This window comes from Microvirga splendida, assembly GCF_016427565.1.
Lineage (GTDB): Bacteria > Pseudomonadota > Alphaproteobacteria > Rhizobiales > Beijerinckiaceae > Microvirga > Microvirga splendida.
The window spans coordinates 1-57,671 of the sequence record NZ_JAELXT010000018.1 but is presented as its reverse complement, the minus strand read 5'-3'; the positions used below and the strand labels follow the sequence as shown (position 1 = coordinate 57,671).

At 61.2% G+C, this 57,671-nt stretch carries 45 protein-coding genes and 2 pseudogenes; 26 read left to right on the top strand and 21 right to left on the bottom strand.

Translation table 11 applies throughout. From position 1 onward, the window contains the following. Positions 1-679: 679 nt before the first annotated feature. Both hmpA and JAO75_RS16225 read right to left on the bottom strand, forming a co-directional pair. Positions 680-1,894, bottom strand: a complete 1,215-nt coding sequence (hmpA, locus tag JAO75_RS16230) for an NO-inducible flavohemoprotein (RefSeq protein ID WP_199050175.1) — start codon at positions 1,892-1,894, stop codon at positions 680-682. Between the two features lie 530 nt (positions 1,895-2,424). Further along, positions 2,425-3,354 (bottom strand): amidoligase family protein, encoded by a 930-nt coding sequence (locus JAO75_RS16225; RefSeq protein ID WP_246742553.1) that lies wholly within the window; start codon positions 3,352-3,354, stop codon positions 2,425-2,427. 1,137 nt (positions 3,355-4,491) lie between these two features. On the opposite strand from JAO75_RS16225, the gene JAO75_RS16220 reads away from it, so the two are divergent. Beyond that, positions 4,492-5,763 carry a L,D-transpeptidase family protein gene (locus JAO75_RS16220; RefSeq protein WP_199050174.1) on the top strand — a complete coding sequence of 424 codons (1,272 nt, stop codon included), beginning with the start codon at positions 4,492-4,494 and terminating at the stop codon, positions 5,761-5,763. A 166-nt stretch (positions 5,764-5,929) separates the two neighbouring features. Here JAO75_RS16220 and JAO75_RS16215 read toward each other — a convergent pair whose 3' ends face one another. The 5 genes from JAO75_RS16215 to JAO75_RS24910 form a co-directional block, all read right to left on the bottom strand. Then, the gene (locus JAO75_RS16215; protein ID WP_199050173.1) at positions 5,930-7,903 is read right to left on the bottom strand and encodes a heme lyase CcmF/NrfE family subunit; all 1,974 of its coding nucleotides are present in this window, start codon (positions 7,901-7,903) and stop codon (positions 5,930-5,932) included. Between the two features lie 935 nt (positions 7,904-8,838). Beyond that, positions 8,839-10,473 (bottom strand): Na/Pi cotransporter family protein, encoded by a 1,635-nt coding sequence (locus tag JAO75_RS16210; protein WP_199050172.1) that lies wholly within the window; start codon positions 10,471-10,473, stop codon positions 8,839-8,841. A 524-nt stretch (positions 10,474-10,997) separates the two neighbouring features. After that, positions 10,998-12,005, bottom strand: coding sequence for a heparan-alpha-glucosaminide N-acetyltransferase domain-containing protein (locus tag JAO75_RS16205; protein ID WP_199050171.1), 1,008 nt, complete (start codon positions 12,003-12,005; stop codon positions 10,998-11,000). A gap of 93 nt (positions 12,006-12,098) precedes the next feature. Continuing rightward, entirely contained in the window at positions 12,099-12,365 is a 267-nt protein-coding gene (locus JAO75_RS24915) for a transposase (protein WP_246742552.1), read from the bottom strand. A gap of 304 nt (positions 12,366-12,669) precedes the next feature. After that, positions 12,670-13,335: a transposase gene (locus JAO75_RS24910; RefSeq protein ID WP_246742551.1), complete on the bottom strand. Its 666-nt coding sequence runs from the start codon at positions 13,333-13,335 to the stop codon at positions 12,670-12,672. Between the two features lie 102 nt (positions 13,336-13,437). Here JAO75_RS24910 and petA point away from each other — a divergent pair, with 102 nt between their 5' ends. Next, positions 13,438-14,112, top strand: coding sequence for a ubiquinol-cytochrome c reductase iron-sulfur subunit (gene petA / locus JAO75_RS16195; RefSeq protein ID WP_199050170.1), 675 nt, complete (start codon positions 13,438-13,440; stop codon positions 14,110-14,112). 69 nt (positions 14,113-14,181) lie between these two features. Here petA and JAO75_RS16190 read toward each other — a convergent pair whose 3' ends face one another. From JAO75_RS16190 to JAO75_RS16165, 6 genes are read right to left on the bottom strand one after another with little or no spacing between them, the layout of a single operon-like run. Continuing rightward, entirely contained in the window at positions 14,182-14,814 is a 633-nt protein-coding gene (locus JAO75_RS16190; protein ID WP_199050169.1) for a cation diffusion facilitator family transporter, read from the bottom strand. Continuing rightward, positions 14,811-16,073 (bottom strand): cytochrome P450 family protein, encoded by a 1,263-nt coding sequence (locus JAO75_RS16185; protein ID WP_246742550.1) that lies wholly within the window; start codon positions 16,071-16,073, stop codon positions 14,811-14,813. Before JAO75_RS16185 ends, JAO75_RS16190 begins: the two co-directional genes overlap by 4 nt. Positions 16,074-16,086: 13 nt before the next feature. Further along, on the bottom strand, positions 16,087-16,227 hold the full coding sequence (locus JAO75_RS16180) for a hypothetical protein (protein WP_199050168.1): 141 nt from the start codon (positions 16,225-16,227) through the stop codon (positions 16,087-16,089). Continuing rightward, positions 16,224-16,736, bottom strand: a complete 513-nt coding sequence (lspA, locus tag JAO75_RS16175) for a signal peptidase II (protein ID WP_199050167.1) — start codon at positions 16,734-16,736, stop codon at positions 16,224-16,226. Before lspA ends, JAO75_RS16180 begins: the two co-directional genes overlap by 4 nt. After that, on the bottom strand, positions 16,733-17,407 hold the full coding sequence (locus JAO75_RS16170) for a class I SAM-dependent methyltransferase (protein ID WP_199050166.1): 675 nt from the start codon (positions 17,405-17,407) through the stop codon (positions 16,733-16,735). Before JAO75_RS16170 ends, lspA begins: the two co-directional genes overlap by 4 nt. A 7-nt stretch (positions 17,408-17,414) precedes the next feature. Next, the gene (locus JAO75_RS16165) at positions 17,415-19,532 is read right to left on the bottom strand and encodes a heavy metal translocating P-type ATPase (RefSeq protein WP_199050165.1); all 2,118 of its coding nucleotides are present in this window, start codon (positions 19,530-19,532) and stop codon (positions 17,415-17,417) included. A 76-nt stretch (positions 19,533-19,608) separates the two neighbouring features. Here JAO75_RS16165 and JAO75_RS16160 point away from each other — a divergent pair, with 76 nt between their 5' ends. From JAO75_RS16160 to JAO75_RS16140, 5 genes are all read left to right on the top strand, one after another. Beyond that, complete coding sequence (locus tag JAO75_RS16160) at positions 19,609-20,025, top strand: MerR family transcriptional regulator (RefSeq protein WP_199050164.1); 417 nt, start codon at positions 19,609-19,611, stop codon at positions 20,023-20,025. A gap of 472 nt (positions 20,026-20,497) precedes the next feature. Further along, positions 20,498-21,859, top strand: coding sequence for a histidine kinase (locus JAO75_RS25380; protein ID WP_199050163.1), 1,362 nt, complete (start codon positions 20,498-20,500; stop codon positions 21,857-21,859). Then, positions 21,852-22,349, top strand: coding sequence for a response regulator (locus JAO75_RS16150; protein ID WP_199050162.1), 498 nt, complete (start codon positions 21,852-21,854; stop codon positions 22,347-22,349). The genes JAO75_RS25380 and JAO75_RS16150 overlap by 8 nt, the downstream gene beginning before the upstream one ends. A 237-nt stretch (positions 22,350-22,586) precedes the next feature. Then, entirely contained in the window at positions 22,587-23,624 is a 1,038-nt protein-coding gene (locus tag JAO75_RS16145) for an IS110 family RNA-guided transposase (RefSeq protein ID WP_199050161.1), read from the top strand. A gap of 1,305 nt (positions 23,625-24,929) precedes the next feature. Then, on the top strand, positions 24,930-26,024 hold the full coding sequence (locus JAO75_RS16140) for an IS1595 family transposase (RefSeq protein WP_199050160.1): 1,095 nt from the start codon (positions 24,930-24,932) through the stop codon (positions 26,022-26,024). Positions 26,025-26,141: 117 nt separating this feature from the next. On the opposite strand, the gene JAO75_RS16135 is transcribed toward JAO75_RS16140, so the two are convergent. Further along, positions 26,142-27,035 (bottom strand): LysR substrate-binding domain-containing protein, encoded by an 894-nt coding sequence (locus JAO75_RS16135; RefSeq protein ID WP_199050159.1) that lies wholly within the window; start codon positions 27,033-27,035, stop codon positions 26,142-26,144. 97 nt (positions 27,036-27,132) lie between these two features. On the opposite strand from JAO75_RS16135, the gene metC reads away from it, so the two are divergent. From metC to JAO75_RS16110, 5 genes are all read left to right on the top strand, one after another. Further along, positions 27,133-28,350 carry a cystathionine beta-lyase gene (gene metC, locus JAO75_RS16130; protein WP_199050158.1) on the top strand — a complete coding sequence of 406 codons (1,218 nt, stop codon included), beginning with the start codon at positions 27,133-27,135 and terminating at the stop codon, positions 28,348-28,350. An 18-nt stretch (positions 28,351-28,368) separates the two neighbouring features. Next, a complete protein-coding gene (locus tag JAO75_RS16125; RefSeq protein WP_246742549.1) occupies positions 28,369-29,394 on the top strand; it encodes an amino acid ABC transporter substrate-binding protein in 1,026 nt (341 codons plus the stop codon). Between the two features lie 27 nt (positions 29,395-29,421). Further along, a complete protein-coding gene (locus tag JAO75_RS16120) occupies positions 29,422-30,612 on the top strand; it encodes an amino acid ABC transporter permease (protein WP_343234632.1) in 1,191 nt (396 codons plus the stop codon). Continuing rightward, on the top strand, positions 30,609-31,733 hold the full coding sequence (locus JAO75_RS16115; protein ID WP_199050157.1) for an amino acid ABC transporter permease: 1,125 nt from the start codon (positions 30,609-30,611) through the stop codon (positions 31,731-31,733). The genes JAO75_RS16120 and JAO75_RS16115 overlap by 4 nt, the downstream gene beginning before the upstream one ends. A 112-nt stretch (positions 31,734-31,845) precedes the next feature. Next, the gene (locus JAO75_RS16110; protein WP_199050208.1) at positions 31,846-32,562 is read left to right on the top strand and encodes an amino acid ABC transporter ATP-binding protein; all 717 of its coding nucleotides are present in this window, start codon (positions 31,846-31,848) and stop codon (positions 32,560-32,562) included. Here the strand turns inward: JAO75_RS16110 and JAO75_RS25485 are convergent. The 3 genes and pseudogenes from JAO75_RS25485 to JAO75_RS16095 all read right to left on the bottom strand — a co-directional run bounded on the left by JAO75_RS25485 (position 32,459) and on the right by JAO75_RS16095 (position 34,009). After that, positions 32,459-33,184 (bottom strand): transposase, encoded by a 726-nt coding sequence (locus JAO75_RS25485; RefSeq protein WP_425523200.1) that lies wholly within the window; start codon positions 33,182-33,184, stop codon positions 32,459-32,461. The two genes, JAO75_RS16110 and JAO75_RS25485, sit on opposite strands and share 104 nt — an antisense overlap. 159 nt (positions 33,185-33,343) lie before the next feature. Next, positions 33,344-33,658 (bottom strand): annotated as a pseudogene (locus JAO75_RS16100) (IS110 family transposase); the annotation flags it as partial. A gap of 102 nt (positions 33,659-33,760) precedes the next feature. Further along, positions 33,761-34,009: a hypothetical protein gene (locus JAO75_RS16095; protein ID WP_199050155.1), complete on the bottom strand. Its 249-nt coding sequence runs from the start codon at positions 34,007-34,009 to the stop codon at positions 33,761-33,763. Positions 34,010-34,043: 34 nt separating this feature from the next. Between JAO75_RS16095 and JAO75_RS16090 the strand changes: the two genes are divergently transcribed. The 5 genes from JAO75_RS16090 to JAO75_RS16070 all read left to right on the top strand — a co-directional run bounded on the left by JAO75_RS16090 (position 34,044) and on the right by JAO75_RS16070 (position 42,904). Next, positions 34,044-35,990, top strand: coding sequence for an adenylate cyclase (locus JAO75_RS16090; protein ID WP_343234631.1), 1,947 nt, complete (start codon positions 34,044-34,046; stop codon positions 35,988-35,990). Positions 35,991-36,196: 206 nt separating this feature from the next. Beyond that, a complete protein-coding gene (locus tag JAO75_RS16085) occupies positions 36,197-37,636 on the top strand; it encodes a DUF1254 domain-containing protein (RefSeq protein ID WP_199050206.1) in 1,440 nt (479 codons plus the stop codon). A gap of 622 nt (positions 37,637-38,258) precedes the next feature. Continuing rightward, positions 38,259-39,233, top strand: coding sequence for an IS110 family RNA-guided transposase (locus JAO75_RS16080; protein ID WP_199050154.1), 975 nt, complete (start codon positions 38,259-38,261; stop codon positions 39,231-39,233). Positions 39,234-39,536: 303 nt separating this feature from the next. Continuing rightward, on the top strand, positions 39,537-41,273 hold the full coding sequence (locus JAO75_RS16075) for a recombinase family protein (RefSeq protein ID WP_246742548.1): 1,737 nt from the start codon (positions 39,537-39,539) through the stop codon (positions 41,271-41,273). 722 nt (positions 41,274-41,995) lie between these two features. Beyond that, the gene (locus JAO75_RS16070; protein ID WP_199050153.1) at positions 41,996-42,904 is read left to right on the top strand and encodes a recombinase family protein; all 909 of its coding nucleotides are present in this window, start codon (positions 41,996-41,998) and stop codon (positions 42,902-42,904) included. 296 nt (positions 42,905-43,200) lie between these two features. Here JAO75_RS16070 and JAO75_RS16065 read toward each other — a convergent pair whose 3' ends face one another. After that, positions 43,201-43,452, bottom strand: coding sequence for a hypothetical protein (locus tag JAO75_RS16065; RefSeq protein ID WP_199050152.1), 252 nt, complete (start codon positions 43,450-43,452; stop codon positions 43,201-43,203). Positions 43,453-43,690: 238 nt separating this feature from the next. Then, positions 43,691-44,638 carry an acetyl-CoA carboxylase, carboxyltransferase subunit beta gene (gene accD / locus JAO75_RS16060; RefSeq protein WP_199050151.1) on the bottom strand — a complete coding sequence of 316 codons (948 nt, stop codon included), beginning with the start codon at positions 44,636-44,638 and terminating at the stop codon, positions 43,691-43,693. Between the two features lie 164 nt (positions 44,639-44,802). Here accD and JAO75_RS16055 point away from each other — a divergent pair. From JAO75_RS16055 to repB, 3 genes and pseudogenes are all read left to right on the top strand, one after another. Next, a pseudogene (locus JAO75_RS16055) lies at positions 44,803-45,972 on the top strand (tyrosine-type recombinase/integrase). 414 nt (positions 45,973-46,386) lie between these two features. Then, complete coding sequence (gene repA / locus JAO75_RS16050) at positions 46,387-47,568, top strand: plasmid partitioning protein RepA (RefSeq protein WP_246742560.1); 1,182 nt, start codon at positions 46,387-46,389, stop codon at positions 47,566-47,568. Continuing rightward, on the top strand, positions 47,568-48,695 hold the full coding sequence (gene repB, locus JAO75_RS16045) for a plasmid partitioning protein RepB (RefSeq protein WP_199050149.1): 1,128 nt from the start codon (positions 47,568-47,570) through the stop codon (positions 48,693-48,695). Before repA ends, repB begins: the two co-directional genes overlap by 1 nt. A 43-nt stretch (positions 48,696-48,738) precedes the next feature. Here the strand turns inward: repB and JAO75_RS25375 are convergent, their stop codons facing one another. Further along, positions 48,739-48,891, bottom strand: coding sequence for a hypothetical protein (locus JAO75_RS25375; protein WP_199050148.1), 153 nt, complete (start codon positions 48,889-48,891; stop codon positions 48,739-48,741). Between the two features lie 605 nt (positions 48,892-49,496). On the opposite strand from JAO75_RS25375, the gene JAO75_RS16035 reads away from it, so the two are divergent. The 6 genes from JAO75_RS16035 to JAO75_RS16010 all read left to right on the top strand — a co-directional run bounded on the left by JAO75_RS16035 (position 49,497) and on the right by JAO75_RS16010 (position 56,949). Next, positions 49,497-50,639, top strand: coding sequence for an RHE_PE00001 family protein (locus JAO75_RS16035; protein WP_246742547.1), 1,143 nt, complete (start codon positions 49,497-49,499; stop codon positions 50,637-50,639). Positions 50,640-50,954: 315 nt separating this feature from the next. After that, the gene (locus JAO75_RS16030; protein ID WP_199050147.1) at positions 50,955-51,632 is read left to right on the top strand and encodes a hypothetical protein; all 678 of its coding nucleotides are present in this window, start codon (positions 50,955-50,957) and stop codon (positions 51,630-51,632) included. After that, positions 51,629-53,602: a hypothetical protein gene (locus JAO75_RS16025; protein ID WP_199050146.1), complete on the top strand. Its 1,974-nt coding sequence runs from the start codon at positions 51,629-51,631 to the stop codon at positions 53,600-53,602. Before JAO75_RS16030 ends, JAO75_RS16025 begins: the two co-directional genes overlap by 4 nt. Before the next feature lie 11 nt (positions 53,603-53,613). Beyond that, positions 53,614-55,557 carry a hypothetical protein gene (locus tag JAO75_RS16020; protein WP_199050145.1) on the top strand — a complete coding sequence of 648 codons (1,944 nt, stop codon included), beginning with the start codon at positions 53,614-53,616 and terminating at the stop codon, positions 55,555-55,557. Between the two features lie 179 nt (positions 55,558-55,736). Beyond that, positions 55,737-56,354, top strand: coding sequence for a hypothetical protein (locus JAO75_RS16015; RefSeq protein ID WP_199050144.1), 618 nt, complete (start codon positions 55,737-55,739; stop codon positions 56,352-56,354). 76 nt (positions 56,355-56,430) lie between these two features. Next, complete coding sequence (locus tag JAO75_RS16010; protein ID WP_199050143.1) at positions 56,431-56,949, top strand: hypothetical protein; 519 nt, start codon at positions 56,431-56,433, stop codon at positions 56,947-56,949. A gap of 7 nt (positions 56,950-56,956) precedes the next feature. Here the strand turns inward: JAO75_RS16010 and JAO75_RS16005 are convergent, their stop codons facing one another. Continuing rightward, positions 56,957-57,463, bottom strand: a complete 507-nt coding sequence (locus JAO75_RS16005; protein WP_246742546.1) for a hypothetical protein — start codon at positions 57,461-57,463, stop codon at positions 56,957-56,959. Positions 57,464-57,671: the final 208 nt, after the last annotated feature.

The following is a 57,671-nucleotide window of genomic DNA, read 5'->3' as shown; positions in this document are numbered from 1 at the left end:
CAGAGCCGGACGGGGAGTCAAGGCACGCCACACCTACCCCGGTACGTTATCGAGCATATTGGACAGGTTCTGCGAAATCGCACCCGAGAGGAGCTTCTTATTCCTGTTCCCAGTGAAATGCTCGCCCTGCTCGCGATTGAACAGAACACGGCTTTGACTTCGTCGAAACGGAAGTCGTGAACCTGAGAGGTGTCCGACAAGGAGCCCGGAAGCAGTACATCTGTCCATTGGCCCAGGCGGATCATCAATCCGCTAGCGGCTGATGCGGGACCTAGCGCAAGTGGTAGCTTACGATCATCACCTTGGCGAGAACGAGTTTATTAAGTTTGAATGGATCGACGCTGAGGCGCTCTGCCCACTCCTTTAGGGCTGACGCGTAGAGCTGCCCGAGGAAGCGTGAGGGATCATGCTCCGGTTCTTCAGGATCACGAGTTCACTCAAGGCCTGCCTCAACAGCTTTCGGTCTACCATCCTGAACGCCTCTCAAGACCAGCCTGAGCCTTCCGCCAGAAGGGCGAACTGGCAAGAGGTTCAAAAGGCTGGTCACTTAACCTGGCCGGAGCGTGGTCTCATCCGCGTGGCAACCCGCGCTGGTATTTCTAAACTGTCCAAGATCCGCAGGCACGGCTCAAGCCGCCCCTGTTCTATTCGCCACTGGATCCGTCGAGGGCCCAACCGCTCAAGCCGCTGCGAGGATTTCGTCGGCTGGTCCGAAGAACTCGTAGTGGATGCGAATTGACCGGACCCCAGCGAGGGCTAATCCGCCCACGAACGCCTGCAGGAACGGCCGCGGGCCGCACAGGTAGTAGCCCGCCTCGTCCAGCGGCGTGTTGGCCCGCAGCCAGTCCATCGAGATCAGACCCTCATGATCGTAGTCCTCTCCTTGGCGGTCCTCTGGGCGCGGCTCGACATAGAAGGTCGTGACCCGGATGTTGGGATGGGTCTCGACCAGGGAGCGGACGCGGTCCTTCATGGCATGGGTGGAGCCGTTGAGCGTGCCGTGCACGTAATGAACAGATTTGTTCGGGTACCGGGCCGCAATGGTCTCCAGCATGCTCATCATCGGGGTCAGGCCGACGCCGCCGCTCAGGAGCACCACAGGACGCGGCGACTCCTCATTGAGGAAGAACTCGCCTGCGGGTGGCGCCACCTTCAGGATCGTGCCGACGTTGGTGTGATCGTGCAGCCAGGATGACGCGATGCCCTGCGGCTCCCGCTTCACCGAGATGCGGTAGGTCTCGCCGTTCGGCGCGCTGGAGATGCTGTAGTTGCGCTTAAGCGGATGCTGCCCGGGGACGTCAATCCAGAAGGTCAGGTACTGGCCCGGTTGGTGGCGCAGGACCGGCTTGCCATCCTCCGGCCGCAGCACGAAGGATGTGATGATCTCGCTCTCAGGGCTCTTGCCTTCGATCCGGAAATTGCGCCAGCCGTTCCAGCCGCCGGGGGCAGTCGCCAGACTGGTGTAGATCGCCTTCTCGCGTCCGATCAGCACATGGGCCAGGAACCAGTAGGCCTCGCCCCAGGCAGCCAGGATCTCGTCGGTGGCGGCGTCACCGAGCACATCCTTGATCGCGCCGAGCAGCGCCTCGGCCACGTGCGGGTAGTGCTCGGGCAGGATGTTCAGGCCCACGTGCTTCTGGGCGATTCGCTCGACGGCTGGCGCGAGGGCGCCGAGATTGTCGATGTTCTGAGCATAGGCGAGCACGGCGCTTGCCAGCGCCTTGGGCTGGGACCCAGTCTCGCCGTGATGGGATTGGTTGAAGAGGTCGCGGATTTCCGCGTTCCGGAACATGCGCTCGTACATGCGTTTCGTGATCGTCAAGCCATGCTCCTGGAGGGCTGGAACCGTGGCCTTCACAAGATGAATGGTCGTGTCGCTGAGCGAGGTAGACATAGGATCATCCTTCACTGCGTCGTGGGCGGACGGGAGGATTGCGGAAGCACAGTGCATCGGTGGACCCAATCCACATCATGATCCCGTCCCAGAGGATGAACGATATGTACCCTCTCACAGAATAACCGGGAATCCAGGTCATATCCTTAAGGGGAGTTCCTGAGCTCCATTGGCCGCAGCAGGCCATGATATAGGCGAGCTCATTCGTAAAATCAGGAATGCAGCCCTGCCGCAATACACCGCATATACCATGTCCAATCCGCCTACGACGAGCGGAGCAAACAATCAAGTCCCTGCCCTTCGCTAAGGTCGGCTTCGGCCAGGCATCTTCCATAAGCAAATCCCGGCGACACCCGAAGCATCGGGCCACCTGGATGGATATGTCACAGAAGGGTAAAAGCTGGCGGGCCAGCGAATTCTCTGTGAGCGCACTGGAATTTGTACCCAGGACCTTCTGATTAAAAGCCAGATGTCAAAAGAGCGATCATCAGTGGACTTGAATCAGATACACGAAACCCTGCCGAACCTGTTCATGTGCTCCCACGGCTCAGAACCGCCTTACCTAACGCGGCAAGCCCTTCCGTACACGCCGCTAGACGCTCCACGCTCAGCCAGCGCTGCCAGTCCGGCATGATGCTCCAGGCAGGATCGCTCAGGTGCGCCTGCGGCAGCCGGTAGTGAAACACCGGCCTGGATGCGATCTTCTCATGCGGCAGAATAGAGCGCACCCGCTCCTCATTAAAGTGCGCCAGCAGTGGCAGAAGATCCAGCGCCCGCTTCCGGGTCGGGTTCGCCTCAAGATAGTCTTCGGTCAACTCCGGCAGGCGCGGCCAGTAGGCGGGATCAAGCACGCGGTGCTTGTAGGCCTGCGGGTAGTCCGGCGGAAGGACGAGGGCACCACGAAAGCTCCCGCGTGCAACCTCCTGCCGCAGCCGGTCGCCGACCAGGAGAAAAGCTTTCAGAAAGGCCATCACAGTTGCCGCATCAAGACGCGGTGGATCGATGTTGAAGTGGAGGCCCAGCGAGTCCCAGAGCACGGCCCCGCGGCCATGCGCTCCCGCTGCCCGCAAGCTGGCTACGACGATGCCCATCTGCGAGAGCCGGGCGATGGGCAAGGGGGCGGTGATGAGCTCGCGCGGGACGAACGGTGCGGCCACTGTGCCGAGCCATGTCGCCAAACGGCGGTTCAGCCTCAGGCCGAGCTCCGGATGGCGGTCAGGGTGGACGTGCCGCAGGTCGGTTTCGATCAGCAGGTCGCCCAGACCGGTGCCGGCGACCCTGAAAGCGTGCGGATCTTCAGCCTCACAGGTTCCGCCAAGATCATTGGCAACAGCCTCAGCGGCAGCCCGGGCTGTTGGGCCAAGGAACTCGATCTCAACTCCGACCCGCCGGAGCGAGCCGTCCGCGGCCATCAGAATGGGTGGGTTGAGCGCGTCGGCTGTGATGGCAATGTCGTTCATCATCGCCTGACATGGGGACGATGGGGCCTGACCTCAATGAACGAGCCTGCGGCTCCTGCAAACCCTGCGGACGGCTGGTGCAGATAAAGATGAGGCCATGCCGGAACACATTATTTCTCGCCTCATATACCTCATGAGTATGATACAAAATATCATTAAGGTCCTGTAAGGCTTGCGACAGCCGCTCTGGATCAACAACTTAAACGAGTGTCGGCTTCCAAAGGACCTACCGTGATGTCCGTTCCGTTGCTGGCTTCTGCTAGACCATCCGCACGCGAGTGCACCTATAACCTGTTCCGGAACAGGCAGCGGCCTGAACTTCTCTGTGCTGTGCCGGAACACTGGCCTGTGCCCAGGTTCCTCGACTTAGAAGACTGGACGTTTGAGCGGCCTCTTCATGATGCCGACACGGCCCCAGCAGGCTTTGAGGATCGGGCTGCGTCTATTGGCGTGCGGTTCAACGGCTTTTACCTGTTCCAGGTTACAGCGTGGCAGGGGAATATGGCTTCTGGAGCATTTGTTCGCTGTGTCACACGGTGGTCTGATGGATCGTGTCGAGCAACGTCATCAGATCGAATTGCGAGATGAACTCCCGGCGAAGTTGCTCGACGCTGAGCAACCGCCTTTGCTGAAAGCACAGGATGAGCGCTTCCGGACCGGGGAAGAACCCTCGATGACCAGACGAAGAGAATCAGGCTGTGACCCACAAGGCTGGTCTATCAGCCTGCTAGAGCATCGGATCCAGAAGCGGGCTCCTGCTTGTAGCATCCAACGATGCTCCATTTCTTGAAGATCGAATCGTTGGATCCGAACCGAAGGTTCGCGTCAGCGAAAAACCGGGTCCACTTTTCCGCTCGATGCGCCACGGCGGACCTCGTCCGGGGCACAAAGCTAAGCTCCTCACGCAGAAGTGTATCCCCAAGAGCGCACCTCAGAATTACATGGCTTCCAGCAGCTGTTCGGAAGCCGAAGAGAGTTCGGGCGTGCCGATTTGCCATACAACGGCCTCGATGTTCCCTGTTTTCAATACTGTTCTTTAATCCTATCCCGGCACTTATCGCTGGGAGAGGGAGTAGGCCGGGCGTCCGTCCGCCGCTCCCGCAGTCGACCACACTTAACCGGGAAGAGCCTGCACTCATGTTGTCTCGCCGTACCCTCCTGACTGGATCGCTCGCACTCGTCTTCACGCCGGCCACCGGAGCCTTGGCCCAGCAGTTTGCCCAGAGCCAGGCCGAGTGGTCGCAGAACTATGAAGCGGTGTCCCGCACCCGCGTGCAGCGGACCTCCACGCCCATGCTGTCTCAGGAGGCGCTGGCCGCCACCGAGCAGATGATCGAGTACTACCGCAACATCGCCGCCCGCGGCGGTTGGCAGCCGGTCCAGGGCGTCCAGGGGCTGCGCGTCGGCTCCAAGAGCCCGGCCGTCATGGCCCTGCGCCAGCGTCTCATCATCACCGGCGACCTCGATCAGGCCGCCGGCGAATCGTCGATCTACGATTCCTACGTCGAGGCCGCCGTCCGCCGCTTCCAGGCCCGCCACGGCATCAGCTCCACGGGCACCATCACGGGTCCGACCGTGACGGCCATGAACGTGCCGGTCGACGTCCGCATTCGCCAGCTCGAGATCAACGTCTCTCGCTTGCGCAGCCTCGTCGGCGCCGGGCTTCCCAACAAGTACGTGGTCGCCAACATCCCCGCCGCTCTCGTGGAGACGGTGGAGGGCGGCGTCGTTCATACCCGCCACGCGGCCGGCGTCGGCAAAATCGACCGTCAGTCGCCCATCATCAATGTTAAGATCACGGAAGTGAACTTCAACCCGTTCTGGACGGTTCCAGCTTCGATCATTCGGAAAGACCTGATACCGAAGATGCAGAAGGAACCTAACTATCTGACGGAGAACAAGATCCGAATTATCAACGGACAGGGTCAGGAGATTAGACCTGAGCAGATTAACTGGAACTCAAATGAAGCCACCCGGTATATGTTCAAGCAAGATCCCGGCGGTGAGATCAACTCGATGGGCTTCGTGCGCATTAACATGCCGAATAAGGATGGAGTCTATATGCATGACACACCGTCCAAAGGCATCTTCGGCGACGATTTCCGCTTCGTGTCGTCGGGCTGCATCCGCGTACAGAATGTGCGCGACTATATCGAGTGGCTGCTGAAAGACACCCCCGGCTGGACCCGCGAGCAGATCGACGCCACCTTCAAGTCCGGCGACCGCATCGATGCTAGACTCGTGCAGGCGATCAATGTCTACTGGGTCTATGTCACCGCCTGGGCGACCCCGGACGGCCTCGTGCAGTTCCGCGACGACATCTACAACAAGGACGGCCTCGGCAACGCCATCCCGGTGGCGAGCCGCACCCCGACCGAGCCGGACCAGGAGATGTTCCTGCAAAACTAGAGGGAAGCCGGTATATTGAGCAGTGTCTCGATCTGCTCTCGCTCCTGCTCAAATTGGGATGCGCGCACTTCTGGATTGCGGAGGGGCTGACCGACATAACAGAACCGGACGGCAGTAGCTGCCTCACCTTGACGCAACGTGCGGTTCGAAGGATCGGCCACGGCATCTATTCGGCCGGAGCAGGCACCATCCTCGCCTGCACTGGCGCTCCGATGCGGAAGCGCCGGTCACTCAGTGATAAGGTGCCGCCCGCAGCCATAACAATCGCGCCAAGCCAGATGAGCAGGATCAGAGGCTTGTAGTAAAGCCGGATGGCAATCGCACCATCCGCCTGCACATCCCCAAAACTGATGTAGATTTGGCTGAGCCCGATGGTGAGAATGCCGGCTTCCGTCGTCGGCATGCCTCGGGCTGGATAGACGCGCTTCATTGTCTCAACAGTGCCAATGGCCCGGTCGGCCCGAACAACTGTCAGCCGTGCCACATCCTCGCGATAGTTGGGGCCTGTCCTCGGCTGAACACTCTCCAGACGCGCCTGATATGACCCTACTCTGACCTGCTCACCCGGGCGAATCGTCGCTATATTCTCGACGCTCCAGGCTGACGCGGCGATGCCAATCACGGTTAGACCAACGCCGGCATGAGCCATCACCATACCCCAGGCCGAGCGCGGCAGGCCAGCCGCCTTGCGCAACGTAATGCTGAACGGCTGACCGCGTCGCCAGGATCGCGTCACGATCTCATTGAGGGAACCTAGGATCAGAAACACGCCGAGACCAACGCCGAGCGGCGCTGCAACGGGCCCTTCGACCGTGAGGGCAAGGAGAACGAAAGTGGCAAGCAGGGCGAGGCCGAATACCAAGAAGAGGCGCTGGGTCGTGCCAAGGAGGTCGCCCCGTTTCCAGGCTAGGGTCTGGCCGAGGGGCAGAAGCAGGAGAAGCGGAATTACAAGCGGCACAAAGGTTAAATTGAAGAAGGGCGCTCCGACCGAAATCTTTTCCCCGGTCAGTGACTCCAAGGCCAGCGGGTAGAGCGTGCCGATAAAGACGGTTGCGCAGGCAGTCGCCAGGAAGAGATTGTTCATCACGAGCGCCCCCTCCCGCGACACCGGCGCGAACAGACCACCCTGCCGCAGGAGCGGTGCACGCCACGCGAACAGGGTCAGCGAACCGCCGATAAAGACGATGAGAATGGCCAGAATAAAGACGCCACGGGCCGGATCAACGGCGAAGGAGTGCACCGACGTCAGGATGCCGGATCGGACCAAAAACGTTCCGAGCAGCGATAACGAGAATGTGAGAATGGCGAGCAGGATTGTCCACACCTTGAGTGCATCCCGGCGCTCCATGACCACGGTGGAATGCAGGAGGGCTGTGCCGGCGAGCCAAGGCATGAAGGATGCGTTCTCCACCGGATCCCAGAACCACCAGCCACCCCAGCCCAGTTCGTAGTAGGCCCAGTACGAGCCCATAGCGATGCCCAGTGTCAGGAAGATCCAGGCCCCGAGAGTCCAGGGGCGCACGATTCTCGCCCAGACCGCATCAATGCGCCCGCCGATCAGGGCTGCCACGGCGAAGGCGAAGGAGATCGAGAAGCCCACATAGCCGAGGTAGAGGAGTGGCGGATGAATCGCGAGCCCGAAATCCTGCAGCAGCGGGTTCAGATCCTGCCCCTCGAGCGGAGCGGGAGTGACCCGCGTGAAGGGGTTTGAGACGATGAGCAGGTAGAGCAGAAACGCCAGGGTGATCGATGCTTGAACTGCAAGCGTGTTGGCCCGAAGCCGCTGCGGCACTGCATCCTTTGCCATTGCAAGAATGGCCCCGAACAAGGTCAGGATCAGAACCCAGAGGAGCATCGAGCCCTCGTGGTTTCCCCACACACCCGAGATTTTGTAGATCATCGGCTTGGTCGAGTGGGAGTTTGCGACCACGTTCAGAACCGAGAAGTCGGAGGTCACATAAGCGGCTGTCAGCGCCAGAAAGGCAAAGGCAACACAGCCCGCCACCGCCAGGGCGGTGGCCGGCGCGACCCCCATCAAGGCAGGATCGTTGACCCGCGCACCCCAGAGCGGCACGATGAGCTGGATCAAAGATAAGCTCAGAGCCAACGCAAGGGCATAATGTCCGGCCTCAATGAGCATTGGTCATCTCCACTCTCTGATCAGCGTTTGGGCCCGGCCTGATTGCTCGTTGACGCCCGGCTGGGTTCTGCAATCCCGTAGTTAGGGGCACTCGATCGTCGCTCTTCAAGCCTACTCGCAGATCAGGAAATCGGGAAGGCCATCATTGATCCACTTTTGACCAGTCCTCGGTTGAATGGTGACAAACCAGCGGGGGCGCACGCCGTGTCGCTCTTACGATGCTCCGTGTCTGAGACGGGAAGCAATAGCACCAGCCCCCGGCAACCCGTTGCAGCGGGCCGAATGCTGCAATCAACCAAGGCAGGTCAATGTTGGACGGAGATGTGATCTCAGTCAGAATGGAGGGTGTTCGGGGCTTTGCCCTATCGAGCATAGGCAAGACCAGCGTGAGCCTTACACTCCAGGTCGTTCTTGGGGTGTTGTACGGACTGGGGTTTGCATCCCTCTCCTGGTAGCCAGTGGCGCTGATCGCTTTGACCTGCCATCTCATCGCCCTTCGACACCTGAGAGGTCTGATTGCGAATAGTCTTGGTGGATGGCTGTTCGGTGTCGGTTTCTTCATAATGTCGCTGCACTGGATCCAGAAAAGCTTTGCTTTCGGCCCGGCGGCCTTGCAAGGTCTGGGCTGGATCGCCATCGTCAGCCTGAGCTTGGCCTGTTTAACGGGCTCTTTGCGCTGCTGGCCCACCCGCACGTGTTTCGAGGATGGCTACAGCCTGCGGTGCTGGCGGCACTCTGCTCCGGCGGACACAGCGCCGGGTGACGACGCATAGCACCTGATTCCAAGGAATTGCGGCTGTGAGAGGATCACTGGTTTTGCCCAGGTCTATGCCTGCCGGCGAATCCTCTAACACCAATCATGGGAGGCAGTTAGCTTTGCGGGAAGATTTCCAGCGAGACAACGCCTATAAGAGATTTCCTTGCCTGAGTCCTATTCATGCCAAGCGGCTTGGATGGAGATCGCCGCTCCGTTCTAGGAGGGAACGTGCTAAGGCGCTGAGATGCGCATCAACTCGTTTCAAGTCGCGCACGACATCGAGCTGGAAGGCACTGACGTCATTAGGCACCTGGCCGGACCGCAGCTCTCCGAGATGCCGTTCAGAAAGCGTACGCTCAATCTCACGGAACTGGTCTTTTTCGGCCACGAGCCGACGGGCGGAACGAACGTCCTGTATCATCAGAACGGATCCAGCCAGATCGAGGTGCTCGAGGAGCATTTCATGCATCTGAGCGATATCCATGAGGGCTTCCTCCGGAAGGCATAGATGATGCTTGATCCGCTTGGCAGCCAGTTCCATGAGGTTATTGTCGATAATGTCGCCGATATGCTCGAGATTAATTACGAACACAAGGATATCGGACAGCCGCCGTGCTTGTTCCTCGCCGAGGGCCGCAGGCTCGATTGCACCTAAATAGCGATAGATTGCGCCGTAGAGACTATCGACCACGTTGTCCATTTTCCTAACCGACATGACACAAGTGAGATCGCCGTCACGAAAGAGGTCTTGTGACGTTCGCAACATGCTCCTGACTACATCCGCCAGGCGGATCGCCTCCTGCGTTGCATTCGACAAGGCCATTGACGGAATATTGAGGTCATCCACATCAAGGTGCTGCGGAACATCTGGCGCTGGTGCTCTGGGACGGTCCGGAAACATTTTCCGAAGAAGTACCGCAAGCCATGGCAATAACTGAATAAAGATCATGGCCAAAAGGATGTTGAAGAGCATATGGAAATTCGCCGCTATCCGAGCCGGTTGTGACCCTAGGTCAGTCAATGCCAATGCGATCGCGTCGATGAACGGGAGGGCTAGAGCGCAGCCAATAAGGTTGACTACCAAGTTCCCCGCTGAAACGCGAAGCCTGACAGAGCCCCGGCTTTTCCCCTCAATAAGAGAGTGTAGAGCCGCTCCGATATGGGCCCCCAGTACCATCGCCAAGGTAGAACCACTGGTGATAACTCCAGCAGTGGCGAGCGACATGATCAAGAGCATGGCAGTCACGCTGGAATGGACCGCCCATCCAAGCACCCCAGCTATTGCGATAAGCAGTGCCTGATCTGACGAGGCAAGCATGTCCTTCAAGACCACCGGTATCCCGGGTAGCCGCAGGGTGCCGGCCAACAGAGTCAAAGAGAGAAAAATAAGGCCGAGCCCGATAGCAGCTTGGCCGAGGTCCCGCACACGGCTCGACGTTCCCCTTCGACCAGCAATGAAGCCGCCGAGAATCAGGATCGGGAATGTCGAGGAAATATCCAGCGACACGATCTGGACGGCCAATGTTGCACCCACGTTAGCACCGAGCAACGCTGCAAGGGCCAGAACGAGGTCGATCACTCCGGTTGCGGAGAAGGAGGTCAGCATGAGGACGGTTGCGGTGCTGCTTGGGAGGAGAAAGCCCACGGCTGCGCCAGAGGCGAAGGCTTGGAGCCGGGTTTTCAGTCCGATTCCCAAGATCCAGCGCAGATCGCTGCCGAGCGCGCGCAGCATACCGGTCTTGGCCATGTCGACCCCCCAGAAGAGAAGCGCAACCTCTCCGATAAGACGGATCAAGGTGACAAAGGAGGGCATTTGTGCTCCGGTCGGACAAAGAGACCCGGCAGCCTTCAATCAAGACTCGTTCAAGATCCGTTGATTAATATTGCCGGCTAATAGATCGGTTCTTTAGCGATCGGCCGATGGTTTGTCGAGCCAGCGATAAGCTTGAGAGAGGCTTGGATGCTAGGTTGCAGAAGTCTTCTGCCAAAGATCTGAGTCCGCGTGGCTGCTTGAGGAGAGGATGCGGGAAACCTATATCGCGGGACCCATTCGCCTGATTGATCGGTTCTGATAAGGTCGTCTAATCGCGGGGCACTTTGCAAACCTTCTCTCAACAACTCACCCGCTCGGGTTCATGGTTTGAGCCGAGAGAGCCTTGCGGACAGTCCCGATCGCAGCCGGTCCTTTGGCACGCCATGTGAGCGTCTGCCGAGACAGGGGGACGTGTTTTGAAGGTGCTTGAGGGAGGTGCGGAGCGAAGGTTAAGGGATCGCATCAGGTTGAGTTTGGCTGGCAGCCATCGACGTTGCAACTTCCGAGCCTGTCTGGACGAAGATTCACCGAGTCGTTGATCCTTTACCGGGAATGGGGCGTTGCGCAGCGCCAAAGCACATTTTGGCAGCCTCATCGATCCGGTTTCGCTGATCCGGTGTGAGTTGCGGCTGCTCGACAAGGCTCCACAGCCCTGCCCTCTTCAGTTCGCGAGCCGAGCAGTCGCAGGCGGACTGACATGTTGCACTACTCTCTCCAGTGCCGACACAGCTGGTGCGACAAGCCTGAAGGAATGATGCATCCACGGTAGTGGAGTCTGGAGGCCAAATCCATACCACAGGATAAAGTATTCCGAGCAGGATTGGCTGGTGCGCCAGATAAATGACGAGGCTCTGCCGTCCGGCCGTGAGGAGAAACCGCAGAAAGGCAGCTTGGGGCTGCCAGCGCAGTTTCGTTGCCACTCTGGATGAGAGCAGACCTCGGCCGATGACGATCCCCAAAAGCACCAGCCCAAACCAGGGGAAGAGAGGCTCGAAATCATTGGAGGGCGTTGGCGCGGTGCCGAGACCGATCCAGGCAAGCCAGCGCTCGTTGAAAGTCGGCGAGCGGAAAAGGACTGGAACTGTGAAGACCAGGGCCGCACCTGCCATGACTACCCATGTCGGAGCGCGCAGGAAGGGTAGCGCCAAGACGCTGAACAGCGCTATTGCGTGGAGGATGCCGAAGTAGATGAAGGTCTGAGGAAAGGTCAGAAGCGTTGCGGCCGTGATGGCTACCGCAGCGGCAGCGAGAATGCCGATGCGCCTCCAAAAGGCTCCCCATCGGATACCCTGGTGATGGGCCAGCACGAGACTGACGCCGACCAGGCCTACGAAACTCCCGGCCAGCACCCGGGCGAAGGCGATCCAGGCCGGATCGCGGCCGACGTCTACGCCCACAATGCCCAGAAAGCTGAGATCCCACGCGAGGTGGTAAAATACCACACCAATGATCGCGAGCCCGCGGACTAGATCGACAAGTACGAGGCGTTGTCCGACCTTGCCCCTGAATTGACCATCCCCGTTTAAGCGCACATGTTTCTCCCACCTTTGCGCCCATTGCCATCCTCTATGGCTGGCAATGGGCTGCTTGGACTTGCTTAGACAAAGGTACTGCTGGCGAATCCATTATGCACCAATCGGGAGCTTCACAAGCTTGATGAATGCGGATTGACGGGTTTGCGCGGGCGATGTGCCGCCGAGACAGGCGCAGATCCGGATGAGGTTCATGGCCGCCACGATCAACACGTGTTTCAAGTGCGTCTTTGTCAATCCGGTGGAGCGGGAGCGCTGCGAGTGCAGGGCCCAGGCTCCCGCCGAGATTGTGACTTCGATGCCGGCGCGCTGCTGGTTCTCGCTTGCGAAGGTGGGCTGCGCCTCACGCCTCTCTTCCAACTGGCTACAAGTTGGTCGGTCACGACATTACCGGCGTCGACAAGATGGATGTCGGGTAGCAGCCCCCTGGCTTCGAGCGCCGCATGGATGTCATCGAGAGCCTCATGATCAACGACAGGCGCCAGCGAGGTCTCCACATGCGTGATCGGGTGCAGCCCGGGCTCGTCGCAAGTTTCGGTCAGATGCACCTTGTAGACAATCCAGGTCGTTGACCCCTTCTTGGCGTAGTGCACCTCCGGATCATAGTGTGAAGCAGCGATCAGCGATGAAGGCGCAAGCCCCTCTTGTTGGGTCCGCCGTTGCATCAGGCGAGTGGACCCACGGGGTGCGCCAGCCTTAGATCCCGCAGGTGGAGCATTGTTGATGAGAAAGAAGCTTTGGGTCCAGACTTACCGCAGGAATTCAACAGTCGGGATCTCGCACAGCCATATTGGCGCACCAGGAGCCATGGTGGCCGCAAGCACCTGATGATCATCACGACCAATCTGGTCGGCGTGGGTCCGCCGCTTCGCCTCGACTTGCGACACGTCACGATTGCCCGCTCGCTGGCCATAGCGCTCCACAGCTTTTGCTCACGGCATAATGCGAGCAGCGTATCGAGCATCTGCTCTTCTGCGCCTTTCGTCAAAAGACGACTGCAGAATTCGCGCAGAACCGAAGCATCGAAGCTAAGGTCGGTGAGTTCCAGTCCCAGCAGGTATTTCCAATCGATGCGGCTGCGGACAGCATCGGCTGATTGGCGATCAGAGAGGTTCTCGGCAAACTGGAGCAGAGTCACAAGGGCCAACCGCCACGGGCATTTGGCTGGCTGCCCACACCGGGCGAAGAGTGGCGCGAACTGGGCGTCAGTGAAAATCGTCCCGAGCCGGTCGCGCAAGAGCAGATAAGGATTGTCACGGGGAATGACCGCGTGAGCGATGGTTGCGGTCGAAGCTGGGACATCCCCAACCAAAGTGGGGCGGAGCGACATGGAACCCTCCAGGTCTGGGACTCAAGTTCCCACAGCCTGACGCCGAGCCCGCCTCAACCGCTCCAACCTATTCGCCAGCAGTATCTAAAACGAAACAACTCCATGAACGCATTTTTTGCGAGTGATGCGCCATTGGAAGCACCCCATAACATAAATGTGATTCTCTTTGCTCTAGCTTCCACGGCATACAGACGCGCCCTTCATCATTACAAAGTGCTGGAGCTTCAAGTGGCCGAGATCACTCCTCACGTCGTTGAGCCGACACGACGCGACTTCCTGTTCATCGCAACTGGCGCAGCTGCTGCCGTCGGCGGCTCTCTCCTAGTGTGGCCTTTCATCCAGTCTTTGGCGCCGGACGCGGCGACCGTGGCAGCCGGCGCTCCAGTCGAAATTGATCTGGAACCCATTGCTGAAGGGCAGCTCGTGAAGCTTTTCTGGCGCGGCCAGCTGGTCTTCATTCGCCATCGCACGGCGGAGGAGATCAAGGCCGCTGAGGATGTTAACCTCTCGACCCTGCGCGATCCACAGCCCGACTCGGCCCGTGTTAAGCCGAATCGTACCCAATGGCTGGTCGTTTACGGAAACTGCACCCACCTCGGCTGCGTACCGCTCAGCCATCAAGGTGAGTATAAAGGCTGGTTCTGCCCCTGCCACGGCTCGGTGTTTGACACGTCCGGCCGTGTCCGTGGTGGCCCGGCTCCGATTAACTTGCCAATCCCGCCCTATGCCTTCGTGTCTGACACGAAGGTCGTAATTGGCCAAGGGGAGACGGTGTAATTTGCGCGACGTTTAGGTGCTTGATCCCAGGATTTGATAGTGCATCGTTGTCGCCCCTGAGCACGGCGATCAGGCCGGCAACTGAGCGACTTTGAGGTCGCGGCGGGCATCCTTGATGATGGCCCAGGATGACTGGAGGAACAGCCCCGCGATCACACCTGCGACGACAAGGTCGGGCCACGGGGTTGCGGTCCAGGCAACGAGGCCGGCGGCGATGATCACCGCCGCGTTGCCGATGGCATCGTTCCGGCTGAACAGCCACACGGCCCGGACATTGGCATCTCCGCTCCGATGCGGCAGCAGCACCCAGGCCGAGACCACGTTGACAGCCAGCGCGATGCCCCCAAAGACGCCCATGATATCGGCCTCGGGTTGCTGGAGAACGAAGACCCGGTAGACGGAGGTAACAAGAACACCGAGGCCGAGAAGTCCAAGGAAAATGCCCTGCAGCAGCGCGGAGCGGGCGCGCCAGATCAGGCTCCACCCGATGGCGAGAAGGCCCAGGAGCGTGATGGTGCCGTCGCCCAGGAAGTCGAGGGCGTCCGCCTTCAGGGCCTGGGATCCGGAGACGAACCCGGCCACGATCTCGGCTAGTCCATAGCCGACGTTGAGCACGACGACGATCCACAAGGCGCGCTGATAGGCCGGGGTGACGTGGGAGTAATCCTGGATCTTGTTGTCGTCATCGTCATCGCCGCTCATGCTGTGGATCTCCTTTTAGTTGGACGTTGCACACGATGAAGCGGCTTCGCAGCAGCGCCGGGAGCCTGGCGCTGTCGATCCGCAGGTCCTCCTCGGGCACGTTGTACACCATGCCTCCCGCGAGGAAGCCCAACGCGACCTTCATCAGCCCGATGGTGATCCACTCGCCCGGGCAGCGGTGGGTCACGTGATGCTCGCCTCCGCCTTGGGGGATGAAGTTGAATGGGCTTTGGTCCCACTGCCGGAACCGCTCCGGCCGGAACTCTCCCGGCCTGTCCCAGGTCCGCGAAATCGTTGTCGGTGCCGTATAGGTCGAGCATGACGCTGGTGCCCCGCGGGAAGTGGTAACCGCTCCAGTCGAAGTCGTCCCGGACCCGCGCCATCACGGCCGGGAAGAACGAATAGACCCGGCGCACCTCCTGCACGAAGAGGTCTGTGTACCCGTCATCATCCTGAAGTTTCTGCCGGCATTCGGGGTGGAGGTGCAGCGCGTGCGCGGCGAAGGTGATGAAGACGGAAACGGCCACCGTCGGGCGCAGGAGGTTCAGCACCGCCACGGCGGCCACGCGGGCGGGCAGCAGCGTGCCATCCAGCCCTTTGTACGCTGCGATGACATGAAGTGGGCTCTGCTCCGGTGGGCTGAGACGACCGGCCCGCACCTGCTCGACGATGCCTTCGATCCACCGCTCCGCACGCCGACGGGCCAGACGCGACCACAGATGCCTCGGCCCCACCGAGCCCGCGGCATCGAACATCGCCACCAATTGCCTTGTCCTGCGGATGACCTCCCCTTCGGCGAGCGGAACGCCCGCCCAGGCGCAGACGGCGCGGGTGAGAATCGGATGGAGCTCGGGATACAGGACCACACGGTCCATCGAGGTCCATTCTCGGGCCTGGGCCTGCCAGTGATCCGCAACGAGGTCGCCCAACCGTCCGATGCTCTCGGGCCTCATCAGCGAGAGGAACATCCGCTTGCGGTGCCGATGGTCCTGATCGTCCAGGCCCTGGATGCCGCCCTTGCCGAGCAGCGTGGCCCGGACCGGTTCATCCGGCATGGCGCCATGCCGGATGAACCGGTCCGGGTCGTAGAACAGCCTGGTCGCATCCGGTCCGGTCATGCAGATGGTCCTGCGGAGCATGATACGGGTCTCGAACAAGTCGGTGCCGTGGCGTCGGCAGCGGTTGGACACGAAGTCGTAAGGCTCGCGGAGCAGGGCCAGGGTGCTGTCGAGACTGGCATCGCGTGGGATCCGGCGCACAGGCAATCTCCGTTCAGCCGAGCGAGGCCATGTCGCCGAAACCCTTTGCTGCGGCCGTCTTGGACGGGGATGCGCCCTGCTCGGTCCGCAGCGTCCGCCAACAGGCGGGTGTCAGGCGGGAATGATCCTGGAGACGAACGTCATCATCGCTCATCCGGAGCGCCTTTCCTGCGCGCGCACACCGGGACGCACCGGCTCTGCACGAGATCCGCGAAAGGCATCGATCACGAGCAGGGCAACACCCGCGGAAATAAAGACGTCGGCTATGTTGAACGTGAATAGCCGCCAAGCCATGGGATGAAGGTCGAGGAAGTCGGTCACAGCCCCATCCAGCACCCTGTCGATCAGATTCCCCAGGGCGCCTCCGGCGATTAGGCCGAACCCGGTGCGCTCGCCCAGGCCTCGGGCCCGCAGGGCGGACCAGGTCACGAAAGCGGTCGCCAATGCCTGCACGATCAACAGGATGGCGACCCCTGTCCCCGTATCTGCCGAGAACATGCTGAAGCTGACGCCGCGGTTGAACGCCAGCGAGAGGCTCAGGAAGGGCAAAAGGGGCTCCACCGTATTCGTCAGGTACATGGAGGCGAGGAGCTTGGTCCCGAGGTCGACAGTGGCCGTGAGCGCGATCAGGCCGAGGACGAGGACAGTCGATCGGGCACTCACGGCGCGTCCATCCCAACGTGCTTCATGCCGTGCAGGAAGGTCAGGTTTCCAAAGATCGTCCTGCGACGGTGAACCTGCCGGATATCCTCAAACCCCGTCTGCTGCATCAGCTCAGGCAGGAGACCCTGGAGGTTGTCGCGCGTGTTCGAAAAACCGTCGAAGACCTGCACGGGAAGGTAGGCGAGGCGCATCAGGAGGTTGTCCGGCTGGGCCCAGTCCGCAATCACGATGCGGCCTCCCGGGCGCAGAACCCTGAAGGCCTCCGCGAACGCGGCCCGCTTGGTGGGCTGCTCCAAGTGGTGGAAGACAAGGCTTGACACGACCGCGGTCGCGGACCCGCCGTCCAGCGGCAGGGCATCCGCGAATGCTTGCTCGAAACGGATGTCCAGGTGTGCTTCGGCGGCCTTGGCCCTGGCACGACCCAGCATTGCCTGGTCGGGGTCGATCCCGACGACAGTGGCCTGGGGAGAAGCCGCCTTCAGCATCGACGCGAGCGTCCCGGTACCGCATCCAAGGTCGACGATGACGTCGCCGGGCTTCGGCGCGATGGTGGCGACGAGCCATGCCTTCCAGACATCCTCGGCCAGGAAGCGGGCGATCAGGCCGTCGTAGAACCCTGTCAGGCTGTGGAGCCCGAGCGCGGGGACGAACGGGCGCGGAGTGGCCTTCATGCCGCCCTCACGCATTGCCGCGGAAGCCGAGCAGGCGCATGGCGTTGGCGGTGACCAGCACCGTCGCGCCCGTGTCGGCGAGAATGGCAGGCCACAGGCCCGTGATGCCAAGGATGGTGGTGACCAGGAACACTGCCTTGAGCCCGAGCGCCACGACGATGTTCTGGCGGATGTTGCCCATGGTGGCTTCGGAGAGCGCGATCATGCGGGCGATGTCGAGGACCCGGCCGTGCAGCACAGCGCCGTCCGCGGTCTCCAGAGCCACGTCCGTACCGCCGCCCATGGCGATGCCGACATCCGCCGCCGCCAGCGCCGGGGCGTCGTTGATGCCATCGCCGACCTTGGCGACCACCTGCCCCTGCGCCTTGAGTTCGTTGACGATCCGGAGCTTGTCCTGCGGCAGCAGGTCGGCGCGGGGCTCCACGCCCAAGGTACGGGCGATGGCCGCCGCCGTCCTGGCGTTGTCTCCGGTGAGCATGATTGGCGTGATCCCGCGCGCCTTGAGCGCCTGCAAGCCGGCGATGGCATCCTCACGGGGCTCGTCCCGCACGGCGATCAGACCGACGGGCGTGTCGTTCACGAGGAGAACGGACACGGTCTTGCCCTCCTCCTGCAAAGCACTGATGCGGGCGTCGGCCTCCGGCGGAAGCGGCGCGATGGCAGCCGTCGCTTTGGGCGAGCCCAGATACAGCCCACGGCGACGGAAGCGTCCCTTCACGCCCTTTCCGCCGAGCGCCATCACGCCGACTGCGGGAGCGACCTCAATCCCGTCGGCCCGCGCACGGGCTACGATGGCCTTAGCGATGGGATGGGACGAGGTGGCGTCGAGGGCGGCCGCATCCTCCAGGATCTCACGCTCGGTGCCCTGCAAGGCAACGATGTCGGTGACCTTGGGACGACCTTCGGTCAGCGTGCCGGTCTTGTCGAGGGCAACCGCCGTAACCTTGCCAAGGATTTCCAGCACCGCGCCGCCTTTGATCAGCAGGCCACGCCGGGCGCCCGCCGCCAGGCCTGCCGCGATGGCGGCCGGGGTCGAGATCACGAGGGCGCAGGGGCAGCCGATCAGCAGAACGGCCAGTCCTTTGTAGATCCACTCACCCCAAGGCTCACCGCCCAGCAGCGGCGGCAGGATGGCCACGAGGGCACCGACGACAAGCACGGCGGGGGTGTAGTAGCGCGAGAAGCGGTCGATGAAGCGCTCGGTCGGGGCCTTCGCCTCCTGCGCCTCCTCGACCAGACGGACCACCCGGGCGATGGTGTTGTCCTGCGCCTCGGCGGTGACCCGCACGCGCAGGGTGCCGTCGGTGTTGATGGTGCCGGCGAAGACGCTTTCGCCCTCCCCCTTGCGCTTCGGGGTGCTCTCGCCCGTGACCGGAGCCTCGTCGATGGCGCTCTCACCCGACACGATGAGACCGTCGGCCGGAACCCGGTCGCCGGGCCGGACCGCAATCACGTCGCCTACCGCGAGGGTCTCCGCCTGAACCTCGGCCAAGCTGCCATCGCGCTCGATGAAGGCGGTCTTCGGCACCAAGCTGGTCAGGGACCGGATGCTGGCCCGGGCACGGCCGGCGGCAACGCCCTCCAGCAACTCGCCGACGAGGAACAGCAGCACCACGATGGCGGCCTCCTCGGTCTCGCCGATGATCACCGCGCCGATTGCGGCGATGCTCATCAGGGTCTCGATGGTGAAGGGTGCGCCGGCCAGGGCCGCGGACACGGCTCGGCGGGCGATCGGCACCAGCCCGATGGCCATGGCGGCAGTGTAGAGCCAGGCCTCATAGCCCGGCAGGAGCGCGGCCAGTCCCCAGGCGGCGGCGAGGGCGATGCCGCAGAAGAGCGTGAGCCACCCCTTGGCCGAGCGCCACCAGGGACCATCGTCAGTCCCGTGGTCATGGTGATGCCCCGCCTCCTCGCTGATGGGCAAGATGCCGTAGCCGAGGTCGCGGACCACCTTCTCAACCTGCTCACCCGTACCGGGCCCGTCGACCCGCAGGCGCAGGGTCTCGGTGGTGGTCGTGATGTTGACGTCAGAAACGCCGGGCACGCGGGTGAGCGCGGTTTCGATCTTGCGGGCGCAGCTCCCGCAATCCATGCCCTCGACGCGGTAACGCAAACGGTCGGTCATTGCCAAAAATCCAATTCGTTCTTATCTGCCGGGCAGCCTACAACCTCTAGCGGTTAGAGGATCAAGAGGGTTTTGCATGAATCTCGCCATTGGCGACCTGTCTCGACGAACCGGAGTGAAGATCCCGACGATCCGATACTACGAACAGATCGGCCTTCTGCCTTCGCCAGCCAGGACCGAGGGCCAACAGCGGCGCTATGGCCCGGCCGAGGTGCGCCGCCTCAACTTCATCCGCCACGCGCGGGAGCTCGGGTTCGAGGTCGATGCCATCCGGCAACTCCTGGGCCTCGCGGATGATCCCGACCGCTGCTGCGGCGAGGTGCACGACATCACCAAGGCCCATCTGGACGAGGTGAAGGACAAAATCGCCCGCCTAACCGCCCTGCGCGACGAGCTGGAGGCCATGGTCGCGTGCGACAACCGACGGATATCCGAGTGCCGGATCATCGAGGTGCTCGCCGATCATGGTGAGTGTCAGCACCAGCAACACTAGGAGCGCGCTCCTAGTGTTGCTTACAGTATCGCGTTCCCGAGGGATCCTTATGATCCTGGCATGTGCGCAGGAAGAACGCCGTTCAATGCGGGGATAGAGCTGCATTGTGCGAACTGCATGAGACGTCTGAAGGGGTAACTCGACAGAGTTATATCGATTTTCTGACAGCTTATAGGCGCCAATACTGAGCCGCGGCAACAAATCCATGCAGGCCCTTAACCGCGTTAAAGTATTGTGTGGACAGGCTTTTCAAAAGAAACCTATAGAGGGCAGGTCCGTCCAAATTTGGCGTCACGGCTTCGGACAAGGATCCTCGTCTGGACGAAAGTCCGACCTCCTCCCAGACGAAGGTTGATTGCAGGAAAACTTACCCTTGTGTACCTTCAGGCGCTCAAGGGTAACATTCGGGGCAACGATGTCAGAGTGGGTGTCGCCGACAAGGTTGCAAAGTCGGAGCCCTGGCCCGGGTCCGGTGAGCCTCACCCACCAGTTCGCGCTGACCGGAAGCGTCATTATGCTTGTGGCGATGATGGCTGCCGGCTGGTTCACCGCCAAGATCGCTTCGAAGGTGACGATCGAGAACACTGCCTCGGCAACGGCTCTCCTCCTGGACAGCATTCTTGAGCCGCTGACCCAAGAACTCGCGACGGCAGAAGTTTTATCTGTTGGCCAAGCAGCCGAGCTGGATCGGTACCTGGGAGAAGATCAATTTAAGCAGCGATTTCCGTACCTGGAGATCTGGAAGGCAAGTGGACGCATTGCGTATTCAACGACCCCCGGTTTGGCTGGCCAGACGTTTCCTCCGCCTGACGGACTTGTAAGAGCCCTGGAAGGACAGGTCTCTGCCCAGTATGCCGATGTTTTCGAGCGTTCAAATCTGATCCGGAATATCAGCGGCAAGTATCTCGAAATCTACGTTCCCCTTCGCGAGGATCGCTCAGGCCGTGTCATCGCCGTTGCCGAGATTCACGAGAGCTCCGCATCGCTTGAGCGCGAGCTTTGGTGGCTGCGCCTCAAAACTTGGCTGGCGATCGGAGGTGCGACTGCGCTCATCATGACGGGCCTGTTCGGAATCGTGTATCGGGGCAATAGACTGATCCGCCTCCAGCAGCGCCAGCTTCACGAGCGATTGGTCGAGATCGAGCACACATCCCAACACAATCAAATCCTTAAGGAGCGGGCTCAGCGGGCCTCCGGCCGCGTCGCCGAACTGACTGAGAACAACCTGCGGAGAGTCGGCGCGGACTTGCACGATGGCCCCGCGCAGCTCATCGGCCTAGCCGCTCTAACCGTAGAGCACGTCCGGCGCGCCCAGACACCTGCGAAACGGGAAGAAGAATTGCAGTTGCTGAATTCCGTGCTTTCGGAGGCCCTCGGCGACATTCGAACCATGTCGAAGGGGCTGATGCTGCCCGAGATAGAAGGTCTACCGCTCCCGGATATCATTAGACGAGTGGTCTCCGATCATGAGCGGCGGACAGGGACGAAGGTTGCCGTTCATTGCGATGAGATTCCATGTGCCCTCACGTATGCGATTAAGATCTGCGCGTACCGGTTTGTCCAGGAGGGGCTCAACAACGCCTTCCGCCACGCAGGTGGCAATGGTCAGTTGATAACATGCAAGCTCGACGGCGCTGCTCTACACCTGGTCATGCAGGATGACGGAGGAATAGGCCCCAGCGGCACGGTCGGCCGGGACTTCAGCCTAGGCCTTGTAGGCTTAAGGGATCGAGTCGAGAGTCTGGGCGGCGTCTTTTGTGTGAGTCAGAGGACGAGCGGGGGTACAAGGGTTGAAATGACCGTTGTTGTTGCTGAGGCGAGCCAAGATGGCTGACAAAACCCGTATTGTAGTGGTGGATGATCACGCGCTCTTACGAGCCGGACTTGTACGTGCGCTCGCACTTGACTCCATGATCGAGATCGTCGGGGAAGGCGCCTCGGCGGCGGATGCGATCGAGCTTGCGAGAATCCATGACCCCGATCTTATCCTGCTCGACATATCAATGCCAGGCAATGGAATAGAAGCAGCGCGTGCGATCCGTGATCTTCCCAATCCTCCTCGGGTCGTCATGCTGACTGTCTCAGCGGACGACGACGACGTAGTGCGTGCACTTGAGGCTGGCGCCGTGGGCTATATCCTGAAAGGGATCGATGCTCGCGATATCATTATGGCCGTGACAAGCGTGAAGGCCGACGGATCCTTCATCTCTCCTGACCTCGCACTCCGCTTGCTGTCGAACAATACTCGAGTGCAGGCAGGCCCGCATGCAGCCGCCGCCAAGCAGATACGGGGAGAGTTTGAGGGCAGCGTGGAACTACACTGAATCCGCCGGATCGTCCTGCCAAGGGCTCTGTTGCAGTAACTTTGTGGCACACGAACTATAGCGCGTTCAAATACCTCAAGAGCTACTACATCCTGTGGCTTGACACGTTAATGCAACAGATGGGGTAATCGGCTTCGCGCCATCTTTCATCGACCGTCGGAGGTGCTGCGCTTCAGGCTGATGGTACAACGTGGTCTGGATAGGACCAGCCACAAGCATCAGTGGGAGAAGCGCAGCATGAAGCATTATGCCGGCCTCGATGTCTCGGTCAAAGAGACCTCTTTGTGCATTCTGGACGAGACGGGCAAGGTCTGTCGCGAACTGAAGGTGACCAGCCATCCCGACGACCTGGTTCAGGTGCTCCAGGATCCAGCCTGGCGGCTCGAGCGGGTCGGGCTCGAAGCCGGTCCGCTGTCGCAGTGGCTCTACAGCGGGCTGGCCATGGCCGGGCTGCCAGTCATCTGCATCGAGACGCGCCACACCAAGGCGTTCCTGAAGGCGCAGGTGAACAAGACTGACCGCAACGATGCTCGCGGCATCGCTCAGATGATGCGGGTCAACCTGTTCCGGCCCGTTCATGTGAAGACGCTGGCCAGCCAGAACCGACGCGCCCTGCTGACGGCCCGTAAGTTGTTGCAGGAAAAAGCCATTGCCATTGAGAACGACATCCGCGGTCTGCTGCGCAACTTCGGCCTCAAGGTCGGGGTCATTGGCAAGGTCAGGTTCGAGGACCGGATCCGCGAGCTCGTGGCCGGCCTGCCGGAGCTGGCTGAGATCATGGCTTGCCTGCTCGAAGCCCGTCAGAGCCTGCGGGAGCGCTTCGCCGCTCTTCACCGGAAAGTGTTGGCGACCGTCCGGGACGATGACGTCTGCCGGCGCCTGATGACCATTCCGGGTGTCGGTCCCGTGGTGTCGCTGGCCTTTAGCGCCACGATCGACATTCCGGAGCGGTTCAAGAATTCCAAGGCAGTCGGCCCCGCTCTGGGGCTCACGCCGGTTCTCAATCAGTCCGGCGAGAGTAATCGGATCGGACGCGTCTCTCTGTGCGGCGACGCCATGATGCGCGCGCTGCTCTATGAGGCGGCCCAGGTGCTGCTGACCCGGGTGCAGAAATGGTCCTGGCTGAAGGCCCGGGCTGTGAACGTGGCCCGACGGCGCGGCCTGCAAAAGGCCATCGTGGCTCTGGCGCGCCGTTTGGCTGTGATCATGCACCACCTCTGGAGCGATGGCACCGAGTTCCGCTGGACCAAGGAGGGTGTCTTGGCAGTCGCATGATCGCTCAGAGCAACCGCCTGTCACCCGAAGAGGAGGAGATCCAAGATCCGCCCTCCGGTGGAGAGACGTCCCTCGCGGGACGATGGATGAGGTGACTTCGCGTGGGCTCTTGTGTCGATCGCGTTTTGCGCGATCAGAACGCGCAACAGATTGGGCCACCTCATTCTTCTGATCCCATACTGGGAGAGCCCGAGAGCTGATCCCGAAGAGAAGCAAGGCCCGCGAGTGACATCAAACATCGGAGTAGTAAAACAGCCCGAAAGCGCTTGACCTTAAACCGCCGAATAGAGAAGAGCCCTCCCCCACGTCTCCAGACTGCTAGCGGGCGGCTGCCCACCTGACCTACTCGCGTGTCGCAGGTCAGCGTTAACTGCTTGCTAACCATACTGCCGCAGTTTGCGCACCCCACCGGGGCAGATCGGCTGATGAATTTTGCACTTCACCGCTCTGGCCAAGCGAAACTGCCTGTTAATTACAGCGGGGATCGAGTTCATGGAGATCAAGTGGATGTTGACCCACGAAGATGCTCAGCCCAAGCCGGACTTTACAGCCTTCGACAGTGGCAAAGCCATCGGGCGAGTCTGCCAGATTGAGGACGGACCGGTCCGAGGATTATGGCTTTGGACCATGACGGCTGCCCAGCCTGCATCGCCCTCTGCTCAACTGACCTGCGGCAGAGCAGCCGAGGGAGGCAAGGCCGGGCGCTGTCTGATTGAGGCCTATCAGGCGCTCCTTGCGCATCCCTATACGCGACCGACATCAGGCAATGAGGTTGGCTTGCGGCCGTAGGATGATTAGAGGCCGAAAGCGGTCCTGGGCAGCGAGTAATGCCAGGGCATCATGATGGGCACCGCGGCCCGGGTATGCGCCCGCCGTATAGAAAGCGACGAGGCAGGAGAATGAACATCCGCCGGCCAGAACTTCGACCCGCACCACCATCAACGAAGTCTACTGTTTCACGCAAATCTTCCCTTTCCCACAACTCGGCGTCGTAACGTCTGCACTGGGTCAAGCCACGCAATTACCCACTCCAGGAGGATCTGCTTCGACCGGATTAGCCGACCGAGCCCTTACGTCTGGGGAGTTCCAAGAACACACCTTACCTTGGCAGCCTGATTGATCGTTCCGCATACTGAGCCAAGACGTCCCACCACCCCCTTTGAGTTAAGGGTGAGGGTGAGACCCGGAGGTTTCGCTCTGATCAGTGAACTTCGGCATTACCAACCAAAGACAGCTTTTCCTTTCTAACTAAGGGTTTGCGTGAGATTTTGATCTCGTGATCGATAATCTGAACAGGAGGTCAGCATGGAGTTGTCCGTCCGCGAGGCGCTGGCGCAGATCACCACGGTGCGGGACATGGTTCGAGCCTTCCAGGATGAGGATCATTGCCGGCGCTTGCTTGAGGCGATGATGTGGCCGAAAGGAGGGGTCTGCCCGGCGAGCGGTTATCACCGCTCCATCGCCTTAACCGGCCGGGAGAAGGGGAAGCGGGCCCGGCCAGGGCTCTACCAATGCTCGAGTGGTACCTGCCGCTTCCAGTTCACGGTCACGACCCGCAGGCCTCTGCACGGGACCAAGCTTCCACTTTGGGTCTGGCTGTCCGGCCTCTGGCTGATGCTGCAATCAGATGAGGGCATCTCCTCCATTCGTCTGGCGGAAGCGCTCGGCGTCAGTCGGCCGACGGCTTGGCGCATGGGGCATGCCCTGCGCCTGATGGTTAGGCGCGAGCAGGCGCTCGATGGCGTGGTTGAGATCGACAGAGTGTATCTGGGTGGCAAGCCGCGGCGGGAGATGAAGTATTCTCCACCCGGGCGTGGACGCAAAGACCAGCCGAAAACCTTGAAAACACCTGCGCTTGTGGCCGTTCAGCGGCCTCCGGATGTGAGCGTCGGTTCGCCGTCCGGTGAGGTTCGGGCAGCAGTCATTGAGGACCTGTCGGAGTCCGAGGCTGACAGGGTTCTCACGGATGTCTTTGATCCCGCGGCACGTCTGATGAGCGATGAATGGAAGACATTTGTGTCCTTGGGGAGCGCCTTTGCGTCCCATGACACCGTCCATCATAAGGCTCGCGAGTATGCCCGCGGGCCGGTGCACATCAACTCAGCCGAGGGCCTCAATGATCGGATCCGCCGCACGGTCTCAGGCGTGTTTCACCACATCAGTCCGCATCACGCGGATCTGTACTTTAACGAGATCGGTTTCCGCTGGTCGCAGCGGGTGGTCACGAGCCAGGCGCAGCGACGAACGCGCAAGGGACGGCCGGTGACCAAGATCTTGTGGGCGCGCATACCGCCCGCCTTGCACCTCCCGGCTGTGTTCCGCTCAGTCGTGGGACGCGAGATGCGCCGAACGAAGGCCGGCGGCATCGACCTCGTCTCGAAAGTAGCTGTCTTTGGTTGATAATGCCGGCATATAATTAGGAACAGATCTTGCGCTGACCCCAGGGAAGATCACCCTCAAGGCTTCATATGCCGCCACCTCGCATAACTTGCACCAGACATGATGATGCTGCAGGCTTCATCCACGCGCGCTGGCGTTCCGGGTCTCGTACAATGCACTCAGAAAGGCCTCCACAAGCCGCGATCTCGGAGCATCTGGAGGTCTGAGAAGAAGAGCCCGGAAGTAGATGGCCGGCTCGAACGGAGCCGTTGAGACTCGACTGAATGATGCATGATCGATCGCCAGAGGGTTGGCAATGCCGATTCCTGCGCCCTCGCCGGCGAGGGTAACGACGGTTGAGGAAAAGGGCGTTTCAACAACGATCTTTGGCTCAACATTGGCGGCCGCCAAGGCGCGATCCATGGCTTTCCTCACCGTGTCTTCCGGCGACAGCGCCAGCAGGGGATAGCGGGCGAAATCCGCTGGCGTAATCACGTCTCGACCGGCCAGCGGATGGTCGCGAGAAAAGACGCAAACAGCCCGCGGTGTTGCGAACACGGTGGTCTGCACCCCCGACACATCGATCTCGTCAGCCGCCAGTCCCAGGTCGACCTGCCCGGATGCGACGAGATCCTTGACGACTGACGAGGTCCTGATCTGCAGCGAAATGCGCGCATCGGAAAAATGTTGAAGGAATCTTGTCACGGCTCGTGGGATCAAGACCTGCCCGAGAGCCGCGAGCGAGGCGATCCTGAGCGATCCTTCGCCAACCTCTCGGATCCTGGCTGCCGCCGCTTGGAGCCGATCAAGGCCAATCAGGTTGCGTTGCACCTCCTCGTGGAACAGGCGGCCGTCCCGGGTCGGAATCAGGCGTCCTCGCACTCGGTCGAAGAGGGAGAACCCGATACTTCGTTCCAGATTCGCGATCGTTCGGCTCACCGTCGGCTGCGATGTGCCGAGCAGTTCCGAAGCGCGTCCCGCTCCCCCGGAAATCATGACGGCGTGAAAGACTTCGATATCGTGCAGGTTCATGACGAATCCATATCACAAATGAATAGAGTCTGTCGCTTTCGAACATAGCTTGCCACGTCATTCTATGATGCTGTGGCCAGCCAGGAGACAGACAGTGATGCGGACCGAGACAACCCTAATTCACCCGCCCCGTACGGCCGACGAGCCATTCCAGACGTTGACCGTCCCCCTGCACCATGCGTCAACGGTCACCTTCGAGACCATGGCCGCCTTTGAGAGCCGTCATGAGCGCCTCTATGATGGCTACTCGTATGGGCTCTATGGCACACCCACGAGCCGATCACTGGAACAACAGATCGCTGCTCTCGAGGGCGGAACGCGAGCGCTCGTTACCCCATCCGGGCTCTCCGCGATCAGCCTGGTCTGTATGGCCTTCGCGCAGAAGGATGATAGAATTCTCATGCCCTCTTCGATGTATGGGCCCGCGCGAACAATGGCCCAACGGCTTCTTGCCCCTCTTGGGATTGACACCGTCTTCTACGATCCAACCATTGCCGGTTCTGTGGGTGACCTGCTCGACGACCGCACGAAGCTTGTCTGGGTCGAGTCCCCCGGATCGGTCACTTTCGAGATTCAGGACATCCCTGCCATCAGTGCCGCAGCCCATGCGCACGGTATCCTAGTCGCCGCCGATAATACATGGGCGACGCCAATCCTGTTCAATCCTCTCGCCCATGGAGTCGACCTGTCCATGCAGTCGCTGTCGAAGTATGCCAGCGGCCATTCCGATCTCAACATGGGTTCGATTGCTGTCAAGGAAGAGGCACTGTTCCGGCGGCTAAAGGATGTCGCCCGCTTCCTCGGCCTCGGCGTCGGCGCCGACGAATGCTTCCTATGCATGAGAGGCCTTGTGACTTTACCTCTGAGGTTAAGGCAATCGGAGCAGTCATCATTGCAAATTCTCGAATGGCTCCGGGATCAAGACTCCGTTGTGCAAATCCTCCATCCGGCCGAGCCCAACCATCCCGGTCACGCGGTTTGGACGCGTGACTTTCGAGGATCCTCAGGCGTGTTTTCGATCGTGTTGGCGCCGCATTCGGCTGACGTTATCGAGCGGGCGTTTCAGGAACTCAGATTGTTCAAGATCGGGGCAAGCTGGGGTGGTGCGCACAGCCTCGTTGCGCCCAGCAATCCTCGCTCCGGCCGCGACGACCTGGCCTGGTTATCGACCGGGCATCTGATCCGACTATCCATCGGTCTGGAAAATGTGGCCGATCTCATTGAGGACCTGCAGCGGTTCTTCGGTGCTTTGGGCGCCACGGCGACGGACAAGCGCAGGTTTCACACGAATCTCGGCGCTTCCAGCGCTGAGTAATCCAGAGGGAAGCAAACGATGACAAACAAACGGTTCATGGCGGCACTCTTCACGATCGGCTTGGCGGGTACGATAAGCTTGCCCGCGCAAGCCCAACAAACCGTTGAGCAGATCAAGCAGCGCGGCTATATCAGCTGCGGAGCAAGCCAAGGCAACGTTGGCTTTTCCGCGCCCGACGAGAAGGGTGTCTGGAAAGGGCTCGACGTGGACACGTGTCGCGCCGTTGCCGTTGCTATCCTGGGCGACAAAGACAAGGCCAGATTCGTTCCACTGACTGGCCCGCAGCGGCTGACCGCTTTGCAAACGGGCGAGATCGATATCCTGCCACGCACCACCACCTGGACATTGCGCCGCGATGCTAATGGGCTGAATTTTTCCTTCCCGAATTATTACGAGTACGACGGCTTCCTGTTGTCCCGGAAACTGGGCGTGACCGAAACGAAGCAGATGAAAGGCGCCTCCGTCTGCCTGCAAACCGGATCGACAACGGAGGTGACGCTTGCGGATCTGTCACGCAAGTACAACCTCGATCTCAAGCCGATCCTGTTCGACAACGTTCCGGCCACCCGGCAGGCCTTTTTTAGTGGCCGCTGCGATGCGCTGATCTCCGATGCGTCGGCGTTGGCAACCACGCGGGCGACCCAAGCCCCGAATCCCGAGGATTACGTGATCTTCCCGGCGAGCGGCCACTTCGAAGGTCTGGCCCCGTCGGTTCGGCATGGCGACGATCGTTTCTACGACATCGTCAAGTGGTCGTTCCAGGCCCTGATTGCTGCGGAGGACATGGGAATTACGCAAGCCAACGTAGACGAGATGCTCAAGTCGAGCGACCCGCAGATCCAACGTTTCCTCGGGATGGAGCCTGGGAACGGTCAGGCGCTGGGTCTTGACGAAAAGTGGGCTTACAACATCATCAAGCAAGTCGGAAACTATGGCGAGATCTTCGACCGTCATATTGGCAAGAACAGCCCAATCAAGCTCGATCGAGGACCGAACAAACTCCACAAGGACGGCGGGCTCATGTTCCCCCTCGTCTTTAACTGACGCTGCCGGTGCGCCAGGAGGGGTCTCGTGCGGTCCCTCCTGCATCCGTCCTGTGAGATAAAAGCAATGTCCCGACTGTGGTTTGATGCGCGGTTCCGCTCCTACCTTTGGCAATCTCTCATTATGCTGGCATTCCTTGCCACAGTGACATGGCTCACGGCCAACACACTCGACAACCTCGTCCGGCGCGGTATCCAAACCGGCTTCGGGTTTCTCAGCCGGCCGGCGCGCTTTCCGATTGCTGAAGGCTTTCTCGCTTATGATCCGACAAATCCTTATCTGAAAGCTTTTGCCGTCGGGTTGCTGAACACCCTTTACATCTCAATGATCGTGATTGTCGTCGCGACGGCTTTCGGCTTCTGCATCGGCTTGGGGCGTCGCTCCCTCAATCCGCTCGTCCGCGGCCTCGCGTCATGTTTCGTCGAAACGATGCGAAATACTCCGCTCGTGGTCCAGCTCCTGTTTTGGTATGCATTATTGACCATTGGGCTTCCCGCGCCGCGCGCCGCACTTGAACCGATGCCCGGCCTGTTTCTGTCGCTGCGCGGGCTGTTCTTCCCATGGCCGATCGTGGAGGGCGGCAGCGGGCTCTTCGGAAGTGCCTTGCTGCTTGGCAGTGCAATGGCGCTTAGAGCATTTGCTTGGCAAGCATGTCTTGGTCGCCCAAAGCGTCGAAGCCCTCCCCTGTGTGCTGGGCTGGGTGGTCTGGCCATTCTACTGCTTGGATTAACTGTCTGGGCCAGCGACATCCGTATCTCCCTGGACCAGCCTGTCTTGCGAGGTTTCAACTTTACCGGGGGAGCCACGCTGACGCCTGAATTCATGGCACTTGTCGTCGGACTTGTGCTCTACACGGCAGCATTTGTTGCGGAGATTGTCCGGGGCGGCATCGACGCCGTACCGAAGGGCCAGTGGGAGGGCGGCAGGGCCCTGGGACTGCGCGAGGAACACATTCTATGGCTCATTGTTGTGCCGCAGGCGCTGCGCATCATAGTACCGCCCATGACCAGTCAGTTTTTGAATGTCGTCAAGAACACAACCCTGGCCTTGGCGGTCGGTTACCCTGATTTTGCCTCCGTGATGGCGACAACGATTAACCAGACTGGGCAGGCGATCGAAGGCGTTCTGATCCTCATGAGCGTCTACCTGGCGATCAGCTTATCCGTCTCGACCTTCATGAACTGGTACAATCGCCGCATGATGCTGGTGACACGATGACCACAGCTTCGAATCTGCCACTTGAACCGATCGCAGACGCGGGAGACAACGCGGTCCTAGCCCTCAGGCCACCGGCGCGGCGCAAGGCTCCGATTGCGCAGGTTCTGTTTGGCACTATCGGGAATACCCTCCTGACCCTTGCCACAGCGGCTATTCTTTTGGCGGCAGTACCGCGCCTGATCCAATGGGGTATTCTCGACAGCATCTGGACGGCAACTGATGGATCGGCCTGCCGCGAAGCGAGCGGCGCTTGCTGGGCGTTTCTGCGCGCCAAATTCCGGCAGATTCTATTCGGAATCTATCCTCCAGACCAGCAATGGCGCCCGCTCCTTGCAGTCACAATGCTGTTTTGTGTCATTCTCTACAGTTTGCCACCACGCAACTGGGATCGTTTCCTCGTTTTCTTGTGGTGCATCGCTGTGGCCTGCTTCCTGGTCTTGATGCAAGGCGGGGTGCTTGGTCTCACCTTAGTTCCAACTGCATACTGGGGCGGGCTGCCGGTGACGCTCATTCTCGCAGTCTCGGCACTGGGAATTGGCTTTCCTTTCGGTGTCATCCTTGCGCTCGGGCGCCGCTCGGCTCTGCCCGTGCCACGGATCCTGTCGGTTGGACTGATCGAGGTCATCCGTGGGTTGCCTCTGGTCAGCCTTCTGTTCATGTCGTCGATCATGTTGCCGATCATGCTCCCGGAGGGGCTGACCATTGATAAGCTTGCCCGTGCCGGTGTGGCTTTGACAATCTTCTCGGCCGCTTATCTCGCTGAGGTTGTACGGGGCGGCTTGCAGGCGATTCCAGAGGGCCAAGCTGAAGCGGCACGGGCGCTCGGCCTGAGCTGGGTTGATACCATCCGCCAGGTCATTCTGCCTCAAGCCCTTCAGAAGGTCATCCCGCCCCTGACCAACACCGTCATTGTTATGGTGAAGAACACGGCGCTGGTTCTGGTCGTCGGCCTGTTCGATCTCCTCAGTTCAGGAAAGGCAGCCTTGGCTGACCCTTCCTGGCCGAGTCCGTTCGCCGAGACCTATCTCTTCATTGCAATGATTTACTTCGTCATCTGCTTCGGCATCTCACGCTACAGTCTTTATCTCGAGAGGCGTGCCGCGGCAGGCCAGGTGCGGTGACGCGATTTGACTCTTACCTCAGCGATCGGATGGCAAAATGCCTTTTTCAGTTAAACTGATCGATGGTTCGGTGGGTCGATCTGTCGACCCTAAAGCCGAAGCCGCCGTTCAGATGATCGACGTGCACAAGTGGTACGGCGAGTTCCACGTGCTGCGGGACATCAACCTCAGTATCCGGCGCGGCGAGCGCATTGTCATCTGTGGTCCCTCGGGTTCCGGCAAGTCCACGATGATCCGCTGCATCAACCGCCTGGAGGAGCACCAGAAGGGTCGCATCATCGTCGACGGGACGGAGCTCACCAACGATCTCAAGCGCATCGATGAGGTGCGTCGCGAAGTCGGCATGGTGTTCCAGCACTTCAACCTCTTCCCGCATCTGACAGTTCTCGAGAACTGCACGCTCGCGTCGATCTGGGTGAAGAAGATGCGCAAGAAGGAGGCGGAAGAAGTCGCCATGCACTACCTGACCCGGGTCAAGATCCCGGAGCAGGCGAACAAGTACCCGGGCCAGCTCTCCGGCGGCCAGCAGCAGCGCGTGGCGATCGCCCGCTCGCTGTGCATGAGCCCCAAGATCATGCTGTTCGACGAGCCGACCTCGGCGCTGGACCCCGAGATGGTGAAGGAGGTGCTCGACACCATGGTGGGACTCGCCGATGAGGGCATGACTATGCTGTGCGTGACGCACGAGATGGGCTTTGCCCGTCAGGTGGCGGACCGGGTGATCTTCATGGATTACGGGCAGATTGTGGAGATGAACACGCCGGACGAGTTCTTCCGCAACCCGCAGCACGAGCGCACCCGCCTCTTCCTGTCCCAGATCCTGCATTGATGTTGTGGCAACCAGCCACCCCAGGTGGGGGCCAGCGCATGATGTGATGGGACTCCCCACCTTCTAACAAGTCGGTTCTGAGTAACTGTGTCGGGCTGGACTTATGCGCTGGAAGGAAGTCTTCAGGGGGCTCAGGGTTGAAGAGGGTGCCATGTCTGAGCATGGCGCAGGCCACATTCAGGAGGCGGTCGGCCACACTGTGCAAGGCGCGTGGATGAGAATGACCGCGTTCGCGAAGTTGATCATACCGGCTTCGGCTTGTCGCATCGGTTTGGATCGCAACCCGCGACCGATGGTACAGTGCCAACCGAAGCCTCACGTGGGCTGCCCGGCGCATGCTCACCACCCAGCGTTTGCCGCTGCGGCGGGTCACAGGGGTCACACCGCAGAGGTTGTGCAGAGCCTGGTGGTCGCGTCGGCTGAGGGGATCTGAGGCCTCGCTCAGCAGCGTTGCCAGCACCATTCGGCCCCCGGGAAGAGACCGCAGGATGGCGGCATCACCGGGTCTCGCATCCGGATGGGCTTCTTGACCGAGGCTAGCAATCTGCTCGCACAGCTCGTCGAGCTGACGCGAGGTCTCCTTGAGCTGGCGGTACACGAGCCGGACATGGGCTGCCAGCATCTCGATGGGCATCGTCAACTTAACGACTTGGGACAAGTCTAGCCCCTTCAGGAGCATTAGATTAGGCACTCGCGACACCGGTCACCTCGGCCCAGACCTGAGAAGCCTGAGCGCGGACACGGCGATGATTTACGGCATTGGTGTTTGCGGGACGGCGGAAGAGGGCCGGGTCACCGCCTCGCAGATCGCCTCGGCATCGGCCATGTCGTTCTTCTGCCGCTTTACATACGGTTTGACGTAAGCCGGCGGCATGAGCTTCACCTCATGGCCGAGGCTCTGGAGTTCGCGCGACCAGTGATGAGCCGAGGCACAGGCCTCGATGCCGATCAGGCAGGGCGGCAGGCCCGCAAAGAACTTGAGCACCTGCCCGCGCCTGACCTGACGTCGGATGATCACTACCCCTTCGGCATCAATACCGTGCACCTGGAAGACGGACTTGGCGATGTCCAGGCCAATAGTGGTGACCGTGCTCATGGGCTGCTCCTGTGTCGCTGGCTGCTCGAAGCAGCCATGCTACCTCACCGCTCGGTGGGAGCCGTCCACAGCATCAGGACCGGACCTTCATCGCGTTCCAGGCTATTCTTGCGAATGACGGTCCAACTCGGCCTGGATCTCGACCGCGAGATCTCGCACCAGCTCGCGGTACTCGGCGCAGCGCGCCTCCCTCACGGGTGAGGACGATCGTTCCCAGTGTACGAGAGCTGCCTGCGCCGCGGCGAAATCCTCGCAGAGCGACTGGAAGCCTTCGTCCGTCCGAGCCAATTCCGCGATGGCATGTCCCCGGTCGGGGAAGCGTGCGATGGCGGCCTGGACGGCGTGCTGCATGGTGTAACCCCGTCGCCGGGCTCGGACAGCGCGGGTGCGCCGTCCCACATTTGCCAGTATCCGCCCATGCCGTTCCCTTGGGGAGTATGTTACTGTAGTTTACGGGGAGAGGCGTCACGTACGCCCGCGGACAACGGACCGATCCATGCTCGGTGGAGGCGACGGCACTGTCAGTGCCTCGCCGCAGGCGCAGTCGCCGCCTGCGGCGGAGGACGTACGCGCCCAGCTCGACCGCCTCCTTGCCAGCCCCGACCTCGACGCGCCCGCGCGGGCGCGCAGGTTCCTCCGCTATGTTGTCGAGGAGACGCTCGCCGGCCGCGCGGAGCGCATCAAGGCGTATGCCATCGGCACCGAGGTGTTCGAGCGGAGTTCAGACTTCGATGCGCAGAACGACCCAGCCGTGCGCATCGAGGCCGGACGGCTGCGCCGGGCGCTGGAGCGCTACTATCTCTCCGATGGCTTGTCGGATCCGGTCGTCATCACCATCCCCAAGGGGGGCTACGTCCCGCACTTCGCCTGGCGCACGCCGCAGGCCGCGGAACCCCATCCTGCCCCGGCCGCTGTGTCGCCCAGGTCTCCAGCCGATTCGCCGCCACGGCGCTGGATGCCCTGGCTCGCCGCGGTTCCCGTCGCGATCGCTTGCCTAGCCTTCCTCGGCGGGCTTGCCTTGTGGGGCCCGTGGCGCGACGGCGCATCCAGTTCACCCCAAGCGTCCACCCCCTCGCCGCCCGGGGGGCCGACCCTCGTCGTGATGCCGTTTACGGCCCTGGGCGAGCCTTCGGCCGGCCGGACCTACGCCGACGGCCTGACCGAGGAGGTCCTGAGCCAATTCGCCCGCTTCAAGGAAATCACCGTCCTCGGGCGGGAGACGTCACGCAGCATCCCGCCGGGTGCGGACGCCGCCCGCATCCGCCGCGACCTCGGTGTCCGCTACGTGCTGGAGGGCAGCGTCCAGGCCGCAGAGCACCGCCTGCGCATCACGGGCCGGCTCCTCGATGCACTGACCGGCGCCGTCCTGTGGTCGCAGACCTACGACGAGGATGTGCAGGTCCGCGATCTCTTCACGATCCAGAACGATGTCGCACGCAGGGTCGCGACCGCGGTGGCGCAGCCCTACGGCATCATCCAGCGGGCTGACCAGACCCGGACCGGGATCCGCCCTCCCGACGACCTCGAGGCCTACGGATGCACGCTGCGGTTCTACGACTACCGGGCCGCGCTGTCGGAGGAGAGCCATGCCGCGATCCGGACCTGCCTCGAAAGGTCTGTGGCGCGTTATCCTGACTATGCGACCGCTTGGGCAATGCTGTCCGTCCTGTATCTCGACGAGGATCGGTTCGGGTTCAATTTGCGGACGGGGGGCGTCACCCCGATACAACGCTCGCTCGAGGCCGCCCGCCGCGCGATCCGTCTCGATCCGGAAAACGTGCGCTCGCTCCAGGCCCTGATGATGGCGCTGTTCTTCGCCCGGCAGCCCGCCGAGGCGCTGGAGGTGGGCGAGCGGGCATTGGCGCTAAACCCGAATGACACCGAGCTGCTTGGGGAGTTCGGGACCCGGCTCGGCCAGGCGGGAGCCTGGCAGCGCGGCGCCGAGCTGCTGGAGCAGGCGCTCGCCCGCAACCCGGGTCACTCCGGCTACTACAGCGGAACGTTGGCTGTTTACGCCTACATGCAGCACGACTATGCACGCGCCGAAAGCCTGATCCGGCAGGCGGCCCTGGAGAAGTTCCCGCTCTACCATTTCGTCGCCGCCGTCATCTACGCCCAGCTCGGCAAGACATCGGAAGCCGCCGAGGCCCGTGACGCGTTCCTGCGCATGCGCCCGACCATCTTCGAGCACTGGGACGACGAGATGGCCAAGCGGAACTACCGGCCAGAGGACGCGGCCCATTTTGCCGAAGGAGCCCGCAAGGCCGGCTTCCCGGTGCCGGCCCGGACGGCTGCGGAGACGGCCCTCCAGGCGGCCACTCACCAGCGCTGACCGTCTCCACCACCACGTAAACTACACGATGCTACAGGCGCGAACGCTCCGCTGTTGCTAGCGTCCGAGCAGTGGGCATGGCGATTCCGAGGACTTCACCCACGGCTACTGCTGGGGCGAGGAGCCGCAGGTCGGGGCCGTCCGCTGTGCCGGGTAAGTGTCGCGCAGTTCCCCGAACCCACACGCAACGGAGATTTGTCATGACGATGAAGCTAACCCGCCGCCAGGCTGCGATCGGTGCCCTGAGCCTGCTCGCTGGGACCACGATGAGCACCGTCAGTGAGGCCCATCTGGGCGAGCTGCTCGGCATCGATGAAGGGCTCGAGGACTTCTGGCTGGCCACCGACGCCTACATCTACGGCTACCCGCTGGTCACCATGGAGATGACGCGCCGGGTTATTACCAACGTGGCCGCCCCCGAGGGTACCCGGGCCCCGATGGGCCAGATCATCAAGCTCCGGCACTATCCGGATGCTGCGTTCCGCGACGTGACCGCCCCCAACGCCGACACGCTCTATACGACCGCGTTCTTCGATGTCGGCAAGGAGCCCTGGGTGTTGAGCCTGCCGGACATGAAGGACCGCTACTACCTGATGCCGATGCTGGACGGCTGGACGACGGTGTTCCAGGTTCCCGGCAAGCGCACCACGGGCACCGGCCCTCAGACCTACGCCATCACCGGGCCTGGGTGGAGCGGCGCGCTGCCGGCGGGTGTCAAGGAATACAAGGCGCCCACCAGCATCGTCTGGCTGCTCGGCCGCATCTACTGCACCGGCACGCCGGAGGATTACGCCGAGGTGCACGCGCTCCAGGACCAGGTCACGCTGGTGCCGCTCAGCGCCTACGGCAAGCCGTATACGCCGCCCGCCGGCAAGGTCGATCCGTCGATCGACATGAAGACCGCCGTGCGCGACCAGGTGAACCGCATGGACGCGGTGGCGTACTTCACCCTGCTGGCAGAGCTGATGAAGACGAACCCGCCGTCGGCGGCCGATGCCCCTGCGCTGGCGAAGTTCGCCAGGATTGGGCTCGTGCCCGGCCAGGACTTCGATGCGAGCAAGCTGCGAGCCGACTTCGCGAAACGCATCCCGGAGATCGCCAACGACCGGATCATGATCCAGTTCAAGATCAACAAGGACGTGCACGACATCGACGGATGGGGCTTCACGACGAAGACCGGGATCTACGGCACCGACTACCTGATGCGGGCCCTTATCACGGCGATCGGGCTTGGGGCCAACCGCCCGCAGGACGCGGTCTATCCGACCTCGCAGAAGGACGGCGAGGGCCGGGCCTATGACGGAGCCAACAAGTACGTCATGCGCTTTGCCAAGGGCCAGTTGCCGCCGGTCGAAGGCTTCTGGTCGCTGACGATGTATGATGGGGGCTATTTCTTCGTGGCCAACCCGATCAACCGCTACTCAGTCAGCGCGCGCCAGGACCTGAAGGCCAATCCGGACGGGTCAATCGACCTCTACATCCAGAAGGACTCGCCCGGAGCAGACAAGGAGTCGAACTGGCTGCCAGCTCCGGCGGGCAAGTTCATCCTCATGCTGCGGATGTACTGGCCGGACGAGAGCAACCCTTCTATCATCGACGGCACCTGGACGATCCCGCCGGTCCGAAAGGTCAGTGATCGGGCATAACCGTGCACGAAGGTAGGCTAAGCCGGAGGCCTGCCGCATAGCAAGGCAAGTAGGGCCGGACATACCGGCCCTTCGGCGTCGACGCCGCCCTCTCCTGGCAAGCCGTCAGCGGTTGCGGATTTGACTTCGGCACCTACCAGGGAATTCCGTTCTCGGGTGTGATCGGCGACCGTCCACTTTGCACCGACTGCACCTGACGCGAGGATCGGCGCTACGGGTTCGACATGCTTCAGCACGAACCCATGCTCGGCATCAGCGCCCGAATCTGATCCTTAACTTGGCGCATGTACGAGGAGGTTTCCTTAGATCGAGACGTCTTGTTGTGGCCTGCGCTGTGTAGGGGTCCCGCCCGTAGAACTCGGATGGTCCGAAATGGGTCGAGCCTGTGTGAAAACTCAAACCGTGCTCACCGCAGCGAACAATTAGGAAAAGTTTACGTCTCTGTATCGGGGATTTCTCGGTCAATCAGCACCTGTGAGACATAAAATTTCTCCAAGAAGCAGTCCGTCAGCGTTTTCACACATGGGGTAATTCCGGGGCCGCGCCATAACCTGGCTCTGGGAATCAGCTCTCTAAGATCGACGAGGCCCACGCCAGGGCCCTGACCGTGAGGAGGGTAGCCATGGAGCACTATGTCGGACTGGACGTCTCGCTGAAGCTGACGGCGATCTGCATTGTCGATCAAACGGGGAAGATCGTGCGCGAAGGCATGGTCCCCTCCGACCCGGAGGTGATCGCGGGCTTTGTTCAATCCCATGCGCCGCATGTGGCCCGGGTTGGACTGGAGATCGGAGCGACGGCGACGTGGCTCTGGAACGAGCTGAACGCGCTGGGATTGCCGGTCATCTGCATCGATGCCCGACATGCCAAGGCGGCGTTGAAGATGCAGATCAACAAGAACGACCGCAACGATGCGGCTGGCATCGCCCGCATCATGCAATGTGGATGGTACAAGCAGGTGCACGTCAAAGACCGCGGCAGTCACGCCATCAAGGCCCTGCTCGCCAGCCGCGCTCTGCTGGTCAAGCTCAAGCGCGATCTGGAGAACCAGATCCGCGGACTTCTGAAGAACCTCGGGCAGGTGATCGGCCGGGCCAAGATGAACGTGTTTGCCAGGCGTGCGGCCGAACTGCTCGAGGACAGGCCGGAACTCGCCGCCGCAGCCCTGCCGCTCCTCAGGGCGCGTGAGGCTGTCGAGCAAGAGATCGCGGATCTTGATCGCAAGGTACTGCGACTGGCCCGCAGAAGTGCTCAGGTGCAGCGGTTCATGACAGTCCCGGGAGTCGGTGCGATTACGGCACTGTGCTTCCTGGCAACGATCGATGATCCCGCCCGCTTCACGCGGTCGAGGAGCGTCGGAGCCTATGCGGGACTGACGGCACGCGGCTACGCCTCCGGCGAGACCGATTGGACCGGCCGGATCTCAAAATGCGGCGACACGATGTTGCGCAGCTACCTCTACGAGGCCGCCAACGTGCTGCTCACCCGCGTGGCCAAGTGGTCGGCGCTGAAGGCGTGGGGTCTCAGGCTGACTAAGCGCAGCGGACTGCGCAAAGCCAAGGTTGCGGTGGCGCGCAAGCTCGCCGTGACGTGTTAGACAATGGTGCAAAGTTTGCGCTCAGCTTTGTCCATACGATTGCTCGCGAGGCCCTGCGCCATCGCATGGCGGGTCCGACGTTAAAGCCTTCGGCCTGATCTGGATGGACCCGATCAGGCTGAAGGAAGAGGACCATGACGGCCAAGCTTAGCAAGAGGCGCCGACCCCTGCGCCTTGAGGTCGGCTTCGAGGTCAGACGGGGCAGTCGGGATGTCTTGGAACGGGCCTACGAGCGCCTCCTGCCCCTGCGCACCTGTTTCCTGCCATCAAGCGCGCTGACACCCACTTCTGAGGGAGCATGCGATGAGAACCCCGCACCTGAGAGCCGTCTCGGCCCCACAGACCCTGCAGGTCGCCCTCTACGCCCGCGTCTCCTCCGACCAGCAGGCTGAGCAGCACACCATCGACAGCCAACTGGCGGAGCTGACCACCCGAGCAGAGCAGGACGGCCACTGCGTCCGAGAGGATCTGCGGTTCATCGACAATGGCCACAGCGGCGCCAGCCTGATCCGTCCGGCCCTGGAGCGTCTGCGCGACCTCGTGGCGCTGTCGGCGATTGATCTCGTCTATATCCAGTCCCCGGATCGTCTCGCGCGCAGCTACGCGCACCAGGTTCTGTTAATCGAGGAGTTCACCCATGCCGACACGCAAGTGGTCTTCCTCAATCGCCCGATCGGGACCACGCCCGAGGACAGTTTGCTGCTGCAGCTGCAGGGCATGTTCGCCGAGTACGAGAGAGCCAAAGTGCTGGAGCGCAGCCGGCGCGGCAAGCGCCATCGCGCTCAAGCCGGTGCCGTCAGTGTCCTGTCCCGCGCGCCCTTCGGCTACCGCTACATCACGCGCGAGGCCGGGGGAGGAGCTGCGCGCTACGAGATTGACGAGGCGGCGGCCCGGATTGTGCGCCAGATCTTCACCTGGGTCGGGCACGAGCGACTGACGTTGGCCGAGGTTTGCCGGCGCCTGCGCGACAGCGGGATTCCAAGCCCGACCGGTCAACCGCACTGGAGCCGGACCGTGGTCCACACCATGCTGCGCAACCCGGCCTATGCAGGTCAAGCGGTTTATGGTCGCCGCCAGTGTGTGCCATGGCAGGCGCCGCTTCATCCACCGCGCGGCCACGACGGCATGCCGCGCAAGCCCTATCGACAAGTGCCAGCCGCGGCCGAGCGGCACATCAGCATCGCGGTGCCCGCCCTTGTGGACGAGGACCTCTTTGCGAGTGTCGCAGAGCGGTTGGAGGACAACCGAAAGCGCAATCGTGAGCGGCTTTCAGGCGTTCAGTATCTGCTGCGGGGTCTGCTCGTCTGCGAGAAGTGTGGCTATGGGTTCACCGGGTATCACCCCTATGGACCATGGCGGTACTATCGCTGTTGCGGCACTGACCGCACCCGGTTCCACGGGGAGCGGCGATGCGACGCCCGCCTGGTTGCGGTCGATCGGCTCGATGAGGCCGTCTGGAGCGAGGTCTGCCGGCTGCTCGACAACCCGACGCGGGTGATCGAAGAGTATCAGCGCCGCCTGGACGCGGTGCAGGCCACGCCGCACCAACTCGAACTGGATGCTCTCGGCCGTCAGCTGGCGAAGGCGCGCCGTGCCATCGAGCGGCTGATCGACAGCTACATGGAGGGCTTGATCGAGAAGCCTGAGTTCGAGCCGCGCCTGGCCGAGTTGCGCCGCCGGACAGCCCGGCTTGAAGCTGAAGCCCAGGCTCAACAGGAAGCCGATGAGCAAGTCCGCTCGCTGCACCTCGTCATTGGCAAACTCGACCTGTTTGCCACGATGGTGCACGATCGGCTCGCGGGTGCGGATTGGGCGACGAAGCGCGACATTATCTGTACCCTCGTCAAGCGCATCGAGGTGGCCGATGATGTTGTTCGGGTGATCTTCCGGGTCGATCCTGGCTTCTCAGGCCCACCCAAGGCACGCCGAACTTTGCACCATTGTCCTGCACGTCGTCATTCTGCACCGGATGTGGATGGATGGCACGGACTTCCACTGGTCATCACAGGAGGCCGCCCAACAAGCAGCATGAAAGTTTAACCCGTTTCCCGCCAACCCGCGGGAAGCAAGGTCCCTGCCGGGACGTTGGCGTTGGTGAGATCGCCCCAGGCTTTGCGACGCTCTTCTGGGCCAAGCGCGCTTCACACATTGATCCGCCAGCGTCATCTGACGCCATCATGCGGAAGGCCTGTCCTTACCGCGGAGAGAACCCTGGACCCGGCAAGGATGCTCACAGAGAGCTTGACCCCAGACCCGGAATTAGAGAACGGCCTCGGTCACGGACTGCCCTTCAGCTTGGACGTGAGAAAGTCCGCTTTTAGCTCCTGACCTGCCCTCCTCTGATCATCGTAGCAGAAGCAGCATGGATTCCAGCAAGTCCTCACTCACTTAAGGTTTCCGAACCTGGCCTTTCCCAAAGTCACGCTTCTTCCTATTGCTAAGCCTATGATGTCCTTGGGCCTAAATACAGCGCAGGAAGGTATTTAAGGAATGGCTACGGTCTGATGGTCGGATAAACGCCACATCGCTTGGCTGCATCGTGAGCGGCTTCATCAGAAATCAGATCACGGGCATCTATTTAGGCCTTTCGGCTCCAGCCGAGCCGCTAAAGCCTTTGTTTCCAAAGCACTTTCGCTGGCTGTAGGAAAGCCCTGCCTTCGCCAGCTAGTTAACAGAATGACTTGAAAAACGTCTTCAAACGATCCTTTTCCGATGATCGCAAAGTATGTACAAAGAGCCGAAATCTCATCAGAAATTGACACATGGCTCCCTCCCCTACTCGGCAACGCCTGATCGGTTACGCCCGCGTCTCAACCGAGGAGCAGGCAACAGACGCTCAGCTCGACGAGCTCAAGGCTGCCGGCTGCGCGCTCATCCATCAGGAACACGGATCCGGCGCCTCTCGAACTCGGCCAGTCCTCTCCCGGCTCATCCGAGAGATCTCGGAGGGCGAAGTCCTCGTGGTCGTTCGGCTCGATCGTTTGGCCCGGTCGGTCAGCCATCTGCTCGAGGTGATCGAGACGCTTGAGGAGAAAGGTGCCCATTTCAAATCCCTCAGGGATCCGATCGACACGTCGACCCCGCAAGGCATGTTCTCTCTGCAGGTCCTGGGCGCCGTCGCTCAGCTGGAGCGATCGCTGATCTCGGAGCGCACGAAGGCTGGCATGAAGGCGGCATTGGCCAAGGGCAAGCGGCCGGGGAACCCCGGATTGCGTGAGGGGCGGCCGGAGGCAATCCGCAAGACCGCCCTCGCCCGCGACCGCGTCTATATGGGCGACCTTTTGACAGCGGCCGACTCTTTCCTTCCCGTCGTCCGTCAGATGCGGCCGGACCATAGCTGGCGAGATGTCGTGCAGGTGCTGAATGCACGAGGCCAGCGGTGGACGGATCAAAGCCTCCGGAGGGCGATCAAGCGATTGGTTGCCGAGCGGATGGCTGAACCGGAGTTGTTACGGAAAGCCGGAAGACGGCCGCCGGACGATCGCATCATGACCCTGATTGCCGGCATTGCGATCTCTAACCCGAACCTCACCCTGCGTGAGATTGGCGCTCAGCTCGAGGGAATGCGAGAGCGGACACCACGAGGCGGGAGAGAATGGAAGGCTAGCTCGGTCAAATTCCAACTCGACCGGGCTCGCAAGACTGGCCTCGCAGTCCCTGACATCCAGTGATTTTGGCGCTGTCACCAGATCTTGCGTTCGAAGTGTGACACTTGGATAGCTTGTGCCACCCTTGGTAGATCATGATGACCTGCCAACAGGTCGTGGGCAGGTCGCCGGGAGATCAAATTGACCTACAAGCCTCGAATTCCATAGCCGCGGCGGGGCTTCCGCCGGAGCCATTTCACCAGAGCTTCGAGCGCCCTGCCCTGCCCCTCGTGAACTTCTACGGGTTGGCGGCGAGGCTTCCCAATATCGCACTACTCGCCGACCCATGCCGCTTAAGGATGCTACCTGCTCCCGTTCGCTCACCACGTCTCGCCCGGGTCCTCAAACTCCATCAGCTCGCCGCCAATCCGAACGAGGGCATCATCAAGAGGCGACTTGCCTCTGCCGGCGCCTTTTGGCCGGAGCCCCCTCCCCTGCCCTCGGACGAGCCTGCGCTTCACGAGCCGCGTCGCCTCTACCGCGAGATAGGCCAGTTCCTGATCCGGCATGCCATCCAGGAGTTCGTCGATCTCGGGTCTTGTTGCCTTCGCCCCGAGCGTGCCCAATGACACTGGCTCCGACGCCCAGGTCTCCTCACGCACCGGCCTCGGTGGGGAGGTCCGGCGGACTGGTTTGGCACGTGGCGGAGGTTCCCCGAACAGGTCCCCTTGTCGCTCATCGCGAACCGGGTTTCGCGCCATGCCACCTCCAGCCTGTTTTCCTCTCGTTAACCATACTGGCCGCCACGCCTTTGTCCTTCAACCAAACGGTGACGGTCCTGATGGTTTCGCGAGAGAATGGCCCCTCACCCTACAAAGGGTTGCTCTGTTCAGCGGAAGGCGCCGGTCGGTCAGCTTCATGAAGATCCGACCCATTATCCACCATGGTATCGGGTGTCATCTCGACCCCATGAGCAGGCAGTCGCATAAGAAGGCGGCACAGGCGCGCCAGTGTCGAGCGCAGGTCATGGCGGTGGACCACCATGTCGACCATGCCGTGTTCCTTCAGGAATTCGGCCCTCTGGAACCCGTCGGGCAAGTGCTCGCGGATTGTCTGCTCGATCACCCGAGGACCGGCGAAACCGATCAGGGCTCCTGGCTCGGCCATATGGACATCACCCAGCATCGCATAGGAGGCAGTCACCCCGCCCGTGGTCGGATTGGTGAGAACGACGATATAAGGTAGCTTTCTCTCGCGCAGCCGCTGGATCAGAACCGTAGTGCGCGCCATCTGCATGAGGGACAGGATGCCCTCCTGCATCCGGGCCCCGCCCGAGGCGGTGAACGCCACATAGGGCGTGGCTCGCTCGATCGCCGTTTCGGCGCCCCTGATGAACGCCTCCCCGGCAGCCACCCCAAGCGAGCCGCCGATGAAATCGGGGTCGTGGGCAGCCACGGTCATCGGCAGGCCTTCGACGGTTCCCATGCCCACTTTGATCGCATCCGGCAATCCGGTTTTCGTCCGGGCCTCTTTCAGCCGGTCGGAGTAGCGTTTGGTGTCCCGGAACTTGAGCGGGTCGGAGTCCACCTCTGGGACGGGTACGTCCGTCCATTGACCCTCGTCGAAGGTCAGCATCAGGCGCTGGGTCGCCGACAGGCGCATGTGGTGACCAGAGCCTGGAATCACCCACTGGTTGGCCTCAACGTCCTTTTGAAATACCACTTGCCCGGAATCCGGGCACTTGATCCAAAGGCTGTCAGGCGCATCTCGCTTGAACAGGGTTTTGATCTTTGGCGCGACATCGGTAATCCAGCTCACGCGGCGTTCCTTCCCTATCTGCCGGGGCGGCACAGACCACGGGAATGCAGCAGGAGCGCGACGCTGGATCGATCGGATCTCCTTGAACTGCTCAGTCACAGTTCACACATCAGAAGGGCTCGACCACAGTCTGGCCAGGGCAGATCCGAAGACAGCACTGCATGATGATGGGACAAAGAGCGTTGGCGAGTCCGGCAAAACAGCTCAATCGGGCAAGACAACTCGACGCTTTGGCGGCCGTCCTTCCAATCGCGGCGGCTGATCGCTGTGCCGAGGTGCTGACCGACGCCGATGTCGCTACCCTGAAGCATCTTGCTGATACCAGGATGGGCACCAACACGCTGCGCGCCCATCGCCTCTGAACTCGCCTACCTCGAAGCCTGGTGCCGTGCTGCGACCGCAGGACCGCTTCTGTGGCCCGTCGATCCCTCGCTCGTCCTGAAGTTCATTGCCCACCGCCTGTGGGATCCGGACCAGAAAGCCATTGATCCCGCCCACGGCATGCCCAATGACGTGATTGAGGAGCTCAGGCAGCGCAAGATCCTGAAAGTCAACGGACCACACACGCCCAAGACCCTATCCCCACGGCTGTCCAACTGGTCGACCATTCATCAATAGAAAGGCATTGACACCCCGTTTGACCACCCCGGCATTAAGAAGGCCGTTCGTCTGGCGATGAAGGCCTAAAGTCGCGAACCCCAGCGCAAGAGCCGCAAGCCCGTTACCCGAGAAGTTCTCGAGCGGCTCCTTGCTTCCTGCGGCGGAGCGATGGCAATCGACATCCGCGACCGGGCAATTCTGCTGGTCGCTTTCGCGGCCGGGGGGCGGCGCCGCAGCGAGGTTGCGACGCTGAGGCACTCCCAAATCAGGGTGGTTGATCCGTCAAGCTCCGACCAACCGATCCAGCGTCTCCAACCGTACCCTGCATTCGCATTGCACTGGGGCGAACGAAAACGACCACCGCAGGGCAGGGGGCTTTCGTGTTCGCCGCAGGCCGCGTTGCGGTAGCCCTCCATGACTGGATGCATTTTGCGGAGATCACATCGGGCCCGATCTTCCGGGAAATCCGAAAGGATGGCTCTATCGCGACGAACCAGCTGACCCCGCGATTGGTCAATCTCATCCTTAAGAAGCGCTGCCGGATGGCTGGGCTGGACCCAGCAGAATTCAGTGCCCACGGGCTGCGCTCCGGCTTTATGACCCAGGCCGAACGGGATGGGATCCCGCTTATGGATGCTATGCGTCAATCTGCTCACAAGTCCCACCAACGGGCCGCCGGGTACAACGACGAGCAGGACCATGCCCATAGTATGTCTGTCAGGATCGTCCTTTAGGCCTCAGTAAGAGCCACTCCCTGGATAAGTTGTCCGCGGTCAACCGTTTCGGGGCAGGGGACTGTGAACCATCTGTAACCAGGCCCACGGTGATGAGTTGTCCGCGGTCAACAAATACTCCAGAGGGTCTGCGACCAAAACCTCCGATTCGGCTCAGCGTGTTTGGCTGCCAGTCTCTGCTTCCTTCAGAGCCTACCTCCCAGGCAGGAAGTTAGCCCTCCCAGTAGGTAGCTCCACTGCCTTGGCCCACTCCAGCACACGCATTTTGGGTCCAAAGTGTACTTTTTGCAGCCTGTTAACCCGTTCTTAACGGCAAGGAGGCGTACTGGATCAGCGCAGATTTACCGATCTAGGCCCAATTCCGCGCGGAAACGCAAGGAACCTTACATGACAGCACTCCAGCAAACCTCCCCAATGGTGATCCCTTCACGGGCTCTCGATACGGCATCTAACAAAGATCAGATCCTTATCGACGCGGAGCTTCTTGCGAAGAAACTCCAGGAGCACACCCAACGTATCTTCCCACCAGTCGCAAAAAAGGCGATCCGTCGGTTCACATCAGCGGAGACGGCGAAGTTCCTCAAAATCCATGAAGGTTACCTTCGTCAGCTCGCGGCAGAAGGTAAAGCGCCTCTTCCCGAGATGCAGCCTAATGGCCGGCGGACCTTCTCGATCGAGGAGATCAATGCAGTAAGGGAGTTCCTTGAAGGGACAAAATCCAATCGTCGGTACGTTCCACACCGAACAGAACGCGAGAAGCTTCAGATCATATCAGTGATCAACTTCAAGGGCGGCAGTGCTAAGACGACAACGACTGCGCACCTAGCCCAATACCTTGCTCTGCAGGGCTATCGTGTCCTTGCAATAGACCTCGACCCGCAGGCTAGCCTGTCAACGCTTTTCGGCAACCAGCCGGAACTCGACGTCCGTGAGAACGAAACCCTCTACGGAGCGATCAGGTTCGACGAACATCGGACGCGCATCGAGAATATCATTCGGTCAACATACCTTCCTGGTCTGCACTTCATTCCAGGGAATCTCGAGCTTATGGAGTTTGAGACCACGGCGCCCGCTGGCCGGAACTCGCAGATCTTCTTCATGCAAATCATGGAAGCCCTGGAACCAGTAAGCGACCTTTATGACGTCGTAGTGATGGATTGCCCACCCAACTTGGGCTACCTCACCATGACAGCCCTCTGTGCTGCCACATCGCTGCTGGTTACGGTGCATCCGCAAATGTTGGACGTGCTGTCTATGTCCCAGTTTCTCAGGATGGTTGGCGAAGTGATGTCCCATCTTGGTAAACACAAGCCAGACTACGACTGGCTAAGGTACCTAATTACCCGCTATGAGCCGAGCGATGGACCTCAGAACCAGATGGTTGGCTTCATGCGCTCGCTCTTCGCCCACCGGGTTCTCCAAAACACGATGGTAAAAAGCACAGCCATCGCAGATTCAGGCCTGACCAAGCAGACTTTGTACGAAGTTGACCGGACTAAGTTCAACAAAGGGACTTACGACAGGGCACTGGAGTCCTTGGATCTGGTCAACAGTGAGATCGAAGCTCATATCCGCCAAGCCTGGGGGAGGCAGTAATGGGACGCAAAAACCTGATCAATTTCGCCGACACGTCCGACGTCGCTGCCGACAACATGGGTACGACCGGGGCACCAGCGCCAAATCCAGTGGGCGATCTGCAGGCCCACGCGGCCGCGGCTATCGGAAGCGAGCGTCCGCTACCTGATCGGCCGTTAGCTAGTCGCTTGCCGTCCGATCGCCCACTTGCGAGCAGACTGAACAACGAGGAAGTGGTCTCGCTGCCGAGCCTCAGTTCACCCCCTATGACATCGCCGCTCAAAGCGATGAAGGCCGCGGTTAACTCAGCTGATCGTGTAGAAGAGCTTGAGGAGAAGCTAAGAGCCGGCCAGGCCATCGTTGATCTGGATCCGGCCGATATCGATGCCTCGTTCGTCCCAGACCGCATGGCGTACTCAGAGGAGGCCCACAAGGAACTCGTCGCAGCCATCCGATCGGAAGGGCAGCAAGTTCCCATCTTGGTCCGCCCGCACCCTGAACGCACAGGACGGTATCAGGTCGCCTATGGACACCGCCGACTGCGCGCAATCAAAGAACTCGGCACAAAGATTAGGGCCGTGGTCCGTGACCTCACTGATGAGCAATTGGTCGTTGCTCAAGGACAGGAAAACAATGCACGAACGAACCTGAGCTTCATCGAAAAGGCACGCTTCGCCTTCCGTCTTGAAGAGCGAGGGTTCCGCCGTGATGTGATCATGCAAGCGCTTTGCGTCGACAAAGCGGTGCTCTCCAAAATGCTCTCGGTCGCAAACGCAATCCCAGCTCACATTATTGATGCCATCGGGCCTGCTCCGAAGATTGGACGTCGGAAGTGGGAAGATCTCGCTGCGCTCATCAAAGCTCGGCACGTCGAGAAAGTACGCGTTGCAATTGAACGGGCAGAGAGCGCTGGTCGCGACAGTGATGCGATCTTCGAGGCAGCCTACAGGGCTCTAGTTACAAAGGAAGCCTCAGCTAAGCCCGAAGCTTGGGTCGCTCCCGATGGAGTGAAGCTCGCGAAGATCCTAGAGACCGACGACAAGTTCGCTCTCGTTATTGATCGTAAGGTATCCCCCGAGTTCGGCAAGTTCCTCGCAAGCCGGCTGGAACAACTCTATAATGAGTTCCAGGGCGCTGAAAACAATTAAGACCAAAAGGGCCGAGCAGCCTCCTCGGCCTTCTCATTTCTTGTCAGGCTTCCATTGTCTGAAGCCGCTTATCAGACCTTTCGCCTTCAGCAACTTTCTTCAGCAACTCGTCGGGAAGGGGCCCCTCGAGGCTCAGGGCCTCTTCAGTGGGCGCATTAAGCCAGACGTCATATTCTTCGTGTGTGGTCAGGATCACCGGCATCTCTATGGAGTGAGGCGGCCCTACCACACCGTTCGGTTCTGAAGTCAGGAACGAATAGAGCAGGTGTTCACCTTCAACAGGGTCAGCCTTCGTTCTACGCACACCAGTCTATGGTGGCGCAATACGTGCAGAAGGCGGGGAGGAACGGTGCGTTATGAACAGGAGTTGGAATATCGTGCGCGGGGTTGTAAACTTTTGCTTGTTGCGGGCAACTGACCGTTTCTTCGCGCGGTTAAGAGCTCCCGGAGATATAACATAACTCCGCTCCATAGGGCCGGTTGGAAGTCAGGTTTGGCGTATTTCGGAGGCAGGACGCTGTGGATTCCCGGATAGGGAACGCAGCCGCCTCATGGGGGAGGGCGCAAGAAGTGTACCCAAAAATACGCTAAGGGCTAAAGCAGCGTGACGCTCAGCTGTGCGAGAAAACAGGCGCTGAGGCGACGTACCCCTCACCGTAGCGAACACCGAATTTATTTGGTTGCCAGGTTAGCGAAAGGAAGTAAAACAATAACTTAGCCGTTAGTCGAAATTCAGTCTATGGGGCTTCCCAGGGCCTCCTGGTGAAAGGCTGACCCGACGCGATGACAAGGGGGTGGGGCATGCTCAATTTCTCTGCCTCTGATCAAGAGCAACCAAAGAGCTTTTTGCTCCCGGAGATCCCTTGGGAGAAGATCATCGGCCGACTAGAGAAAGTCGCGCTCGAGATTAAATCGTTCGATGCTCGCCTTGAGGCATCTGGCTTGTCCGCTGGCTGGCAGTCCCGGTGCGACATGAATGAGGCTGTGCGGGCGCTGATCCTGGACGGGCATCTGGTCGATATCGGCGACCTGGTGCTGCACGACGCTGGCATGGACGTTCGGAGCCCAACGCACGAGATCACCAGAGCTGCATCGGCTCTCAGGGCGCGACGGACCGCAATGGCTAGGAAGGCGCCCTGGCCGATCTCCTATGACGGGTTAGCCGCCTTGCGAGGGGTCGGGCCGGTCAAACCCGAAGAGCCAAAGGCCAAGGGGAGAAGGAAAGTCGCTTCAGACGATGACGACGCCTATCCGGCCTTCGCCAACGACGCGGATCCGTGGAAGGCACATTTCGCGGAGATTGATGCGCTCCTTGATCGCACCGATAAGGTTCTCGCCGGCGAAACGCCACTGCCCAAGAGCCGATCGCACCTGGTCTATGATCCGGACGTAGACGAGGCCGAGAATGAGGACGCCTGGCTCGATCTCGTGAAGCGGGTTTCCCACTGGCCGTCGGTCGCCGCGGCCGCTGTCGCCTGGGATGCCTGGCTAGATCTGAACCTGTACACCCGGCAACCCTGGCTCGGATTGACCATGGCCGCGTCGATCCTCCGAGCTCGAGGAGTGACCAATCATCTCCTGCCGCTCGCAGCTGGCTTCAAGAAATCGAAATTCCGGCCGCAGGGTAGGGAAGGGATCCTCGAAAAGCTGCAGGGCTTCTGTCAGGTGCTCGAAGAAGCCGTCGAGATCGCAAACAAGGATCTTGAGCGGCTAATCCTGGCCCGGGAGTTGATGAACCGGGTAGCCGATAAATGCCGCAGCAATTCCAAGCTGCCCGAGCTCGTTGATCTGTTCCTGTCGCGCCCTCTGGTGACTGTGCCTCTGGGTGCCAAACTCCTCAAGGTCACCCCCAAGGCCGTGGACCTGATGCTCCTGCAGTTGGGAGGAGCGCTGCCGAGGGAATTGACCGGCCGACGGCGCTATCGGGCATGGGGAATAGTCTGAGACACACTGTCTAGATGCAATGCAAGATGGGCGTGCTAGCAGGCAAATTACAGTGAACACGTAGCCGTCATTGTCTGACCGCGTGACCAGAGCTCTGGCCATCTTCTCGCCCCTCTACAAGGCTCAGGATCAAGCCGAGCCGGAGACGTCCGCTACTCCGGCAAGCCAAGAAGGTCCAGCTCCCGTCTTCACTGATATCCTCTACGGCTAACATCTCGCTTGCGAACAGGCTGAACGATTGCAGATATAGGATCACCCGCACAATGTGGCATGTACCGGGCAGGAAAATTTAACGGGATGGACGTGGACCGGAAAATGACAGCTGCCAACACGCGTGGCACGCACGGCGTGCCTGCTGGCGCAACGCAGGCTGGCTTCCACCATCGCGATGCCGTCAGGCTGCTGTTCATTCTTGCCCTAGGAAGCGAGGAGCCGGACCCGGTGGGCGAGGGGACCGGCGCGAACCGGATCTTCCGCGGCGAGAAGCGCGCGATGGCAATCGACTTCCTCGTCCGCTATCCCGACTATCTCGCCGACGAGCTCCTTACCCGCTATGAGGCCGAAGGTGAGCCGGCACTCTTGGCCTTGGTGGAGCAGATCTTCGATGCCGACGAGCCTGACGTGCGGACGGTCAAAATGGTCCGCTGGCGCCGCGGCGCGTTTCAGAATATCGAGCAGCCCCTCTCGATCCTGCGGTCCTATGGCCTCGTCCGGCCACTGAAGCAGATCGCCGGTCAGCGCCGTCACGACTTCGAGATCCTGCCTCCTGCACATGAGTTCATGGAGCGTGCCATTCGGGAGCAGCCGGCCCTCGTCTGGTACCGCGACCGCGTCGATCTCGTCATGACGCTGGCGGGCTTCCGCAGCGGCTCCAGCCTCAAGGACGACCAGTATCTACATCCCGAGTACCGCGACGCCCCCCATGGGACCGAGATCCCCCAGATCAAGGACCGCGTGCTCGCCCGCCTCAAGCGCCTGAAGGGATCGCTATGACCACGAACCAAGCCACCGCCGCCCAGTGGCTCGACGCTATCGCTGCCAAGGCCAGCGTGCCGGTCGCGACCGTGCAGAGCGTTCTTGACCGGCATGGCATCGAGCCTCAGGCGACACTCCCGCGCCGCCGCCGCGTGACTGTCCGGTCCGTCACCCTCAAGGGCGAGAAGATGGGCACCGATCAGGATGGTCCGTTCGACCGTACCTGGAAGTTCGGAACTGGATTGTGGGCGGTGCTCTCCGACCGGAACTCGCGTGGAAAATCATCGCTCCTCAACGTCATCCAGAGCAGCATCCGCGGAGAATTCCCGGGTCGGATCAAGCCGGATGTCTGGCGCTGGCTCAGCCATGTCGAAGCTGAGTTCGACGTAGATGCCGTTGCCTATCGCATTATCGTCGAGAAGCCTTCAGGGGACGATGCCTTGGAGACCGTGCGGGGCACCTTCTCGCGACGTTCCGGCGGAGATGACTGGTTGGACCTCTACCAAGGGCCCGCAGGCCAGCACCTCGCCCTCGCGGTTGAGGACGCCCTCATGACAGAGTTGGCGTTCACCAAGTTTCACGCCTTCAATGAGAGCGGACAGTCCACCACACACAGCTGGCCTGCGATCTCGTCGGCCCTCTTCGTCAGTGGGCCGGGGAATGCCATCTTCGGCGAGATCAGAGTGGATGCCATGCCGCTTCGGCTGCTCCAGCTCTTCATGGGCCTGCCTTGGATCAGCACCTACTCGGCAGCATCCACGGCACTCAAACGTGTCCAAGCCAATCAACGCGAGCGACGCGGCAAGCCGGACAAGGCGACCCCGCGCCTGCGCGAGCGCCTCGACGCCGTTGAGCGCGCGCTCAACGGCGCCCGCCGTCGTTATCGCCCAGCGGTGGACCGGGCACGCCTTCGCCTCGACCTCGTCACGCGCGACGCCGAACTCGTCACGTTGAGGAACGCCGTGGACGAGGTGAGGGGACAGGCAGGTGCACTGGAGCAGCAGCTGACTGGCGCTCGGACCATCCTCGCGGATACCCGGAGGGCGCTGCAACAACTGCGCGACGACCGCGCAGCAGGGGTCGTGTTCCGTCAGCTCAAGCCCGTCTGCTGCCCGTCGTGCGAGACAGGGATCGACAGCACGAAATACCAAGCCGCCGAGGCGGCTGAGGTCTGCGCCGTCTGTGGCACACGGCACACCGAGGCTGATCCGGAGGAGGCGATCCGCCTGGTGGATCTGGAGGCCGACGTGGAAGACGCGGCCGCGTCGGTCGCCCGGCTTGAGACGGAGGTGGCCACCACCACACGGGCGATGCGCGCAGCGGAGGCCAAGCTCGCGGATGCCCTCAAAGCTATCCATGGCATAGAAGCGGAAATGGCATCTGAAGGCGAGGCCGAGCTCGAATTAGAGATCCGTGGCTTGGAGGCCCAGGCCGAGCAACTGCATGGGCTCATTGCCGAGACAGAGGGACAGACGGCCAGCGACGCTGCCCCAGATGACGAAAAGATCCTGATCGCCACCGTGGCCGTCACGAAATCCCTGTACGACGGCCTGGCCAGGGAGATCCTTTCCGAGGCCTCGCAGGAGATCACCCGTCTGTCACGGCTGTTCGGCGTCGAGAACGTCGAGAGTATGGAGTGGGGGACTGGAGGGGCGCTCAGCATCGTGCAGGGCGGCACCCCTACGAGCTTCACGAAGCTCAACCTCGGCGAGAGACTAAGGGTGCGCATTGCCGCCGCGCTCGCGATCATCGCTGTCTCCCGCAAGAGGCAGTTCGGGCGCCATCCAGGCCTGCTCGTGCTCGACAGCCCGGCGGCCCAGGAGATGACGGGCGTCGACTTCGCCGCGCTGCTTGCCAGCGTCCAGCAGGCGATTGACCAGACGGACGACATCCAGATCATTGTCGGCGCGGTCGCTCGGCCCGAGCTCCGCGACGTTGTCCTTGGCGGACATCAATACCATGCTGAAGGTGATAGCTTCCTGTTCTGAGGGATTCGACGGTGACAACGGACTTGGTGCAGCGGCTCCTTGCGGCGGAGGGTGGTGATGACGTCGACCTTGGGACCGTGGCGGCCGCCCAACTTGCCGAGGCCGTCCATGCCCATGCCGCAGGGGTCGGGGGTGCTGAACTGTTCATCGCTCTCGCCTCGCATCCGCAGGCCGACCTCGCAGGCCCAGCGGCCATCGAGCTAGTCAAGGCAGCCGACATCGTGGCCATGATGGAGATCGCCACATGGCTAGGGTGGGGCAATGTATTCCCGGCACCGAGCCGCAAGGCTCTTGGGCGCGCCTTCCTCGACCGAGCCATTGATCGGAACGGGGATTACGGCACCCGCGCCCATGCCCTCAAGGCCACGATGATCCTCGCCCAGTCGAACGAAGGGCTCCTTCACCGGCTGCTCGGCGAACTGGTCGATCTCGAACCCGAGGACGACGGCGACTTTCTGCGTCATGCCGCGGCCGTCGCCGGTGCCGTCCTCGCCCACCGGCCGGACAACAAGGCCCTCCGCGGAACGCTCGCGACGCTCGTCCAGGTTCCAGAGGCCGAGGACGAGGCTGCCATGGAGCTCGGCCTTGACTGCCTGCGCACGGGGCTGGACGCGACGACCCGCGACGACGCCATCACGGCCTTCGAGCGTGCCCGTGACTGGTTCGCACGCGCTGAGACCACGAGCGAGGCTCGCATCGACGCTCAGCTCTACCGCCGCTGCCTCGATATCCTGGTCGATTTCCAGGGCGGGCGCATGGCGGACGATCTTGAGGGTCGCATCGACGCGATCAGGGCCACGGCTTTCGCATACACCGCGTTCCTGACCACCTCTGACCGCCAACCCGAGACGGCCTCTTGGCTCGGGGCCAAAAACACGGAGAGCATCCATTGGTCCGCGCTCGCCATGCGGTTGGGCGCCCTCCATGACAAGCTGACCAAAGGGGCTTGGCTCAAGGCCGCCATGGTGATGGAGGAGGAACTCCTCGCCGTGTACGCGGCAAGTCGGAGCATGTTGCGCCGCGCCGACGATGGTGGCCTCGATGCCGTCGTCAGGCCAAGGATCGTCGGCACCATGCAGCGGGAGCTGGGCGCGCTCCACGTGCTGGAACAATGGATTCGCGAGAATGCGGAATCGACGATGTTGGGCGACGCCGCCAGCCTCCGTGACCAAGTGAGGGACGCCTACGAGGGACTTGTCAGCCGCCGCCCTTCCGAGGCGGCGGCCGGAAGCTCACCGACCGCCGCCATCATTGAGCAGCTCCCGGAAGACGCCCGATCCACGGTCTCTGCCCTCATCGAGGCCGATGCCCTGACGATCCTCGACAACACGACCTCAAGGATCGTCGACGGCGTGATCGGACAGGTGATCGACGACCTCAAGCGAAACGTCGACTTCCGCGATCACTCCGATGCGAGGCAGTTCTTCGGCGTTCTCGTTCTCTATGCCACCCGGTTTGTGGTCTCGCGGTACAATCTCAGCGTCGCGTCGTTTCCTGGCGTGGCCTACCTGTTCAACCGTGACAAAGACAATCCGCCGCTTGAGGAGGCACTCCAGCATGATTTCCTCAACTTCCTGATGGGCTCTCTCCTTGCTGGCAACTGCACCGCAGAGGCACGGGATCTGGGCGGAGGCCGGGTCGACATCCTGTTCACCCACACGTGGGTCAAGACCACGGCAGAGCTCAAGCGCTCCTTCCCGAACCAGACGCCCGAGCAACTCGTTGACCGGTACGGCCCGCAAGCCATCTCGTACCAGGGCACGACGGTGAGCTTCTCGATGCTGATGGTGCTTGATCTGTTCGACCGGAAGGGTGCGCAGCCCAACATCCGCGACCAGATCTCGGTCCACTATCGTACCGTGGCTGAGAGCGGTGTCGAGAACGCAGTCGTCCTGTTCAGGGTTCAGGGGATGCGACACACGCCGTCCGATGTGCCAAAAACCGCTCTGACCTAAAGCGACTCCATTTGGCCCTGGCCGAGATCTGGGAGGTCGGCGCTCAATAAGGAGACCAGAGACGGTGTCGTCGTGCTTCGGACCAAGGCGAAGCCCACCCACTTCACAGCCCAGCAAATCCGCGAGACGATCCGCAAGACAGGATTGGCGCTGAACAGCAAGTCGACCGCTAAACGTTAATGCCAGCCCCGACCTCGGCGCGGGATGTCTTCATCAACTGCCCGTTCGATCCCACCTACAAGCCCTTCTTCTGGGCGATTGTCTTCACTGCCTTGCGCTCCGGGTACGTCCCGCGCTGTGCGCTTGAGGCGGATGACTCGTCAGAAAACCGTCTCGCGAAGATCCAAGCGATCATCGAGGAATGCCGGTTTGGCATACATGATATTTCGCGGACAGAGGTCAATGGCGACCCGCCGTTGCCCCGGTTCAACATGCCGCTCGAGCTCGGCCTCTTCCTGGGGGCGAAGCGTTATGGGAGCAAGAACCAGAAAGCAAAGCGGGCTCTTGTCCTCGATCGAGAGCCATACCGCTATCAGCGCTTCATCTCGGACATCGCGGGAGCTGACATTCACTCGCACGGCGCTGATCCTGGAAAATGCATCGAGCAGGTTGCGACATGGCTGCGCACTCAAAGCCGGGATCCCAAAGTTCCAGGCGGGCGCAGGATTGCCGAGGAGTTTGAGGTCTTCCAGTCTCAGTTGGACGCCATCTGTGAAGCGCGCGGACTTGAGCCAGAGGAGCTGACATTTGGTGACTTCGGTGCGTTGGTCGAAGCCTATCTGACCGAGGAGCCCTGATCGTCAGACTGACATTTTTGGTAATGGCTCGCAGCCTACGGTGTTGATCCGTCACCTCGCCTGACTGGAGAGCACCATGCGAAGCCTTCTGCTCGCCGCTATCGGGATTGTCCTCGTGTCACCCACGGCTGTTGCGGACGGCATGAGCCTTGCAGGCTCGCTCTGGCAATGCACCCGATCCACCGACCGCTCTCAGTTCGTGATCACCTTCTACCCGGGCGGTGGCGTTGGGGGAGGGGAGTTCGAGAATGATGAGGTGAGCCCCTACATCTTCGATGCCTCCCGGACGAAACCGGGCGAATGGCCGGGCCGGTGGGAGCAGACGGGCCAGCTATTCATCTGGGCGTTTCCTGATCAGGGCATGCGGATTGACGGGAGCCTTCAAGGTCCTGGTCAGCCTGCTGCGCGGCTCACTGGCACCGAGACCGCGTCGGGAGAGCGCTCGGCTATGATCTGCACCGCCCTGTCCAAGCTGCCAAAGATCGGGGATGGGTTGGTCATCCCCAAGAACAATCACTTCATTGACCTCGACCAAGAGAACGGGGAATTGAAAGTGCCGGTGGGCATCTCTCTGCAGGAGTCAGGCGGACGATAAGCAGTCCTCAGTCGCAGATTTTTGTTCTGCGCATTGTGGCATCGCCGTAGGCATCGATCTGCTTCGTTACGACAACGCGGCATTCCTCAACGGGCGCAGGGATACCTACAATCCTCTCGCGGTATACCCGTGAAGGCACGCCCCGTTGCACAGAGACGATCGGGACATTCTGGGGAGGGACCAACGCAGGCCCCTCATAACCTTCGCTATCCTCGACAGACACAATCGGCAGAGGCTGCTGCGGCACCAGAGCAGGCCCTTCATAACCCTCAACAAAGCGGCGCTCGATCACGCGGCGCTCAATGATCCTGTGCTCGATCGGTGGGGCGATATACGTCTCCTCGACCGCAAGCCGATGCCGGACTGGTGGGCGCTCCAGAACCGCTTCCTGATCCACGAGATACGAGGGTAGATCCGCGGCTACAGCGGCCGCTGTACTCACCAGAGTTGATCCGCCGAGCACCAATGCGACCACGCTCGCTTGTGCAACCTTGTTTAGATCAAACATCTGCATTTGAGTTCCTGACATCCCTTGAGGGGAACGTAGCCTCACGGTCAAGGTTCCACTCTTGAGCGTGAGTGCTGCGCCGGGAGGCGTCGACAATGGGCAGTGAGTTTCGGGTTAACCGAGCCCGCCATTTCGACGAGCTATGGCGGAAAGTGGGTGATGCTGGATTGAGAAAGGCGGCGTATCGAGGCGGGTGACGAGCCTGCCAGAACCT

Excerpts from the sequence above, each read along its gene's own strand:
- JAO75_RS16110 (WP_199050208.1), top strand. The coding sequence starts at position 31,846 with ATGATCGACGTGCACAAGTGGTACGGCGAGTTCCACGTGCTGCGGGAC.
- JAO75_RS16010 (WP_199050143.1), top strand. The coding sequence starts at position 56,431 with ATGCGAAGCCTTCTGCTCGCCGCTATCGGGATTGTCCTCGTGTCACCC.
- repB (WP_199050149.1), top strand. The coding sequence starts at position 47,568 with ATGGGACGCAAAAACCTGATCAATTTCGCCGACACGTCCGACGTCGCT.
- JAO75_RS16180 (WP_199050168.1), bottom strand. The coding sequence starts at position 16,227 with ATGAGCGATGATGACGTTCGTCTCCAGGATCATTCCCGCCTGACACCC.
- JAO75_RS16225 (WP_246742553.1), bottom strand. The coding sequence starts at position 3,354 with ATGAACGACATTGCCATCACAGCCGACGCGCTCAACCCACCCATTCTG.
- metC (WP_199050158.1), top strand. The coding sequence starts at position 27,133 with ATGCGGACCGAGACAACCCTAATTCACCCGCCCCGTACGGCCGACGAG.
- JAO75_RS16085 (WP_199050206.1), top strand. The coding sequence starts at position 36,197 with ATGAAGCTAACCCGCCGCCAGGCTGCGATCGGTGCCCTGAGCCTGCTC.
- JAO75_RS16210 (WP_199050172.1), bottom strand. The coding sequence starts at position 10,473 with ATGCCCTCCTTTGTCACCTTGATCCGTCTTATCGGAGAGGTTGCGCTT.
- JAO75_RS16140 (WP_199050160.1), top strand. The coding sequence starts at position 24,930 with ATGGAGTTGTCCGTCCGCGAGGCGCTGGCGCAGATCACCACGGTGCGG.
- JAO75_RS16190 (WP_199050169.1), bottom strand. The coding sequence starts at position 14,814 with ATGAGCGGCGATGACGATGACGACAACAAGATCCAGGATTACTCCCAC.
- hmpA (WP_199050175.1), bottom strand. The coding sequence starts at position 1,894 with ATGTCTACCTCGCTCAGCGACACGACCATTCATCTTGTGAAGGCCACG.
- repA (WP_246742560.1), top strand. The coding sequence starts at position 46,387 with ATGGTGATCCCTTCACGGGCTCTCGATACGGCATCTAACAAAGATCAG.
- JAO75_RS16005 (WP_246742546.1), bottom strand. The coding sequence starts at position 57,463 with ATGCAGATGTTTGATCTAAACAAGGTTGCACAAGCGAGCGTGGTCGCA.
- JAO75_RS24910 (WP_246742551.1), bottom strand. The coding sequence starts at position 13,335 with ATGTCGCTCCGCCCCACTTTGGTTGGGGATGTCCCAGCTTCGACCGCA.
- JAO75_RS16075 (WP_246742548.1), top strand. The coding sequence starts at position 39,537 with ATGAGAACCCCGCACCTGAGAGCCGTCTCGGCCCCACAGACCCTGCAG.
- JAO75_RS25485 (WP_425523200.1), bottom strand. The coding sequence starts at position 33,184 with ATGCTGGCAGCCCATGTCCGGCTCGTGTACCGCCAGCTCAAGGAGACC.
- petA (WP_199050170.1), top strand. The coding sequence starts at position 13,438 with ATGAACGCATTTTTTGCGAGTGATGCGCCATTGGAAGCACCCCATAAC.
- JAO75_RS16115 (WP_199050157.1), top strand. The coding sequence starts at position 30,609 with ATGACCACAGCTTCGAATCTGCCACTTGAACCGATCGCAGACGCGGGA.
- JAO75_RS16125 (WP_246742549.1), top strand. The coding sequence starts at position 28,369 with ATGACAAACAAACGGTTCATGGCGGCACTCTTCACGATCGGCTTGGCG.
- JAO75_RS16170 (WP_199050166.1), bottom strand. The coding sequence starts at position 17,407 with ATGAAGGCCACTCCGCGCCCGTTCGTCCCCGCGCTCGGGCTCCACAGC.
- JAO75_RS16080 (WP_199050154.1), top strand. The coding sequence starts at position 38,259 with ATGGAGCACTATGTCGGACTGGACGTCTCGCTGAAGCTGACGGCGATC.
- JAO75_RS16135 (WP_199050159.1), bottom strand. The coding sequence starts at position 27,035 with ATGAACCTGCACGATATCGAAGTCTTTCACGCCGTCATGATTTCCGGG.
- JAO75_RS16165 (WP_199050165.1), bottom strand. The coding sequence starts at position 19,532 with ATGACCGACCGTTTGCGTTACCGCGTCGAGGGCATGGATTGCGGGAGC.
- JAO75_RS16015 (WP_199050144.1), top strand. The coding sequence starts at position 55,737 with ATGCCAGCCCCGACCTCGGCGCGGGATGTCTTCATCAACTGCCCGTTC.
- JAO75_RS16095 (WP_199050155.1), bottom strand. The coding sequence starts at position 34,009 with ATGCAGCACGCCGTCCAGGCCGCCATCGCACGCTTCCCCGACCGGGGA.
- JAO75_RS16145 (WP_199050161.1), top strand. The coding sequence starts at position 22,587 with ATGAAGCATTATGCCGGCCTCGATGTCTCGGTCAAAGAGACCTCTTTG.
- JAO75_RS16030 (WP_199050147.1), top strand. The coding sequence starts at position 50,955 with ATGACAGCTGCCAACACGCGTGGCACGCACGGCGTGCCTGCTGGCGCA.
- JAO75_RS16215 (WP_199050173.1), bottom strand. The coding sequence starts at position 7,903 with ATGCTCATTGAGGCCGGACATTATGCCCTTGCGTTGGCTCTGAGCTTA.
- JAO75_RS16220 (WP_199050174.1), top strand. The coding sequence starts at position 4,492 with ATGTTGTCTCGCCGTACCCTCCTGACTGGATCGCTCGCACTCGTCTTC.
- JAO75_RS16150 (WP_199050162.1), top strand. The coding sequence starts at position 21,852 with ATGGCTGACAAAACCCGTATTGTAGTGGTGGATGATCACGCGCTCTTA.
- JAO75_RS16070 (WP_199050153.1), top strand. The coding sequence starts at position 41,996 with ATGGCTCCCTCCCCTACTCGGCAACGCCTGATCGGTTACGCCCGCGTC.
- JAO75_RS16025 (WP_199050146.1), top strand. The coding sequence starts at position 51,629 with ATGACCACGAACCAAGCCACCGCCGCCCAGTGGCTCGACGCTATCGCT.
- JAO75_RS16035 (WP_246742547.1), top strand. The coding sequence starts at position 49,497 with ATGCTCAATTTCTCTGCCTCTGATCAAGAGCAACCAAAGAGCTTTTTG.
- JAO75_RS16160 (WP_199050164.1), top strand. The coding sequence starts at position 19,609 with ATGAATCTCGCCATTGGCGACCTGTCTCGACGAACCGGAGTGAAGATC.